48 protein-coding genes, 1 tRNA gene and 1 pseudogene (1 of these 50 running past the window's edge) are annotated in these 57,671 nt (G+C 39.0%); 16 read left to right on the forward strand and 34 right to left on the reverse strand.

Translation table 11 applies throughout. From position 1 onward, the window contains the following. Window positions 1-409: 409 nt before the first annotated feature. The 4 genes from BLS38_RS10880 to def form a co-directional block, all read right to left on the reverse strand. Entirely contained in the window at window positions 410-3,217 is a 2,808-nt protein-coding gene (locus BLS38_RS10880) for a M16 family metallopeptidase (protein WP_092749515.1), read from the reverse strand. A gap of 83 nt (window positions 3,218-3,300) precedes the next feature. Further along, window positions 3,301-5,817, reverse strand: a complete 2,517-nt coding sequence (locus BLS38_RS10885; RefSeq protein WP_213030516.1) for a TonB-dependent receptor plug domain-containing protein — start codon at window positions 5,815-5,817, stop codon at window positions 3,301-3,303. A 36-nt stretch (window positions 5,818-5,853) separates the two neighbouring features. Beyond that, window positions 5,854-6,549, reverse strand: a complete 696-nt coding sequence (locus BLS38_RS10890) for a TonB family protein (RefSeq protein ID WP_171258577.1) — start codon at window positions 6,547-6,549, stop codon at window positions 5,854-5,856. 288 nt (window positions 6,550-6,837) lie between these two features. Beyond that, window positions 6,838-7,365: a peptide deformylase gene (gene def / locus BLS38_RS10895; protein WP_092749521.1), complete on the reverse strand. Its 528-nt coding sequence runs from the start codon at window positions 7,363-7,365 to the stop codon at window positions 6,838-6,840. Between the two features lie 116 nt (window positions 7,366-7,481). Here def and BLS38_RS10900 point away from each other — a divergent pair, with 116 nt between their 5' ends. Genes BLS38_RS10900 through tsaC form a run of 3 tightly spaced genes read left to right on the forward strand, consistent with a single transcriptional unit; the run spans window position 7,482 to window position 10,356 of the window. Further along, window positions 7,482-8,627: a LysM peptidoglycan-binding domain-containing protein gene (locus BLS38_RS10900; protein WP_092749523.1), complete on the forward strand. Its 1,146-nt coding sequence runs from the start codon at window positions 7,482-7,484 to the stop codon at window positions 8,625-8,627. 13 nt (window positions 8,628-8,640) lie between these two features. Continuing rightward, entirely contained in the window at window positions 8,641-9,777 is a 1,137-nt protein-coding gene (dprA, locus tag BLS38_RS10905) for a DNA-processing protein DprA (RefSeq protein WP_092749525.1), read from the forward strand. A gap of 9 nt (window positions 9,778-9,786) precedes the next feature. Next, complete coding sequence (gene tsaC / locus BLS38_RS10910) at window positions 9,787-10,356, forward strand: L-threonylcarbamoyladenylate synthase type 1 TsaC (RefSeq protein ID WP_092749527.1); 570 nt, start codon at window positions 9,787-9,789, stop codon at window positions 10,354-10,356. Window positions 10,357-10,870: 514 nt separating this feature from the next. On the opposite strand, the gene BLS38_RS10915 is transcribed toward tsaC, so the two are convergent. Further along, window positions 10,871-11,776, reverse strand: coding sequence for an amino acid ABC transporter substrate-binding protein (locus BLS38_RS10915; RefSeq protein ID WP_244518288.1), 906 nt, complete (start codon window positions 11,774-11,776; stop codon window positions 10,871-10,873). 376 nt (window positions 11,777-12,152) lie between these two features. After that, window positions 12,153-13,568, reverse strand: a complete 1,416-nt coding sequence (gene phoA, locus BLS38_RS10920; protein WP_092749529.1) for an alkaline phosphatase — start codon at window positions 13,566-13,568, stop codon at window positions 12,153-12,155. 244 nt (window positions 13,569-13,812) lie between these two features. Here phoA and BLS38_RS10925 point away from each other — a divergent pair, with 244 nt between their 5' ends. Further along, complete coding sequence (locus tag BLS38_RS10925) at window positions 13,813-14,355, forward strand: glutathione peroxidase (RefSeq protein ID WP_092749531.1); 543 nt, start codon at window positions 13,813-13,815, stop codon at window positions 14,353-14,355. Window positions 14,356-14,364: 9 nt separating this feature from the next. On the opposite strand, the gene BLS38_RS10930 is transcribed toward BLS38_RS10925, so the two are convergent. The 11 genes from BLS38_RS10930 to BLS38_RS10980 form a co-directional block, all read right to left on the reverse strand. Continuing rightward, window positions 14,365-15,246: a D-hexose-6-phosphate mutarotase gene (locus BLS38_RS10930; protein WP_092749533.1), complete on the reverse strand. Its 882-nt coding sequence runs from the start codon at window positions 15,244-15,246 to the stop codon at window positions 14,365-14,367. 103 nt (window positions 15,247-15,349) lie between these two features. Next, window positions 15,350-15,769 (reverse strand): F0F1 ATP synthase subunit epsilon, encoded by a 420-nt coding sequence (locus BLS38_RS10935; protein WP_092749535.1) that lies wholly within the window; start codon window positions 15,767-15,769, stop codon window positions 15,350-15,352. A 17-nt stretch (window positions 15,770-15,786) separates the two neighbouring features. After that, complete coding sequence (gene atpD / locus BLS38_RS10940; protein ID WP_092749537.1) at window positions 15,787-17,181, reverse strand: F0F1 ATP synthase subunit beta; 1,395 nt, start codon at window positions 17,179-17,181, stop codon at window positions 15,787-15,789. Between the two features lie 31 nt (window positions 17,182-17,212). Beyond that, the gene (gene atpG / locus BLS38_RS10945; protein ID WP_092749539.1) at window positions 17,213-18,082 is read right to left on the reverse strand and encodes a F0F1 ATP synthase subunit gamma; all 870 of its coding nucleotides are present in this window, start codon (window positions 18,080-18,082) and stop codon (window positions 17,213-17,215) included. A 58-nt stretch (window positions 18,083-18,140) separates the two neighbouring features. Further along, the gene (gene atpA, locus BLS38_RS10950) at window positions 18,141-19,685 is read right to left on the reverse strand and encodes a F0F1 ATP synthase subunit alpha (RefSeq protein WP_092749541.1); all 1,545 of its coding nucleotides are present in this window, start codon (window positions 19,683-19,685) and stop codon (window positions 18,141-18,143) included. A gap of 40 nt (window positions 19,686-19,725) precedes the next feature. Further along, window positions 19,726-20,262, reverse strand: a complete 537-nt coding sequence (locus tag BLS38_RS10955; protein ID WP_092749543.1) for a F0F1 ATP synthase subunit delta — start codon at window positions 20,260-20,262, stop codon at window positions 19,726-19,728. A 12-nt stretch (window positions 20,263-20,274) separates the two neighbouring features. Then, window positions 20,275-20,745: a F0F1 ATP synthase subunit B gene (locus BLS38_RS10960; RefSeq protein WP_092749545.1), complete on the reverse strand. Its 471-nt coding sequence runs from the start codon at window positions 20,743-20,745 to the stop codon at window positions 20,275-20,277. 37 nt (window positions 20,746-20,782) lie between these two features. Further along, window positions 20,783-21,037 carry a F0F1 ATP synthase subunit C gene (gene atpE / locus BLS38_RS10965; protein WP_092749547.1) on the reverse strand — a complete coding sequence of 85 codons (255 nt, stop codon included), beginning with the start codon at window positions 21,035-21,037 and terminating at the stop codon, window positions 20,783-20,785. An 81-nt stretch (window positions 21,038-21,118) separates the two neighbouring features. Next, entirely contained in the window at window positions 21,119-21,994 is an 876-nt protein-coding gene (gene atpB / locus BLS38_RS10970) for a F0F1 ATP synthase subunit A (protein WP_092749549.1), read from the reverse strand. A gap of 109 nt (window positions 21,995-22,103) precedes the next feature. Next, on the reverse strand, window positions 22,104-22,496 hold the full coding sequence (locus BLS38_RS10975; RefSeq protein WP_092749551.1) for an ATP synthase subunit I: 393 nt from the start codon (window positions 22,494-22,496) through the stop codon (window positions 22,104-22,106). Window positions 22,497-22,664: 168 nt separating this feature from the next. Next, complete coding sequence (locus BLS38_RS10980; RefSeq protein WP_092749553.1) at window positions 22,665-23,507, reverse strand: metal ABC transporter solute-binding protein, Zn/Mn family; 843 nt, start codon at window positions 23,505-23,507, stop codon at window positions 22,665-22,667. 146 nt (window positions 23,508-23,653) lie between these two features. Here BLS38_RS10980 and BLS38_RS10985 point away from each other — a divergent pair, with 146 nt between their 5' ends. From BLS38_RS10985 to znuB, 3 genes are read left to right on the forward strand one after another with little or no spacing between them, the layout of a single operon-like run. After that, window positions 23,654-24,148, forward strand: coding sequence for a transcriptional repressor (locus BLS38_RS10985; RefSeq protein ID WP_092749555.1), 495 nt, complete (start codon window positions 23,654-23,656; stop codon window positions 24,146-24,148). Then, window positions 24,133-24,909: a zinc ABC transporter ATP-binding protein ZnuC gene (gene znuC, locus BLS38_RS10990; protein ID WP_092749557.1), complete on the forward strand. Its 777-nt coding sequence runs from the start codon at window positions 24,133-24,135 to the stop codon at window positions 24,907-24,909. The genes BLS38_RS10985 and znuC overlap by 16 nt, the downstream gene beginning before the upstream one ends. Before the next feature lie 3 nt (window positions 24,910-24,912). Then, complete coding sequence (gene znuB, locus BLS38_RS10995; protein WP_092749559.1) at window positions 24,913-25,710, forward strand: zinc ABC transporter permease subunit ZnuB; 798 nt, start codon at window positions 24,913-24,915, stop codon at window positions 25,708-25,710. Window positions 25,711-25,713: 3 nt separating this feature from the next. Here the strand turns inward: znuB and BLS38_RS11000 are convergent, their stop codons facing one another. Continuing rightward, window positions 25,714-25,956 carry a hypothetical protein gene (locus tag BLS38_RS11000; RefSeq protein ID WP_092749561.1) on the reverse strand — a complete coding sequence of 81 codons (243 nt, stop codon included), beginning with the start codon at window positions 25,954-25,956 and terminating at the stop codon, window positions 25,714-25,716. Between the two features lie 37 nt (window positions 25,957-25,993). Next, window positions 25,994-27,073: a DNA/RNA non-specific endonuclease gene (locus tag BLS38_RS11005; RefSeq protein WP_171258578.1), complete on the reverse strand. Its 1,080-nt coding sequence runs from the start codon at window positions 27,071-27,073 to the stop codon at window positions 25,994-25,996. 229 nt (window positions 27,074-27,302) lie between these two features. Between BLS38_RS11005 and BLS38_RS11010 the strand changes: the two are divergent. Next, window positions 27,303-27,521, forward strand: a pseudogene (locus BLS38_RS11010) (hypothetical protein); the annotation flags it as partial. A gap of 88 nt (window positions 27,522-27,609) precedes the next feature. Here BLS38_RS11010 and BLS38_RS11015 read toward each other — a convergent pair. After that, on the reverse strand, window positions 27,610-29,490 hold the full coding sequence (locus BLS38_RS11015; protein ID WP_092749565.1) for a potassium transporter Kup: 1,881 nt from the start codon (window positions 29,488-29,490) through the stop codon (window positions 27,610-27,612). A 121-nt stretch (window positions 29,491-29,611) separates the two neighbouring features. Here BLS38_RS11015 and BLS38_RS11020 point away from each other — a divergent pair. Both BLS38_RS11020 and BLS38_RS11025 read left to right on the forward strand, forming a co-directional pair. Further along, a tRNA-Ser gene (locus BLS38_RS11020) sits at window positions 29,612-29,701 on the forward strand. A gap of 456 nt (window positions 29,702-30,157) precedes the next feature. Further along, window positions 30,158-31,786, forward strand: coding sequence for an inorganic phosphate transporter (locus tag BLS38_RS11025; protein ID WP_092749567.1), 1,629 nt, complete (start codon window positions 30,158-30,160; stop codon window positions 31,784-31,786). A gap of 117 nt (window positions 31,787-31,903) precedes the next feature. Here the strand turns inward: BLS38_RS11025 and BLS38_RS11030 are convergent, their stop codons facing one another. Together BLS38_RS11030 and ybaK are read right to left on the reverse strand one after the other, a co-directional pair. Then, window positions 31,904-33,094 carry a multidrug effflux MFS transporter gene (locus BLS38_RS11030; RefSeq protein WP_092749569.1) on the reverse strand — a complete coding sequence of 397 codons (1,191 nt, stop codon included), beginning with the start codon at window positions 33,092-33,094 and terminating at the stop codon, window positions 31,904-31,906. Window positions 33,095-33,396: 302 nt separating this feature from the next. Next, window positions 33,397-33,876, reverse strand: a complete 480-nt coding sequence (ybaK, locus tag BLS38_RS11035) for a Cys-tRNA(Pro) deacylase (protein WP_092749571.1) — start codon at window positions 33,874-33,876, stop codon at window positions 33,397-33,399. A gap of 290 nt (window positions 33,877-34,166) precedes the next feature. On the opposite strand from ybaK, the gene ptsP reads away from it, so the two are divergent. The 5 genes from ptsP to BLS38_RS11060 all read left to right on the forward strand — a co-directional run bounded on the left by ptsP (window position 34,167) and on the right by BLS38_RS11060 (window position 42,050). Continuing rightward, window positions 34,167-37,013 carry a phosphoenolpyruvate--protein phosphotransferase gene (gene ptsP, locus BLS38_RS11040; protein ID WP_092749573.1) on the forward strand — a complete coding sequence of 949 codons (2,847 nt, stop codon included), beginning with the start codon at window positions 34,167-34,169 and terminating at the stop codon, window positions 37,011-37,013. A 2-nt stretch (window positions 37,014-37,015) separates the two neighbouring features. Next, on the forward strand, window positions 37,016-37,948 hold the full coding sequence (pfkB, locus tag BLS38_RS11045; protein ID WP_092749575.1) for a 1-phosphofructokinase: 933 nt from the start codon (window positions 37,016-37,018) through the stop codon (window positions 37,946-37,948). Window positions 37,949-37,957: 9 nt separating this feature from the next. Continuing rightward, on the forward strand, window positions 37,958-39,658 hold the full coding sequence (locus BLS38_RS11050) for a fructose-specific PTS transporter subunit EIIC (protein ID WP_092749577.1): 1,701 nt from the start codon (window positions 37,958-37,960) through the stop codon (window positions 39,656-39,658). A 185-nt stretch (window positions 39,659-39,843) separates the two neighbouring features. Further along, window positions 39,844-40,719 carry a homocysteine S-methyltransferase family protein gene (locus tag BLS38_RS11055; protein ID WP_092749579.1) on the forward strand — a complete coding sequence of 292 codons (876 nt, stop codon included), beginning with the start codon at window positions 39,844-39,846 and terminating at the stop codon, window positions 40,717-40,719. Window positions 40,720-40,724: 5 nt separating this feature from the next. Beyond that, window positions 40,725-42,050: a basic amino acid/polyamine antiporter gene (locus BLS38_RS11060; RefSeq protein ID WP_092749581.1), complete on the forward strand. Its 1,326-nt coding sequence runs from the start codon at window positions 40,725-40,727 to the stop codon at window positions 42,048-42,050. A 55-nt stretch (window positions 42,051-42,105) separates the two neighbouring features. Here BLS38_RS11060 and gltP read toward each other — a convergent pair whose 3' ends face one another. Next, the gene (gene gltP, locus BLS38_RS11065) at window positions 42,106-43,392 is read right to left on the reverse strand and encodes a glutamate/aspartate:proton symporter GltP (protein ID WP_092749583.1); all 1,287 of its coding nucleotides are present in this window, start codon (window positions 43,390-43,392) and stop codon (window positions 42,106-42,108) included. A 741-nt stretch (window positions 43,393-44,133) separates the two neighbouring features. Here gltP and BLS38_RS11070 point away from each other — a divergent pair. Beyond that, window positions 44,134-45,504, forward strand: coding sequence for a phosphohexomutase domain-containing protein (locus BLS38_RS11070; protein ID WP_092749585.1), 1,371 nt, complete (start codon window positions 44,134-44,136; stop codon window positions 45,502-45,504). A 53-nt stretch (window positions 45,505-45,557) separates the two neighbouring features. Here the strand turns inward: BLS38_RS11070 and galE are convergent, their stop codons facing one another. The 11 genes from galE to BLS38_RS11125 form a co-directional block, all read right to left on the reverse strand. Next, window positions 45,558-46,577: a UDP-glucose 4-epimerase GalE gene (galE, locus tag BLS38_RS11075; RefSeq protein WP_092749587.1), complete on the reverse strand. Its 1,020-nt coding sequence runs from the start codon at window positions 46,575-46,577 to the stop codon at window positions 45,558-45,560. Continuing rightward, window positions 46,570-48,243, reverse strand: coding sequence for a glucose-6-phosphate isomerase (gene pgi / locus BLS38_RS11080; protein ID WP_092749589.1), 1,674 nt, complete (start codon window positions 48,241-48,243; stop codon window positions 46,570-46,572). The genes galE and pgi overlap by 8 nt, the downstream gene beginning before the upstream one ends. After that, window positions 48,240-49,499 (reverse strand): nucleotide sugar dehydrogenase, encoded by a 1,260-nt coding sequence (locus tag BLS38_RS11085; protein WP_092749591.1) that lies wholly within the window; start codon window positions 49,497-49,499, stop codon window positions 48,240-48,242. The genes pgi and BLS38_RS11085 overlap by 4 nt, the downstream gene beginning before the upstream one ends. 13 nt (window positions 49,500-49,512) lie before the next feature. Continuing rightward, window positions 49,513-50,388: a UTP--glucose-1-phosphate uridylyltransferase GalU gene (gene galU, locus BLS38_RS11090; RefSeq protein WP_092749663.1), complete on the reverse strand. Its 876-nt coding sequence runs from the start codon at window positions 50,386-50,388 to the stop codon at window positions 49,513-49,515. Between the two features lie 44 nt (window positions 50,389-50,432). Continuing rightward, entirely contained in the window at window positions 50,433-51,050 is a 618-nt protein-coding gene (locus BLS38_RS11095) for a sugar transferase (RefSeq protein ID WP_092749665.1), read from the reverse strand. A gap of 126 nt (window positions 51,051-51,176) precedes the next feature. Then, complete coding sequence (locus BLS38_RS11100; protein WP_244518290.1) at window positions 51,177-52,319, reverse strand: glycosyltransferase family 4 protein; 1,143 nt, start codon at window positions 52,317-52,319, stop codon at window positions 51,177-51,179. Next, window positions 52,316-53,356, reverse strand: coding sequence for an NAD-dependent epimerase/dehydratase family protein (locus BLS38_RS11105; RefSeq protein ID WP_092749593.1), 1,041 nt, complete (start codon window positions 53,354-53,356; stop codon window positions 52,316-52,318). The genes BLS38_RS11100 and BLS38_RS11105 overlap by 4 nt, the downstream gene beginning before the upstream one ends. Window positions 53,357-53,359: 3 nt before the next feature. Beyond that, on the reverse strand, window positions 53,360-54,448 hold the full coding sequence (locus BLS38_RS11110) for a glycosyltransferase (RefSeq protein WP_092749595.1): 1,089 nt from the start codon (window positions 54,446-54,448) through the stop codon (window positions 53,360-53,362). A 1-nt stretch (window position 54,449) separates the two neighbouring features. Next, window positions 54,450-55,538 carry a glycosyltransferase family 4 protein gene (locus BLS38_RS11115; protein ID WP_092749597.1) on the reverse strand — a complete coding sequence of 363 codons (1,089 nt, stop codon included), beginning with the start codon at window positions 55,536-55,538 and terminating at the stop codon, window positions 54,450-54,452. After that, window positions 55,538-56,500 carry a glycosyltransferase gene (locus BLS38_RS11120; protein WP_092749599.1) on the reverse strand — a complete coding sequence of 321 codons (963 nt, stop codon included), beginning with the start codon at window positions 56,498-56,500 and terminating at the stop codon, window positions 55,538-55,540. The genes BLS38_RS11115 and BLS38_RS11120 overlap by 1 nt, the downstream gene beginning before the upstream one ends. 8 nt (window positions 56,501-56,508) lie before the next feature. Continuing rightward, window positions 56,509-57,671, reverse strand: the 3' portion of a protein-coding gene (locus tag BLS38_RS11125) for a lipopolysaccharide biosynthesis protein (protein WP_143230135.1). 100 nt of this gene lie beyond the right edge of the window; the window shows 1,163 of its 1,263 coding nt (coding positions 101-1,263); the start codon falls outside the window, past its right edge; its stop codon occupies window positions 56,509-56,511.

A 57,671-nucleotide genomic window follows, 5' to 3' on the forward strand; every position in this document is an offset into this window, starting at 1 on the left:
TTTATTTCATATCAGTGATAAAACTTAGTAAAAATCCACACAAGTTGTTCTTCAATTCTATTAATGATCGTCTAACTGATTCGTCATCAGTAAGCTAGGTCGGCCATTCTACTCCGTTTCCAAAGTTTGTCAAATGCTTTTTGAAAGTTTTTTTCACTACCCAACTAAACCCCCTTAACCAATCAATTCAAGACCTAAACCCCAAACCAATCAACTAAGCCATTGTTTATCAAGAAGTTTCTCTCAACAGCACCGCCGATGGATACGCATTATAGATCAATAATCTCCTAACGCAATACCTTTCTTTAATTATCTCATTCAGGTGCTCGGTTTTTACTCGATTTAACCTCGCATGAATAATTATTAGGCATTTTTACATATAAATTGAAATAAATATGATGTTAATTATTTATTCATGCGTATATGCAAGCCCTTTTTGGCTTTTTGAATCTTCTATCTGAGGGGTTGTGATATATAAAGCATAGTTTTGTTGATTAAATATTTGTTCGGCCAAGTGTCGAATAGTATTTTCATCAATATATTGGGTCAGCTGACTCGCTTGTTCAACATAATGACCATTTTCAAAATGCTCATGACTTAAAATCAATCTCTTTTGTAAGGTATTGATATCAACTGCTTTCATTTTTTCACTGTCTTGAAAGGTTTTGATTTGTTCTTGAATATCTTGTTGACTAATCAAATGAGGCAGTTGCTTTAGCGTCATTAAAGTTTGTTGCCAAAGCTCATCTGCTCGCTCCGGTGCTGTGGTAAAACTGATGTCGGTTTTTATCAGGTTATTTTTATCGTCAAGCTCACTGTTGACTCTCATACGATAAATGCCCTGCATTTGGTCTCTGAGTGCTTGTTTAAGATATTTATCTGCCAAATTTCGCACAATACTGATTTGCATTGCTATTTCTGGCTTCCATATCTGTTGGCTTTGACTCCACGCTTTAATCTCAGCGCGAGGTTCAATATTAATTGCAGCCACTTTTTTTAGTACGCCATGCTTTTGTATTGGATACGGCGTTTGTACAGCATTTTTTTGGCGTTCAATTCCCGCAAGGTATCTTTCTATGTCTGCCTGATAATTTTGTGGGTCTTGGGCTGTTAAAATATAAAATGTTACAGGTGCTATACGCATTTTATTCCACTGCTGCGTTAAAGCACTGGGTTTCAACTGCTTTAGTTCATCTAAACTCGGCTCAACCATATGTTGCTCAAATCTGAGCTGCTGAATATCTTGATTTTTTTTTGCTGAAACAGACGTATGCGCTAACGCTTTTTTACGCATAAGTGTACTTGCACTTGAAGTGAGTGCTTGTTCATTAAATAAGAGATTTTGCTGTGTTGCAGTATATATTTGTAGTAATGGTTTAATGTGATTTGCGGCAGCTTGCCCTGAAAATATGAGTTGTTGGGGTTGCTGTTCGATTGAAAATTGTGTGTTGTACTGTTTTTTCCATGCTTGGAATTGCTCAGGCTGCCATTGTTCTGGCCCTGTTTGTGATAAAAGTTGTGTCGTAATTTGTGCTTGCCATGGATTTAAGTCTTGACGTAAAAAACCAGCATTTGATTGTGCTGTGAAATAGACTTTGTCTTTTGCTAGATCTGTCTTGAGCCAAACAATACGGTCACCATTACTTAACGTCCATACTTGGCTAGATGGTAACTGTTCATCTTTACTTTGTGTTTGGATGTTCCCATGGTAGGTTTTGATGGTGAGTTGTGGGGTAACACTTGTGTTAGGGCTTGTAAATACTAACGGTTGTTGCTGGTAATGTTGTTGTAATTGTAAAACGTCATCCACTTGTGGCAATGTCAAATGGGTCATACCCGGTGCGCTGTATTGTAAAAGTTGGTCTGGTGATTGAAGCCATATCTGTATTTTCTGGTTTACTTCTTGAGAAGTAATGCTTGGTAGAAGTTGCAAAGCCTGTTGACCAATATAAACACTACCTAAATAGTCTTGGTTTTGTTGCCATAAAGGTACAATTTTTCGAACCCAGTCAGAAAACTCTCGCTGTTCAGGCTGTTTTAGCATATTTTCTGCAGTATTTCGTATGTCTTGTTTAATATTAGCGATAAGTGAATCTGGAAATTGATTTTGCTGTAAGCGCGCAATTTCCTCGAGTAAGATTGGCAACGCCTGTTGATGCTCTTGAGGCACAACATCTGCAAAAATACCCACGGCAAAACTGTTCGGTCCAATATCTGATTTTCTAACCACTAAATTACTGATCGGACCAGATAGTGCTTTGGCTTGTTGTCTGACTTGTTGTGTTAGAACATCTAACGCAATTTGTTGTAATAGTCGTTGACGTAAACCTCGTAAATTATTTTCTTTGGCTAAATGATCTGTAAAACGATAAATATATGAAATTTGACTACTTCCACTTTCACTGTCTTGTAGTTGCACAATTCTGAGTTGTTTTTTCAGTGCAACATCATAACTTGGTTTTTCAGCAGGTTTTTTTGTAGATCCCACCGCAAAGTACTGTTTAATTTTCACTCGAACCTGCTCGAAATTGACATCTCCCATGACTAAAATTTGCATGTTTTGAGGGATATACCATGTGTGATAGAACTGCTGTAACTGTACAAGTGGCATGTTTTTAATGGATTGCTCTGTACCAATCACTGAGCGCTCTGTATAGAGCGAATCTTTACGAATGGCTTGCATACGTTGTTCATTCATACGATCAGCAACACCGAGTTTACCTCGCCATTCTTCAAGAATAATCGCACGTTCTTGGTCAAGCTCTTGTTGATTAAATTGACTGGCATAGGCCATTTCGCTCAGTGCTTTCAAACTTAAATCAAGTGATGCTTTTCCATTCGGTGGGCTCATCATAAACATGGTGCGTTCATGGTTGGTCACAGCGTTATAATGCTTCCCTCTTTGCCAACCCTGTTGTTGTAAGTATTTAGCAACGCCCATATTTAATAAGGTACTATGGTGAAATACCATGTGTTCAACCATATGTGCCACACCATTTTGTTCTGGGGTTTGCTCTAATGCACCTGCATTGACTTGTAAGCGTATATCTATACGATTTCCCTGATTCGTCAGTGGCACAATAGTATAGCGAAGCCCATTTTCAAGCGTACCTGTACTCATTTTTGGCAGTGGACTTTGTGGAGTTAGACTCGCATGGTTCACTGTGCTTAAAACCAGTACAACAACTGCTGTAATATATGGCAAAGGTTTCAACATATTTTTTAATCTCTTTATATTTCTGTGAATATAAAAGCCGATGAAATTACGATTTTCATCGGCTTTTTTGACAATTTAAAGGGTTACCAATTCCAAGCCGCACCTAGCCAAATTTGACGACCTGTTTTATAGGTGATTGCGCTATTTAAAGTCGTTGATTTATAACTTTCTATTGCGGTATTAAAGACATTCATCACATCTAACGTCAGCTCAAGACTTTGGTTTTTAAACATCGGTTTGGTATAACTAAAACGCCAGTCATAAGAGACATAGTTTTTATATTTTACAGGCGTATAGAGCGTTGCATTTCCAACATAGCTTCCACACACACCTCCTGTGCCGTCACAGCTGAGGGTTGATGTTGAATATGATTTATAACCAGATGTATAACCAAGACGTTGTGTCCAGTTAAAATTCCAACGAGGTACCGTCATATCAATGTTAAAAAATGCGTTCCACGGCGTATTGTAATTTAATGCATCCATATCACCGCGTTGCATAAGTTTATTGTCAAATACCACCATATTTTCATCAGTATTGCTCACATCGTAGTAAGTCTGTGAACTTGATTTATTGTTGCTGTAGTTTGCAGCAAAGTTCCATGTTAAATCGACATATTTAAATTGATATGGACTGATTGGTTCAATGGTGAGAGATACTGTATTGCCTTTAGTTTTACCATCATTAGTCAAGTAATAATATTTTTGCCCATCGCTAGCTGTTGTACTGCCACGCCCAAATTGATCACGGCCTTGTCGATTGACATATTTTAATGTCCAAATTGTATCTGCAATACGCTGTGCAATACCTAAATTTAATTCATCGCTATACGGTGTTTTCAGATTTGAAATATCATAATCATATGATGCTTTAGTGAGTGAACCTGTGGTCCATGCACTACTGGCGCTCGTACGTGTTTGAACATAATATTCGCTAATGCCTTGACGTAATTTATATGCCAAGAGGCTTTGTGCATGATAACGGTTTGCGCCTGCAAATAAACGTGTTGTGTGATCACCAAATACATCTAAAGAACCAGATAATCGTGGTGAGATATTTAGATTACTCAAATAGTCATCGTAAGATAAACGCACACCTGCTGTGACTTCTAAATTTTTCCACAACATGCTGTCTTGTAAATATCCTGCATAGTTGGTGTAATTTCCTTTCACTACACGTGCAGGGTATAACGTTCGGCTTTTAAAATATTGCTCACCATCAATACACAATACATCACCAGATTGGCATACTGTTGCTGTGCTCCACGTTGGTGTCCCACGGCTGACCACAACATCATTAAAACGCTGATAGCGAGCGCTATAGTTGTTTACATCCAACCCCAAGTCAATTTGATGCTGAATTTGTCCCCACTGCATTGGATTGAGTTGATAGTCCTGTTTCGCTGTTAAGCTACCTTTTTTAGTGGCAAAATGCCCATACCCCCCATATTCACCAAAAGCTGTACCTACTTTAGACACTTCTGTTGAATTCCAGTTTATGGCTTTAGATGCTGTATTAAGATAACGACTATACCAACGAGCATAATAGTCTGCAGCATGTTGAATATCATTTTCTTCAAATTGATAGCCAATTAAGCTATTCACTTTACCCCAGTGTGCTAAATGCTCCCATTCGAAGTTAAAGCGATATCCCCCACCCGTATTTGTAAATGCTCCATCCTGTATGTCTTTTTTAATGTAAGTAGATTCATGTGGTGAATACATTGCAGTTGCACGCAACGTGTCACCATTGGTGAGTAAATAACTGCCTTTCAGTAAATAGGTTTCAGAGCTTCTATTTTGATCTTCCCACTTTCCCAACCCACTGTGATAAAAAGGAATATCAGATTCTTGACGGTTATATGAAAAAATAAGACCAGCTTGATCAGAGAGTGGCTGATTAATAGTGGCAGTGTAGAATTTTTTATTAAACTTAGGCTGATAATATAAGTTTGATGCTTGCTCAAATGCTTCACTAATACGATCATCGACATGATATTCAGTTAAATGATCGTTGGTGGTACGAAAAGAAATACGGCCAGAAGGTTTATTTAAATCAGGATCTTTCAGTTTGGCATCAACCACCCCCCCTGTAAAACCGCCATATTTGGCAGAAATATTTGAATCAAACACTTCTGCTGAAGCAATTAATTCAGAATTAATCCAAAAGCTTTGCGTACCTCCCGCAGGCAAATCAGTTGGTGAATAACCATCGGGTGTTGTTGTTAATTCACCATTATTTGCCCCGGGGTTAATGGTATTATTGTTTGATAGGCCATCAATTAAATAGCTATTTTGATAGAACTTTTCACCATGGAATGACACATTTTCGGGCTGTAATTCACCCGGTGTATTGCCATTGTCAGCTTGATTTGAAAACTGCACATTGGGATTATTTTTGAGTAACTCAGTCACAGAACCATTACGTGTGGGCATTTTTGCAATTTGTGCCGCTGTAATAATTTGTGTACCCATACTTTGGCTGGTGGGTGTCGATCGAACAACAATCGTATCTTCTTCTGCTGTATTCAATTTCTCTTCGGCATATGCGGCATTGACCAATGCGCAAAAAACGAAAAAGGTATATATGCGTCTATTCATGTGTATGCTCATTCCCCTACTGACAAAAATAACCATTTATTGATTTTCAACCACCACTCGCCCGTCTAAACGAAAGACAATATGAACGACTTGGTTTTTTACTACATATACAACGCGATAACGCCAGCGTGCCATGTCTTGCATCAAACCATTGACAAAAACACCTTTAGGCGTTTCTTCAATAATCTGAATATTTCTTACTGCACCATTTTCAGAGATATCAAATTGCACTTTGACACGCCCCTCTACCCCCAAGGCACGTGCACGACTTGGGTAATTCACTCTGCGACTAATCGCTTGTATGTCACTTTCTGATGTTGAAACGGATTGCACTATTTTTTCTGTTATTGGTGCTTGTACTGCTGTACTTTGCGTTGAGACAGTTTCATGTTCATGCAGCTGCTGTGTTTGTGAGGTAGCTATTGCGCTTTCAGCAAGCACTGTTGAATGGGTCTTCGCTGAATGAGTACTGTTTGCAGGGATTGACTGCGGGTTAGTCCGTTGCTTTTCTACAACAGGAACAACAGCTGTGATATTTTTTTCAGGTGTAGGTATCCGTTTTTGTTGCTTAACAGCGTGCTGTATTTTTGACGATGAATTCACTTGTATTGGGTTTACAGATACAGCAGGTGCTTGAGCAGATACACGATCGGGCTCAGATTGCCACTTCACTTGGATACGATGCGATGATGCATACGCACTAGATGTAGATACAGGTTTTATTTTTGCCAAAAAAATACTTTCAATAAATATTAAGTATATGAAAAATATGTGCGTAATGAGGCAAACTAAAAATATTGCAACTGGCTGTATGCTATAAAACTGCTTTCGAATACCCAAAGTGCAACATTACTGTAATAAAAAAGATAATGTTAATGATTATTATTTAATAAAGCAATATCTATTATTAAGGTTTTATTTTGACGTTTCATTGTTCTGACAAGGTTGTTACTGTCTAAGTTTTAAATGGCCTCTAATACAAGATTAGATTTTAGAGACCATACGGCTATTGCTAAGTACTTAGGCTTTACTAGAGCCCTTTTTTTCGCACTGACGCACATATTTTTCCACTTTTTCACGTGCACGTTGACGTTTTAATGGAGACAAATAATCGACAAATAATTTACCATTTAAATGATCCATTTCATGTTGAATACAAACAGCAAGTAAACCTTCTGCTTCAACATCTATATGTTGACCGTCTAGGTCAGTGTATTCTATGCGCACACGTGCTGGACGCTCCACTTTGTCATACACTTGCGGAATAGATAAACAACCTTCTTCATATTGTTGCATTTCATCAGTCAACGGCGTAACTTTTGGATTAATAAATACCATCGGTTGGTCTTTATTTTCAGATAAATCCATGACAATCAGCTGAATGTGCTGGTCTATTTGCGTTGCAGCAAGGCCAATACCCGGTGCATCATACATAGTATCAAACATGTCTTGCGCCAACGTTCGAATATCTGCCGTTACTTGCTCTACTGGCTTGGCAATAATGCGTAAACGTGGGTCTGGAAAGCTAAGAATTGGTAGTAAGGCCATATGCCCTCCTTAAATTTGTATAAATCATCACAATAAATCGTTTATTGCTAGAATATTAACCATAATTTTAGCTATTATAACTGAATCTCACCACTATCGTTTTGAGCATTACACAGATGAAAAAAAAATTTGATCATATTGGGGCAGTTTTTCAATATAAAAAGAAGCAACTGATTCAAAACATGACTGCAAAAACATTGGTTTCATCTTTAGTTTTAAGCAGCCTAGTTCTGACATCAAATGCGAGCATTGCAGCACCTGTTCAGTTGAATACAGCAGCGCCAAATGTATATGTGGTTAAAAAGGGGGATACTTTATGGCATATTGCAGGTTTGTTTTTACAAAAACCTTGGCTATGGCCACAAATTTGGGTAAAGAATAGTTATATCAAAAACCCCAATTTAATTTATCCGAATGATCGTATTTTAATCTGTAAAGACCAAAAGAATACACTCATTGGTAAAGATGAAGGCGATGGCTGTACAGGTGTTATTTCTCGTGCATCTGGTCTACAAACTGCTGAAATACTCCCTAGAATACGCGTGCAGTCACTGCCTGATTCTATTCCACTCATTCCTTTGAAAAACATTCAAGTTTGGTTGAATCACGCGACAATTATTCCTGCAACCTCGATTAAAAGCACTCCTTATGTTATTGGGGCTGAAAATGGCCGCTTAGCATCTGCTATTGGACAAAAAGTCTATGTGTCTGGACAAGGGTTAGATGTTGGTCAGCGTTACGCAGTGTATAAAACCATGCAACCTTACATTTTGCGCCGCCAAGATAAAACAACAGTAAATGCAGGAACTGAATTAGTTCAAACAGCTTCGGGAATTGTGACAGACGTTCAAAAAGGTATTGCAACCCTTGAGCTGACTAAAAGCTATAATGAAGAAGTAAAGCAAAAAGACTTAGTACTGCCAGAGCAGACGAATAGTCTACCAGGGCTTTTCACACCAACACCCGCATCAATTAGTAGTGGCAATATTATTCGTATTGCTGGTGCAGTATCCAATGCAGCTAAACATAGCGTTGTAACGATTGATCAAGGAAGCGCTCAAGGGGTTGAAGTTGGTCAGGTTTTCGATATTACACAAAATGCTGTGACTTATAGCGATTTAGACAAACGTGTTGTGCAGTTACCAACTGAAAAAGTGGGTCAACTTATGATCTTTAGAACATTTAACCAAGTCAGCTATGGGTATATTTTAGAAAGTCGTATCCCAATTCAACTCGGTGCTAAAATACAAGCGCCTGAGTAATTAAGATCGATTTATGTCTACCCAACTCTCTACACACCAATGTCAAGTGATTACCTTATGGTATCTCGTCCAGCATTCTTTGGCGAGTTACCATAAACTTCTAGATCATTTCGGTGACCTAGAATCTGTACTTCATCAGAAGTCTCTTTCTACGTGGTCAACACTAAAAATACATAAAACTCATATTGAACGTGCTAAAAACTTCAAACAACCTGAGCAACAACGACATTTTCAAAGTTTGATAGATTTGATTTGTCGCGAATGTGATTTTGTTTGCACACCATTAGATCCACAGTATCCCAAGCAACTTCTACATTACTCAGATCATCCACCCATCCTATTTGGGCAAGGTAATATTGAACTATTAAACGCACCGCAAATTTCAATTGTAGGCAGTCGTAAAGCATCTAAAGCAGGGCTTCAAATCAGTTATGATTTTGCATATTTTTTAGCAGAAGCAGGCTTTACAATTACCAGTGGGCTTGCAAATGGTATAGATCAAGCAGCACATGATGCAGCATTAAAACATTGTAGAACCATTGCTGTCATGGGAACAGGCATAGATAACACCTACCCTAAAACCAACCATTTACTCAGATCGAATATTATTAAACATGGTGGCACAGTTATTACCGAGTTTTTGCCATTCACACCACCATTGCAATATCATTTTCCTCGCCGTAATCGAATTGTAAGTGGTCTCAGCCTAGCTGTATTGGTGACACAAGCGTCTTTAGGTAGTGGCTCTTTAATTACTGCAAAAGCTGCTGCTGAACAAGGTAAACTTATTTTTGCAACACCTGGGCATATTTATGACAGCACATATCAAGGTTGTCATCAGCTCATTCGTGAAGGTGCAACTTTAGTTGATCACCCCGAACAAATTTTAGAAGATATTGCTTTACCAACACATTGGCACATTAAACAATCTGAAATACAGCAAGAGTCTCCCAACAGTGTCAATATTGCAGAGCACTTAGTTACTACTTACAACATACTCTCATGGCAAGGCCAAGATATTGATGAGCTTTCCAACAAAATACAAATACCAACCAGTATGCTTATTGCACATCTCATGGAACTTGAATTAGAAGGTCTTTGTATACAGCAGTTTGGTTTGTATTCTAGACATACGACTTCATCTCTCTAAGGAACGCCCATGACCCTCGTCTCTATTATTCAAGCTACAGAGGACTTGCATGCGGGAAAAGTGATTGCCTACCCAACAGAAGCAGTTTGGGGGCTTGGCTGTGATCCATTTAATGAAAGTGCTTTTCAACAATTACTCGCCTTAAAAAAACGCCCGATTGAAAAGGGGGTCATTTTACTGGCCAGTGAAATTGCTCAGGTCGAACATTTATTTAAAAGCTTAAATAGCAACATTCAACAAAAGATTATTTCAAGCTGGTATAAACAAAATCCTCACGCGAAAGCAACCACATGGTTATTACCATCTGATAGTACTGTTCCAAAATGGATTACGGGCAAGCACCATAGTGTCGCTGTACGTGTTACGAACCATTTATTATGCCAATCTTTGTGCGAGTCTTTTGGTGGCTTTATTGTTTCAACCAGTGCTAATCCAGCAGGGGCTTTACCTGCAAAATGTTTAAAAAGTGCCAAACAGTATTTTAATGATCAAATCACTTATTTAGATGGATCATTAGGATTATCTCCTGAACCAAGTCGTATTATTGATGCAAGCACAGGGTTGATTATTCGTGAATAAAAAAAAGCCCAGCTGAAAATGAGTTAGCTGGGCTTGAAAATGATGTGTGTTAATACACATCAGAGGGTTAACTGGTAAGTGATATCCGACTTAATCACTATGGATTCCATTATCTGCAAAAAGCTCACATTTTAAAAATAGTTTTAAACTATAACTAATTTAATTCAATCTGTGCTTTAACAATCCAATATATTCGCTATATATGGATTTTTTATACAAAAAACATCGATCAGTCTACATTTTACTCACCATTAGTCTAAGTACCATTGTATAAAAAAAAATACAAACAACTATAGCTAAATACTATTAGGCTATATTTTTAATCTATATCGTACTCATTTTAGTGTAAAAACCAATGACTATCATAGTTAAAAACTATAAATAAATATTGTATATGATTCAAAATATCACACAAATAAAAACCCCTGATACGCGCTAAGTGATTGCATATATTCAGAGGTTTTTATGTAAAATTGAATAAAGATTAAGTGACTAAAAGTAAAATTTTAGGCACCTATAACATAATACCACTGCTATTTGGATGTGTTTTTAAGTATTTAAAAATCTGACTTTGTGGCATATTTAAATTAATATTATGTGGTGGAATTGGTGACTGCAGCCATTTTTTATACAAATGATCCATTTTTCCAGAATCCCACATATTTAAAATGACCTTATCAGCAACTGTTTTTATTTTTGTATCATCTTTAGCAAACATAATGGCATATGGTTCTACTGCAAAAGGTTGCCCAGTAGTCACCACCTTATAATCTTTAGGGTGAGCAGACTTAGCAATTAAATTATTCAACACTGCTTCATTTTGTACAAAAGCGACAACTCGGCCAGACTCAAGCATTGCAAATGCTTCCGCATGATTTTTTCCATAAACAGTTGTAATTTCAATATTTTTTAGTTTTTTAGCTTGTAAAATATGTTTTTCAGACGTTGTACCTTTTGTTGTAGACACAGATTTACCATTTAAATCTTGAATGTCTTTAATAGCAGCATCTTTCTTCACTGCAAAACGCACTTCAGCAGCAAAATAGTTAATAGAAAAACCTACTTCTTTTTGACGATCTTTGGTGTTTGTGGTGGTGTCACAGACTAAATCAATATTTCCTGATTGTACTTCTGGAATACGCTGTTCTGCACTCACCTTTTTATATTCTACTTTTAAGTTAGGTAACTGTAATTCTTTTTTAATTTCAGTCGCAATATCATCACATGTATCAATTGCATATCCTAAAGGCTTACCATTGATTGCATATGACACAGGTTCTGAAGATTCAGAATAGCCAATAGTCATTTTACCGCTTGTTTTTATTTTTTGTAGAGTATCTGCTGCATGTACTACACCGACTAAACCAAATGTGCAACACATAAATATTGAGCATCGCAACGTGTTTTTTAAAAATGTCATTTATAAAACTCCTTATACTTAGAGGCATCTGACATAAACCTCCAGAAGATATAAAATTATTAAAAGCATGCTTCGCTATACATCACGAAAAATAACGCTTTTTATTTAATCATTTGAAAATATTTTATACATACATGTCACATATGAACATTAAATATAGCCCCAATGATCTACCCAATGGTTGGCATATTATAACAATTTAAAACATTTTATAACATTTTATAACAATTTATATGATTACATCTCATTTATTAGATAATTTTCTCTTGAGATCACTAAATATTTTAAATTATGAATTAATTTTCATTTTAAATCTAAATAACAAAGGACTTGTCAAACAGGGTAGATGTTTGACAAGTCCTTAAATATATAACGACTATTTAATTTTAAGCGCGTCTTTCATAATAAAGAATAAATCTGTTTGGTCAGTTAGACCAACAATATTTGCAGCTCTCGGGCCATACGCAGCAACACGGACTTGTGAACCCGTATGCTCTTGGCTACCTTTATCAGATGTTGCATAGTTTAGAACCATTGGCGCATTATCTTGAGTCAACAACTTCACTGTTTTACCAGGGCTTGGTGAATCTAGCGGTACAATTTGGCTCGTATGCGCATGATCTCCCGTTAAAATAATAAGCGTATCTGGGTTTGTTTTAGCAAAAGCCAATGCCGATTGAACCGCTTCGTCTAAAGCCAACGTTTCACCAATTTGACCACATGCATCTGCTTCATGGTTACGTTTATCAATAGATGCACTTTCAACTTGTAGGAAAAAACCCTTTGGATTCATTTTTAGTAGATTAATCGCTTTATCCGTCATTTCTTTTAAGCTAGGCGTAGACGCTTTATACTCTGGATTCGGTTGGCAACGCTCTGCTACTTTTTCATTACCCCCATGTACTGCTTCGGGACCCAACCATCTCACTGCTAAATTACCTGATGCAAATAAACCAAGTACGGGCTGTTTTTGATTTGCTATAGTGATTTTATCTAGCTCTGATTTATCTGTAACCACCTGATAGTTTTCAGTTTGAGCCTGCTCTAATAAAGTTTTACCCTGAAACTTCCCTGCAGTTGCTTTCTCTTGGAAGGATTTCATACCCCCACCAAAAGTAACATCAGCACGCGCATCTAATAACTGTTCAGAAATTGAACCCAAACCACCATTTTCTAAAGCCTCTTTTGGACATAGCTTAGTTGTAGATGATGGTGAATAACATTTGCGTTTTGGTACATGTGACACAAGTGCAGCAGGTGTTGCATCTTGTAGTTCAGAGGTTGTGACATTACCAGTTGCATAGCCTGCTTTTTTTGCCAAAGCTAAAATAGATGTTTGTGGTTTATCATAAATATCTACACCTAGGGCACCATTATATGTTTTAACACCTGTTGCCCACGCAGAAGCAGAAGCGGCGGAATCTGTCACATATTCAATACTTTTATCTTTATTTAAAGCGTATGTTGTATAACTACCTGTGAACGGTAAGGCATCTATACCAGGGAAATAACCACTTGCACCTTTAATATAGTTACGTGCACTGGTAATTTCAGAATCGCTTGTGCCATCACCAATAATTAAAATGATATTTTTAACATGACGGTTATTAATTGCAGCTTTTAATGCTTGGCTACGCTCTTCTTTTAAACGCGTTGCACCTGAAAATTGAGTAACATCACCTTTTACTTGAGGTGCAATTAAATCACGATTATCTGCATATGTTGTAATTGATAATACTGAACAGCTCACCAGTGCCATGAGTGTGGAAAGTACTTTTTTCTTATGTATCATGAGATACTTACCCCTATATTGATATTTATAAAAATTAAAATGGTATTAAAACTTAATTTTATGACACATTCATGTCATTATTTTTGTAATTTCAGAGATATAGCCATAAAAGTAGTTTCATTTTTTAATTTAAATATCGAACATCACACAATTTACATAGCCTCTACATTAAAGCGCATGTGTAATCACCATAATAATAAAGTAAGATATTTGATTCATGTGATCTCAATGAAAGGGTAATACAATGGCGAAGATTTATGATATTCCTGTTCAAAATATTAAAGGACAAGATAGCGACTTAAAAAGTTATCAAGGTCAAGTACTTGTAGTCGTAAATACAGCATCTAAATGTGGTCTCACACCACAATATGAGGGTCTGCAAAAGTTATATCATGATAACAAGTCACACGGACTCAGTGTATTAGGTTTTCCAGCGAATAACTTTTTACAACAAGAACCTGCATCTAACGATGAGATTGAACAATTTTGTTCTTTAAATTATCAGGTAGATTTTCCTTTATTTGCAAAGGTTTCTGTATTAGGTGAAGACAAACATCCGTTATATCAATACCTAACTAGCGCTCAACCACAACGTATAGGTGGAAAAGAGTTTACAGAGAAGCTTAAAAGTGCATCTATTCCTGTGGCAGATGAACCAGAAGTCTTATGGAACTTTGAAAAATTTGTGATTGGCAAAAATGGCGATGTTGTTGCTCGCTTTTCGCCAGACACACTTGCAACTGACCCAGAATTTTTAGAATGTATTCATGCTGAATTAGCAAAATAATAGGTTATTTTAATGAGAAATCATTAACTTATATATTTTAGACTGATGAGGTGCTAGTTTCACACTAGCACCTTTTAATTGACCACACTCTAAACATAAAAATTTTTGCCAAGCATGATCATCTACATCAGCTAAACGCTGGGTTTTATCTATCCAAGGGTTCCATACTACAGCGCCACTGGCATCGCTCTCTACATAGATGAGTGGCTTTTGTAACGAAGAGATTTCAAATATTCCTTGTGTCTTTAAATAAATTCTATCTATTTCTTGTTTAATTTCAATATATTCTTCTGCTTGTGTAAAACACTGCATATCTTGTAACTGGTCAATATATTCCGTATGACGAAGCCCTTTTATCTTTGCTGAAGCAATATCTGTAGGGAAATAGCTGTGCCAAGCAAATTCATATTCAAAACTTGCATCACCTGTATTTACTACTTCAAAATGTAATGTCAAATTCTTCTGACAACGTATCTTTATTTGTATTTGAAATGAATGATTCCATAAACTGCGTGTATGGGCTGTATCTTTTAATTGGAATACTAACTCGTGGCCTGTACTTTCTGAATAAATCGCATCAATTAACTGCCATGGAAGGTAACGAGCAAAACCATGTGCAGGGTATGTTGAATCTATTTTATGTCCACCAAACCAAGGAAAACATAGTGGAATACCGCCACGAATTGCTTTACCTGGTTTGTACTGATTCAGCTCGGACAACCAAAGTAAATCCTCTTTAGTTTGGTTTGTTTTAGACTGAAATTTTAAAATTTGAGCACCTTGTAACGAAATGACAGCACTACAAAATTGATTTTGAATCTCAATAATTTCAAGTTGGCTTTCAGATAAAACTGTATATTTCATACCGTAGATCGATTTTAAATCTGGCATATTATTCTCTTATTTTTTTCTAAATACATATCATGGGCATTATCATAAAATAAAGAGAAATAAAAAAGCCACCCTTAAGGGTGGCTTTTTCTACATCAACAATTTATTTTGCACGATGCTTCATTTTACGAATGGTTTCGAGCTGTCCTGCAACCTCTGAAAGAGATGCAAGCGCCGCTGCAGTGTCCAAATCACTTTTTTGATTCGCTAATAATTGTTCAGCATGTTTACGTGCTTCTACAATTGCGACTTCATCTAAGTTTTCTGCACGTACAGCAGTATCAGCAAGTACAGTAACTACATGAGGCTGCACTTCAAGTACACCACCTGACACATATATTACTTCTTCTGTACCATTTTCAAGCACAACACGTATTGGACCAGGTTTTAGCAAAGTTACCAGTGGAGCGTGACTTGGCATAATACCTAACTCACCACCCACACCTTTAGCAATCAACATAGTCACTGTGCCAGAGAATAACGACTCACCAACACTTACGACATCACATTGCATCGTTGCCATGAGATGATCTCCTTAAATTAGAGTTTCTCAGCCTTAGCAATCACTTCGTCAATGCCACCAACCATATAGAACGCTTGTTCTGGAATATGATCGTATTCACCAGCGAGAAGACCTTTAAAGCCACGAATCGTTTCTTTAAGCGATACTAGTTTACCAGGAGCACCCGTAAACACTTCTGCAACGTGGAATGGTTGAGAGAAGAAACGTTGGATTTTACGTGCACGGTAAACAACCAATTTATCTTCTTCAGCCAATTCATCCATACCCAAAATTGCGATAATGTCTTTTAGCTCTTTGTAACGTTGCAAGATGTTTTGTACTTCACGTGCAATGCTATAGTGCTCTTGACCAACAACCAATGGATCTAATTGACGAGATGTCGAGTCCAGTGGATCAATCGCAGGATAAATACCCTGAGACGCAATATCACGACTCAATACAACTGTTGCATCTAAGTGAGCAAATGTTGTTGCAGGCGATGGATCTGTTAAGTCATCGGCAGGTACATATACTGCTTGAATCGATGTAATCGAACCAGACTTAGTCGATGTAATACGCTCTTGTAGTACACCCATTTCTTCTGCAAGTGTTGGTTGATAACCTACTGCAGATGGCATACGACCAAGTAATGCAGATACTTCAGTACCCGCAAGCGTGTAACGGTAAATGTTATCTACAAATAACAATACGTCACGACCTTTACCGTTTTCATCTTTTTGATCACGGAAATATTCAGCCATGGTCAAACCAGTCAAAGCAACACGTAAACGGTTACCTGGTGGCTCATTCATTTGGCCATAAACCATCGCTACTTTGTCAAGGACGTTAGAATCTTTCATCTCGTGATAAAAGTCATTACCTTCACGTGTACGCTCACCAACACCAGCAAAAACAGACAAGCCTGCATGTGCTTTAGCGATGTTGTTGATTAACTCCATCATGTTTACAGTTTTACCAACACCGGCACCACCAAACAGACCAACTTTACCACCTTTTGCAAATGGGCAAAGTAAGTCAATGATTTTAATACCAGTTTCTAGTAAATCAGTTGATGCAGCTTGTTCTGCATATGATGGTGCAGGACGGTGAATTGGTAGATGAGACGATGCCTCAACTGGGCCCGCTTCATCGATAGGACGGCCTAGAACGTCCATAATACGACCTAAAGTTCCGTCACCTACTGGTACAGAAATTGGGCCCTTAGTATTGGTTACAGGTAGACCACGTTTAAGGCCTTCTGTTGATCCCATTGCAATTGTACGTACGATGCCATCACCAAGTTGCTGCTGAACTTCTAAAGTAGTTTCAGTACCATCAACATGAAGCGCATCATAGATTTTAGGAACACTGTTTCGTTCAAACTCGACGTCGATAACCGCGCCGATGATCTGAATGATATGACCGCTACTCATTGCTGTCTCCTCAATTCAAATTTCAATATTATTAAACGGCAGCGGCACCACCAACGATTTCAGAAATTTCCTGAGTAATCGCGGCTTGACGCAGCTTGTTATAAACGAGTTGTAAGTCTTTGATTAGCTGACCTGCATTATCTGTTGCTGCTTTCATCGCAACCATACGTGCAGACTGCTCACATGCGATATTTTCAATCACACCTTGGTAAACCATTGACTCAATATAGCGAACCAATAAACCATTCAGCAGTTCTTCTGCATTTGGTTCATAGATATAGTCCCAACCATAGTTACGGTCTAGGTCTTCGCCTTCATCTGCTTGTGCTAAAGGAACAAGCTGCTCAACTTTTGGCTTTTGTGTCATCGCATTGACAAAACCATTCGACACAAGATAGATACGATCTAACTCGCCTTTGTCGAAAGCATCAAGCATGATTTGTACTGAACCAGAAAGCTGATTGAGCGTTGGTGCATCACCAATTTGAGTATTTGCACCAAGCACTTTGCCGCCGTAGCTTTTAAAAAACGACACCGCTTTTTGACCAATTAAAGCAAATTGAACTTCAATTGACTGCTCTTTTTGTTGCTTAACGTGCTGAACAACTTTTTTAAACAAGTTAATGTTTAAACCACCTGCTAGACCACGATCTGAAGACACGATGATATAACCAACGCGCTTTACAGGACGATCTACCATGTAACGGTGTTTGTATTCAGGATTCGCTTGAACTAAATGAGCAATAACACGGTGCATATTTTCGGCATAAGGGCGCCCTACCGCCATACGCTCTTGCGCACGACGCATTTTTGAAGCAGCGACCATTTGCATTGCACGCGTAATTTTCTGCGTGTTTTTAATGCTGGCTACTTTGGCGCGAATTTCTTTTAAATTTGCCATATGCTTAACCTACTGTTCGAAAGTTTTTTACCACTTTCGAACATTGATCCGTGAAAACTTAGTAAGTTTGAGTCGCTTTGAAGTTCTCAATACCTGCTTTAATTTGAGCTTCGATGTCTTTGTCATATTTACCAGTAGCATCGATGTCTTTCATTAAATCAGCACGTTCTGAGCGGAAATATGCAATCAATGCTGTATCAAAATCTACAATCTTTTTCACTTCAACATCAGACATATAGCCTTCGTTTGAAGCATAGATTGAGACTGCTTGGTCAGCAATTGAATATGGTGCATACTGCTTTTGCTTCATTAATTCAGTTACACGTTGACCGTGCTCTAACTGCTTACGTGTTGCTTCATCAAGATCAGAAGCAAACTGAGCAAATGCTGCAAGTTCACGGTACTGCGCTAATGCTGTACGAATACCACCAGAAAGTTTCTTAATGATTTTCGTTTGTGCGGCACCACCAACACGTGATACAGAAATACCCGCATTTACTGCAGGACGAATACCCGCATTAAATAATGATGTTTCTAGGAAGATCTGACCATCGGTAATTGAAATCACGTTTGTTGGTACAAATGCAGATACGTCACCTGCTTGTGTTTCAATAATTGGTAGTGCAGTCAATGAACCTGTTTGACCTTTCACTTCACCTTTAGTGAATTGCTCGACATAGTCTGCAGATACACGAGATGCACGCTCTAACAGACGCGAGTGAAGATAGAAAACATCACCAGGATACGCTTCACGACCTGGTGGACGACGTAATAGTAATGAGATTTGACGGTAAGCAACGGCTTGCTTAGACAAATCATCATAAATAATTAACGCATCTTCACCGCGGTCACGGAAGTATTCACCCATTGTACAGCCAGCATACGGAGCAAGATACTGCATAGCAGCAGGATCAGCAGCGGCAGCAGCAACAACAGTTGTATATGCCATTGCACCCGTTTCTTCTAACTTACGTACAACGTTTGCGATTGTTGACTGTTTTTGACCAACAGCAACATATACGCATTTAATACCAGATTCTTTTTGAGCAATAATGGCATCGATTGCCATTGCTGTCTTACCTGTTTGACGGTCACCAATAATCAACTCACGTTGACCACGACCTACAGGAATCATTGTATCTACTGATTTATAGCCAGTTTGTACTGGCTCGTCTACGCTTTGACGCCAAATTACACCAGGTGCTACTTTTTCAACAGCATCTGTTAATTTTGCATCAATTGGGCCTTTCCCATCAATTGGGTTACCCAAAGCATCGACAACGCGGCCTAGAAGTTCAGGACCTACCGGAACTTCTAATACACGACCTGTACAACGTGCCTTTTGACCTTCTTGAAGGCTAAGGTAGTTGCCTAAGACAACGGCACCCACTGAATCCTGTTCTAGGTTCAGTGCCATACCAAATAAGCCGCCGTCAAATTCGATCATCTCACCGTACATTGCATCAGCAAGGCCGTGAATACGCACGATACCATCAGATACCATAACAATGGTACCTTCAGTTTTCGCAGTTGCGCTAGTGTCCAGATCGCTGATACGCTGTTTAATGAGCGCACTGATCTCGGATGGATTCAGTTGTTGCATTGCGCTATTCCTCAATCTTTTATTAGTTCAGTCTTTTGCTTTAGGCAAGAAGACGAGTCCGCATTTTCTCAAGCTTACTCAACGCAGAGTCATCTATCACTTGATCGCCTGCACGAATCACAACACCTGCAATAAGTGCAGGATTAACGCTTACAGAGACTTTAACACCACTGTTAAAGCGTGTTTCTAACGCTTTAGTCAGTAACTGTTCTTGTACTGCTGTTAACGGAAATGCTGATTCAATGGTGATATCAACAATTTTGTTAAGTCGTGATTTGAGCTCTTCATATTCACTTAATACTTGTGGAAGTAATGACAAACGGTCATTTTCAGCCAAAAGTAAAATGAATTTTGATAGTGACTCTGATTGTGCTTCACCTAAAACGTGCGTAAAAAGCTTTAATTGCCCTTCCGGAGTAATCTCAGGACGGTTCAAATAAGCGGAAAATGCTTCGTCTTGCACCGCAGCACTGAGCATTTGTAATGCATTTGACCAATTGTCAGTTACACCTTGCTCAGCAGCATAAGAAAAAGCTGCTTTAGCGTACGGGCGTGCCAACGTCAAGAGTTCAGCCATATCTCGCCTCTCTTAGAGTTTCGCAGCCAGCTGAGTCAGCATGGCATTGTGAGCTTCTGCATCAACATTTTGGTTAAGAATTTTTTCTGCACCATCTACTGCCAAAGCAGCAACTTGTTGACGTAATTCTTCGCGAGCAGCATTGATTTCTTGATCAGCAGTATCTTGAGCCTGTTGACGAATACGTTCACCTTCAGCTGTTGCCTGTGTACGTGCTTCTTCAACGAGTTGACTGGCACGACGATTTGCCTGTTCAATCAATTGTGCTGCTTGAACTTTTGCCGCATCAAGTTCATTTTTCACTTGAGCTTGAGCATCAGCAAGATCTGCTTTTGCTTTTTCTGCAGCATTTAAGCCATCAGCGATTCGACGTTGACGTTCACTAATCGCATTGATTAGCGGTGGCCAAACAAACTTCATGCAAAATATGACGAAAACTAAAAATGCAATTGCTTGACCAAATAATGTGTAGTTGATATTCATTGCAATTCCTCAATCACATAATTTTGGAATATACGAATTAACCTACTAAGCCAACAAACGGATTAGCAAAAAGAATGAATAGACCAATACCAACGCTGATCATTGGGATCGCATCAAGAAGACCTGCAACAATAAACATACGTGTTTGAAGTTGTGGTGCAAGTTCAGGTTGACGTGAAACAGCTTCTAAAAAACGACCGCCTAACAATGCAAAGCCAATACCAGTACCTAGTGCTGCAAGTGCAATTAAAAGAGCGACTGCAATCGCAGATAATCCAACTACTAATTCCATGAAAAAACCCTCAGAGGTTAGGTTATACCAAATTAAAATATAAATTACGCCTAACTCTATTAATACAGTTAGGCAATACCATTAATGTTTTTCGCTTGCCATACTCAAGTAAACGATTGTAAGCATCATAAATACAAAAGCTTGCAGCGTAATTACAAGAATGTGGAAGATTGCCCAAGGCACAGACAGCGCCCATTGTGCCCACCATGGTAGTAATGCGATCAGAATGAAGATTAACTCACCTGCATACATGTTACCAAATAGTCGTAGCGCCAATGAAACTGGTCGTGCTAGGAAAGTTGCCAATTCTAAAACTAAGTTTACCGGAATAAGCAATACTTTAAAAAACAAATTACTTGGGTTAAATGGGTTGAGTGCAAACTCGCCAACAAAACCACCCACGCCTTTTTCACGTAAACCATAAAAAATTGTCAGTGCAAATACAGACAACGACATACCTAAAGTTACGTTGATATCTGTCGTTGGAACAACTTTAAAGTAAACATGGTGCGGGTCCATATCAAATACATTTGCACCGATGGCCTGCGCTAGATATGGAATAAAGTCAACAGGGATCAAATCCATTAAGTTCATGAGGAAAATCCACACGAAAATGGTCAGTGCAAGTGGGGCGATCAGGCGAGATTTACCATGAAAGGTATCTCGAACGTTAGAATCAACGAACTCAACGATCATTTCTACTGCAGCTTGCAATTTTGTAGGTACGCCAGCATTTGCAGCTCTTGCAACCAACCAAAAAATAAAGCAGAAAATAACGCCAAGGCCAATTGACCAACCCATTGAGTCCAAGTGAATAGCAGAAAACCCCATCTCTTGAGCTTCTTGTGCATTCTCAGCCAATTTCCATGTCCCATCTGGCGTTTTGCCATAGGTCATATTGGTTAAGTGATGCTTAATATACTCGGTCGAAGTCAGGGCATGTTCTTCAGCAGCCATAAATCACACCTGGTCAATGTCAATTACGAAAAAGAGAAACGAATACTGCGTACTGCAAATGTATCTCGTGTCTCTCCAATAATATTCAATTTTATGTGCTTATACTTGTTTATCGTGTTCGTCTAGACACCAAAAAAGGTGCAACCCATGACATCATCTGAACAAGTATAAAACCACAAAACAATGCAACTGGTGACAACGGTTTAACATTGTTTAAAATTAAAGCAAATCCAATCATAACAATCGCAAACTTACCCATCATTCCTTTATACATATTTAAAAGCACTTGCCTTGAGGCACGTGCTCCTGCAGTACGAAAAGACTGCCATGAAAAATAGCTACATGCGAGCCAACAAACCAATGCACCAAGTGCAATACTTTTTGCCGCTGTCCCATCTTTCAAAAGCCATGCAATAAAGGCTGAAACTGGAATCATTAATGCTTGTAAACAGACCTGAGCTTTGGCAAAGCGTAGATCAATCATGCGCTTTACTTGAGCCATTTTGGCTGACACCTAACATGAATGTTCAAAAGTTTAACTCATGATCGTTTTTAGTCGCAGGCATTATAGAGGCCCCCCCCTCAACATGCAATCTTTTCCGACAGTTAGCGTCACCTTTTTGGTAAAAACAGTTTTTTTTTTAATTTAAGCTTAAGTTAAGCCTGTTTTTTAAGATTTGATGGATGTTTGTACGCATTGATGAATTTTTTGCGCAAGATCTGTCCATGCTTTAATAAAATCATTTTCCCCTTTTAAACTTTCATCAACAGGTTGAAATTGGATGGGTTGCAACTTCTGATATTGACTGCGGTTCGCCTGCCCTTCTGCAAGTAAACACATGCTTGGATAGGGTCTAGTGTCATTTAGGTATTTAATTTGCGAAACTGTCGGTGGTACATGCGGGTCACTGGTGAGTGTACCTGCAATTTTAATATTTAATGGCCGCTCAATATATTGGTACGCATCATGATAAGACCAATATTTAAGTGGTGCTTTATGTTGGCCAAATTGACGTGTAGCCAATAGGAATTTTTGCGAAAATGCACGAGCATTCGCCCAATATTGTGCTTTATATTCAGGGTGTTGCTTTGAGCGCGTTGCTGCAATAAAAAATGCTATTCTGACTGCATTATTTGGCTCAAGCCATACGTGAGTATCAACTGACTGTGCAATATCATTCCCTTGAACATCTCTTAAAGGCAATGTATTTAGCACACCAGATGACAGTAAAGAAAATGCTTTAGAGTTATCGGCCAACAGTTTATTCAAAGGTGCTTCATGTGCTTTACCCAACCAAATAATAAGTTCTGCATCTTGTATACTTTTACGGTTCTCTGGTGTTAGTTGTATGTCATGCCCAGATTGGTTGCCTAATAATAATTCTGGTTGCTCAATACCTTTCGTGACCTCTTGGGCAATCAAATACAGTGGGTGGATGGAAACGACTAGCCCTTTCGCCCATAGACTGTGACTGTAAAAAACCAACATCAATACTGCAACTAAACGTGCCATGTGCTATCTCATTTCTGCCAAACATGCTCTCTTGATCGTTATAATATAACATTTTACGTTATACTGTAACATATATCAGAAATATGCTAATATAGGCTTGAAAATACACACTCAAAATATCTTATTTTTTAAGTCAGGTAAATTATATGGCATCATGTACTCATTCACATGATAATACAGTGCATGGCGTACATGATCATGCAGATCTCAATACACGACTACTTGAAGCTGAAAGCCTATGTAGCAGTCATCATGCTCGCCTTACGCCTCTTAGAAAAGAAGTATTGTCTTTAATTTTACAGGCCCAAGGCCCAATTGGCGCCTACGATATTCTCGCACAAATTAAAAACACCTCCGATAAACCAGCAGCCCCACCCACTGTTTATCGTAGTCTAGACTTTTTGCTCGATATGGGTCTCATTCATAGACTCAGTTCAATTAATGCGTTTATTCCATGTTGCCATCCTAGAGAAGGTCATCAAGCTGCGTTTTTAATTTGCTCAAACTGTAAAGCAGTCAAAGAAGCTTCCGCTGACTCTGCACTGAACCAACTCTATACGTTAGCAGATTCAGATCAATTTAAGATTCACCATACCACGATTGAAATTTCAGGAACATGTAACCAGTGCAACCAAGCTTAACCCCTGAACTGATTTCACTCGATAATATTCATGTTCAACTTGATGAACGTCGTATTTTGACAGGTATAGACTTCACACTACATAAAAATGAAATTGTGACTCTCATTGGCCCAAATGGTGCGGGGAAATCCACTTTAATTAAAGTATTACTTGGGATTGTAAAACCCAGCCAAGGTCGTATTCAAAAATCGAGTGGCTTAAAGCTGTCTTATGTGCCACAAAAATTTCACCCCTCGTTAAGTTTACCTCTACGCGTCAAAGATTTACTCGACTTAGAACAATGTAGTAAAAAAATCAAACAGCAAATTATTGAAGAAACAGGTATTTACAAACTACTTGACGCTAAAGTGCAACTGTTATCTGGTGGTGAACGCCAACGTGTACTCTTGGCAAGGGCATTGCTTAGACAACCTCAAGTGTTAGTTCTTGATGAACCCATGCAAGGGCTTGATATTCAGTCTGAAGCAGAGCTGTATGCATATGTTCGTACACTACCTGAACGCTACGGTTGTGCTGTGATTATGGTTTCACATGACTTACAGTGGGTTATGCAAGGTACGCACAGAGTGATTTGTTTAAATAAACATATTTGCTGTAGTGGCTCACCTGAAAATGTACAACAACATCCTGAATATTTGGCTATTTTTGGTACACAACGCACGTTTTATCAGCATCATCATGACCACTGTGCTCACGGCGATACGCCAACTACATGTCAGCATGAGTCTACTCCTCATATTCACCCTGAAGCGGACGTATAAATCGTGATGGAATGGTTACAATTACTACTCCCTGCATGGGTGATGGGCAGCTTACTTATCTTCTTAACAGCCCCATTGGGGTGTTTAATGCTGTGGCGTCGTATGTCTTTTTTTGCAGACACGATGGCACATGGTACTCTACTTGGAGTTGCAATTGCAGGACTACTCGCACTGCCTTTATGGCTAGGTGTGTCTTTTTTAGCATTATTACTGGTCGCCATTTTATGGTTTTTACACGACCGCCGTTTGCCTAATGACGCCCTCTTGGCTTTATGCTCTGCAACACTGCTATGTAGTGGGCTTCTTTTAATTCAACAGCTCCCCCTATTAAGACCAGAACTACAAAGCTATTTATTTGGTGATTTACTCACCATTAACTGGTCTGATTTGCCATTATTTTCTGCTGTGATTGTCGTTGCTATCAGCATTTTATATATTTTTTGGAGACCTCAAGTTCAAATTGCCATAGATACAGATATTGCAATCAGTGAAGGTGTAAACGCAAAGTTACAACGTCTGGTCTTTATGTTGTTGTTAGCAATGTTTACTGTCTTAGCTCTACGTGCAGTAGGTTCATTGCTCATGGGTGCGCTGCTCGTTATTCCTGCATTAACTGCACGACTTTTGGCGCACTCACCTAAGCAAATGGTATTGTTTGCATTTATATTGGGTCAAGTCGCTTTATCTATTGGGCTATGGTCAAGTGCACTGCTCAATATTGCCACGGGCTTAAGTATTGTACTGACCATGGCAATATTGTTTTTTAGTATTTTCACACTGCAAAAGATCATTAAACACTAAAGACTACAAGAATGGATTTTCAACCTCTTGCTTATCTTGAATCTTAACTTTTTCGGGTAAGTCTTTTGTTTCTTCTAAAGCAGTGACCAAACTATTCACAAAGGATTGAAGTGCTTTTGCTGTTTTTAATCCATCTTGATCTTTACTGACTTGCAAGTTGCCATAAATATTGACCCGATCTTCGCCATTTTCCAAGGTTAAGTCATATATTGCAGATGACTCATCTGTTTCAAAGGGTTTAAACATGTTGTTATCCTCTATGTTATTGTGTGCGATGTATTGATTATGATTTAGCCATCATCTTCACAAAAAACTCAAGTAAATCCATCAATATTCTTTTTAAGAATAGAACTAAGCTACTGTGTGTGGCGTCTTTTGATACAACGTCACCCTCTCCTGATGGACGATTAGGTGCAGTAAATTGTTTCTTCAATGCGGTTAATTCTTCAGGAGTTACTTCTTGTGCACAATTACTTTTTGTATCTGTAGATAAATATGCAGGTGTTCGATTGGCTTTTACATCTGCAGTTGATTCTGGTAAATCGTAAACTTTTCTTTTCGTGGCTTCACTTAATGTTGGAAAAATATTTATACCTGTAAGTGCTTCAATTTGGCAAACACTCACCACATTCACCTGCAAAGAATTATTATTTGGTGCGTAATATGCACCAATCACCCCTGTTTTTGGATAATAGACTGCTTTAAACACGACAGATGGTACAAAAACACCATTACCGATGGTTTGAATTTTTTGTCCAGCAAAAATAGGCCCTGTTACCACATATACATCTTGCTTTTGTTTTGTGACCATTCCTCTGGTCGCTTCTTCAAGCATACGCCATATTTCTTGATTATTTTTAGGAGCTTGTGGCACCATATTGGCCAATGAAAAACTATCATATTGAGACAGTTCATCTGGCATATCACCATTAGGTGACATATGCCCTCGATCGTAACCCGAACCTTTATAATCTCTTAAAGTCGATCTATATATTGAACTGACCCGATCTTCTTCATGAAAGCTATCTTGGCGCTTAATCTTTTGACTCAAACGTTCAGGGGTTAAATATTCTGCACTCCAAAAAGGCGTTTTAGACACCCCAGAATACATCACATTAAAACCATGAAAACAAATCGGTGTTGTATTTTTCTTTAAGCTGTCTTTGACTAAATAAGGTGGTGCGTGGTTATAAAACTGGCTGGTACACGATGTTTTCGACCAAAGACTATCTGTTGTACCTGCAATTGCAGTATGTGGCAGTAATACACCAAGTACTATACTCAAGTAAATACCACTAGAAATTGTTGCTTTTTTACTCATAACATAGGTTTTAAAGCAATTTAAAGCAGTCTCAGACTTCATATTTTTTTCAAACAAAATAATTTAAGACGAGATTAACAATCTCACTTTATAAAGTATATTAGTGATGCGTTAATTGTTTATAGATTGGACAGTTTACGAGCATCACCTTTTATTTGCTTACAATAGTCTGTAAAGATACACGTACTTTTGTATAAAGCATCTTTTGAAGGGTGTAAAATAGAAGTCTAACTGTTGCTATATCATGATTTCAAAGCTCTGGAGTCGAACAATGCGTCATATTTTTTTCGCCACTGGCCTATTGGTCGGTTTCTCATCGCTTCATTCTGCATTTGCAGAACCTGCTGTACAGCCTGGACAAACACTAGAAAGTCTGTCAAAGGTTACAGTATCTACGACGGTTAATGATCAGCCAGGTTCTTTGGCTAAGTTGTTACAAAGTGGGGAGTATCAACTGATTTCGCCTGATCCAATTAATACCAATGCACCATCTGCTAATACAGATAATGCAGCTGTACGCTCACAATAAAATGTGTAAGCGGTAAAAAAACCGAGCGCTGTGCGCTCGGTTTTTTTATTTAAATTTCGATTTGGCTACCCATTTCCACCACACGATTGGTCGGTATTTGGTAGAAGTCACTCACAGGGCTTGTATTACGATACATAGAAATAAATAATTTTTCTCGCCACGGCGCCATGCCTTGACCGACTGTATGTATCAGTCTGTCTCGTGAAATAAAGAAACTAACATGCATCATGTCAAATTCAAAACCAAGCTCATGATATGCTTTTTCTAGTGCTTCTGGCACATTAGGCTGGTCTTTAAAACCATAATATAAAAAGATACGATAAAAACGTTCATCTAATTTTTCAATATACATACGGTCTTGATCGGACACAAAAGGTACATCTTGCGTGACCACAGTAATCATAATATTGCGTTCGTGAAGTACTTTATTATGCTTAATATTGTGGAGCATGGCATGCGGTACAATATTTGGCGTACCGGTTAGAAAAACTGCCTCACCGGGCACATACTTGGTGTCATCACTCATGCTTACGCTTTTAATAAATAGCTCAAGCGGTAGTGCATCTTTTTCTAAGCGTTGAATAACAATTTCACGACCATTTTTCCATGTAATCAGCACTGTAAATACCACAATACCAATCGCTAAAGGCACCCAACCACCCGCTAGAATTTTTAATGATGTTGATGAGACAAAAACGATATCCATCAATAAAAATGGTACAGTAAATAATGCCAATTTCCATATAGGCCATTTCCAACCAGTCCGAGCATACGCTGTGACTAAAATGGTACTACACAGCATAGTCATTGTTACAGCCACACCGTAGGCACTGGCCAAATTCGCACTGTTATGAAAGAGTAAAATTAAAATAACGACTGAAATATACAAAACCCAGTTAATAAACGGTAGGTAAATTTGACCTTGTTCTATATCTGAGGTGTGGTGCACAGTCAAGCGTGGCAAGTAACGTAATTGTATGGCTTGATTTGCCATGGAAAACACACCCGTAATCACAGCCTGTGATGCAATAACAGCAGCGGCTGTTGCCAATGCAATCATGGGGTATAAACCCCAATCTGGTACAAGCATATAAAACGGGTTTGAAATAGCAGTTGGATCACGCAGTAATAAAGCACCCTGCCCTGCATAGTTAATCATTAAGCAAGGACAAACCACCACAAACCACGCCAAACGAATGGGACTACGACCAAAATGCCCCATATCTGCATAGAGTGCTTCACCACCTGTAAGGGTAAGCACTACAGCACCCATGGCTAAAAAAGCCACACCTGGTTCTTGTAAAATAAAGTGAATTGCCCAGTATGGATTGATGAGCTCTAAAACAAACGGCGTTTTGATAATACTCACAACGCCTAACACACCAATAGAAATAAACCATGTAAGGGTAATCGGGCCAAAGAACTTACCCATGGTTGCCGTACCATGTCGCTGTACCAAAAATAATGCTGTTAAAATACCCAGTGCAATTGGCATAAGCCATTTATTAAATGCAGGGGTTGCAATACTTAAGCCTTCAACAGCAGACAGTACTGAAATCGCTGGCGTGATAATACCATCACCAAAAAATAAAGATGCACCAATAAAACCGATCACAATAAGTAGTATTTTCTTATGTCGATTCATTTGGTTAGGGCGTAAATTTAGCGCCAATAGCGACATAATACCGCCTTCGCCATTGTTGTCTGCCCGCATAATAAAAGTGACATATTTTATACTAATTGTGAGCATCATTGACCAAAACACCAATGACAAAATACCCATAATGGTCGCTTCACTTAAAGCGATATGAGCCTCGATAAAGCATTGTTTTATTGCATATAATGGACTTGTTCCAATATCACCGAACACTACGCCTAAGGCAGCCAGTGTGATCGCATATTTAGATGGTTTATAATTTGAATTTTGCATAAAAAAACTACGTTTACTCTGCACTTAAACGAGATTTTATCACTATATAATGCTTTTTACTGTAACTGCATGCGTTTTATCTTGGCAGCCTACATTTTTTTGGGTATGATCGCCCCTCATTGGTGAGGTGTCCGAGTGGCTTAAGGAGCACGCCTGGAAAGTGTGTATACGTTTGCGCGTATCGAGGGTTCGAATCCCTCTCTCACCGCCATATTTTATTCTTATAAAAACCATGCCGTATTAAAAAGCTTAAATCTAAAGGGTTTAGGCTTTTTTTATGTGCATGTAACACACATAAAAAAATGCATTTCGTTTATCTCGAAAGGACACATTACATCACCCCAATACCCTCAACTATGCTTTAAAGTACAATATCTGTACCGGTGCTCACCCCTGTAATACGTATAATTTAGGCAAAACATCTCTCATTTCTAGATCACTGTACCGATCACAATCACTAAGTCATATCTCGTCAACAAAGGATCTGTCTTTGACTCTTTAGCATTTAAATCAAAGCAATATTATTTTAAGCTTAATAATCACAATTTTAACAATGGTTAAAATCTATACCTAATCAGATTGCGATTAAATATAAAAATCACCCTGCAATCAAACTGTCACAATCTAATTTCACACTAATGATGCCCCATAAAAATGAGTATGTTTAATGCAAGACTCTGCCTCTGTACCGCATCGTGTAGTACCCAACACACCATCAAATAGCAATGTACATCAAACATCACCCAAATGGTTTAAATATGCATTTACTACAGTGATTGTTATCGCTTGCGCATATATTGCCTTACATTTAATGGGAGATTTATCAAGTGTACCTGCTTTAAGCTCATTTTCATTTTTTATGCTTGGATTAGCACTCATTACCGCTTTGGGTTTTGAGTTTGTCAATGGTTTTCATGATACAGCCAACGCCGTTGCAACGGTCATCTATACCAATGCTATGCCCGCACCTGTGGCTGTGATTTGGTCTGGTTTTTTTAATTTTCTAGGTGTACTCAGTGCCAGTGGTGCTGTTGCTTACGGAATTATTGCCCTATTACCCGTTGAACTTATTTTACATGTGAGTAGCAGTGCCGGTTTTGCCATGGTTTTTGCACTACTTATTGCCGCAATCATTTGGAATTTAAGTACATGGCTACTGGGTTTGCCAGCATCGAGTTCTCATACCATGATTGGTTCAATTTTAGGGGTTGGCCTCATGAATCAAATACTTCACTCAGGCTTTAGTAGTGGTTTGAGTGGTATAGATGTTACTCAAGTCATGAAAGTGGTTAAAGCATTACTATTTTCCCCTTTGATTGGCTTTGGTCTTGCAGCAATTGCTTTCTTACTCTTAAAAATCACTTTAAAAAATAAAAAAACAGAACTTTTTAATGCACCCGAAAGTAATAAGCCGCCATCATTTCTTACACGCTTATTACTCATTTGTACCTGTACTGGCGTAAGTTTTGCACATGGCTCAAATGATGGGCAAAAAGGTATGGGCCTGATTATGCTTATTTTAATTGGTATTGTACCGCTGGCCTATTCTCTTAACAAAACCATGGACAGCAATGAAGTCCAAGCCTTTGCTGCACTGTCTGAAAAATCAGCTCACATTTTAGCAGCCAACCCATCACACATGGATACAGTCACCGCACGCCAAAATCTAACGCAATATATTCAAGACAAGCAAATCACCCCAGAAACAATCGTTGCTGTTGCTACACTTTCAAATAATTTAGGAAAATTGGTTGCTGACTATAAAACCATGGCCAATATTCCAGAAAGTGCCACAATCAACTTACGTAATGATATGTACTTAAGCAGTACAGCATTAAAAACATTAGAGAAAACCAATCAAATGCCACCTCAACTTACGAGTGTAGATAAGGCAACTATTGGCGAATATCAAAAAGATTTAGATCAAGCGACGCAATACATTCCCACTTGGGTCAAAGTAGCTGTTGCGCTCGCATTAGGGCTAGGCACGATGGTCGGTTGGAAACGAATTGTTGTCACTGTCGGTGAGCGTATTGGTAAAACACATCTTACTTACAGCCAAGGAATGTCGGCTGAATTTGTGGCCATGGGAACAATTCTTGCTGCTGACAAATTTGGTCTACCTGTGAGTACGACACATGTCTTAAACAGTGCTGTAGCAGGTACCATGACGGCAAATAAATCAGGGCTACAATGGAACACCATTAAAAGTATTATTTTAGCTTGGGTACTGACCTTGCCTTGTGCAATGCTACTATCTGCAACCTTATATTGGTTATTTTCTAAATTAATTTAACTTTTGTAGCATAAAACCATGTCATTCATACAACCAGTTGCATCTCTTTAATTTAGACATGCAATTGGTTTTAAAACGTTACATCAATTATATATTTACAACTACCCCATTCAATACTTATTTGGGTTCACGGTGTGGCACCCATGAAACGATTGCACTCAAGGCTGCAAAGATTGCCATAATCATAATCATTGCTTCTGGAGAGTTGGTCTTTCCAAAGGTCAGTAACAATGAAGAAATAATGCCACTACCATACTGCATTGAACCAATCAGTGCTGAAGCTGATCCTGCCATTTGGGGAACAATGTCTAATGCAGCCGCAACAGATGTTGCCGCAACAATGCCATTCATTGAAAAAAATATGAGTAAGAAAATCACTAAATGTACTAGATTCAAATGCTGCGTATAAAACAAATAGACCAAAGTCAGCATGGCACACATAGACACCGTAGTTGCCCATTTAAGTAACTTATACAGTGCTATACGGCGTACCAGTTTTTTGTTGATTAAACTGATCATCATGACACCCATAATATTTAACCCAAACAGCCAGCCATAATGTTGTGAGTCAATATGATAATAAGAAATATAAACTAAGGGTGAACCCACAATAAACGTATATGCTGCAACATAAAAGGCAGTTAATGCTAAAACGTAACGCATAAATTGCCAGTTTTTTAATAGCGCCCCATAATTTAGAAAAGCATGTTTAATCGGTTGATCTTGTTGTTGTATTTTTGGGTTATGTGTTTCAGGCAACCTAAAGATACACACAAACATAATCATACCAATGACGGCCAACAACCAAAAGATCACATGCCAAGAACTCAGTTTCAGAATTTGCCCACCAATCAGTGGCCCTAAGATAGGAGCAACAGCCATAATTAACATGAGTGTTGAAAGCATCTGTGCAGCTTCTATTCGCTGATACAAATCTCTGACCATCGCTCTTGCAAGCATGGGTGCAGTACATGCCCCTAATGCCTGAAAAACACGCCAAAATATAATTTGATCAATCGTTTGTGAAAGTGCACAGCCGACTGAACCAATAACAAACAAAACCATACCAATAAAGAGTGGTTTTTTTCGGCCAATACGGTCACTTATAGGGCCCCAAATTAATTGTGCAATTGAAAATCCAATCAAAAAACTGGTGATTGTAAGTTCAACATGGCCTTGTAAGTCGCTCTGCATGGCGGGCATAGCAGGTAAATAGATGTCTATAGATAGCGATGTAAATGCCATTAATGCACTTAAAATTGCTAACAATGTGAGTTTTGAGGGCGTTTTTTCATGGGCCTGATTCATATGTAAGACCTTTCGTTCTATTTTTGCTTTATATTTTATTACTGGCCATTTTAATAAACTTCATATCTCTGAATATCGAAAAAACATGATCAAATCATAAGACATCTAATTAAATACAGTGACATTGTTCAATCCATGCTTGCTCACATCAAAATTCAAACGAACGTAACAATCTTTGTGACGTTTTTTATCTAAGCTAAATCAAATGAATTATTCAAGTGACTTTACTCAAATGTATGAAGTATTGGCCTATTTCTCTCTTTAAATTCAACATTAGCAGTCACAACTTAAATAACAAATATTTAAACCTTTTTTTCATCAATAATATCTATAAAACGTGCAGCAAGTAATACAGATAAATCATTTGGACTTAAGCCAATATCTAACCCTCTACGACCACCACTGACATATACTTTTTCAAGAGACTGTGCAGTCAAATCTATAATTGTTTTTAAATGCTTTTTTTGTCCAAGTGGGCTGATTCCACCCACCACAAAACCCGTTAAACGTTCAGCGTCTTTAGCCTCAGCAAGGACAAGTTTTTTACAACCCAATGCTGCCGCAATTTTTTTTAAATTCAGTTGATGACTTACGGGTAAAATAGCCACATAATAGTTTTTACCATCACTCACCAATAGGGTTTTAAACACCTCGTGTGCTGGCAATGCAAGTTTTTCCACGGCTTCTAAACCATAGCTATTGGTCGAATTTGCATCATGGATATACTCATGTAACGTATAGGCAATATTTTTTTGTTTTAACAGCTTACATGCAGGTGTCATGATTTCACTTTCTTTTTTTAGCACAATAAAAGGACTTATTGTATGATGAATCTAATAACCGATAAAGTATTAAAAACACATACTTATGATTTATATAGGGTTTTTAAAAATGAAAAAATTCTCAACCTATTGAAAGTAAATTCAAGTAAACTTTCAAAGATAAATTTGTCGCCATGTCTTGTGATCAAAAGAACTGCTTTTACAGACAAAGCGTAGTAGAATTTGCCTTTTAATTTTTCCCGGAAAGGCAGCGCCTTAACTCGATTTATGATGTTTTTCAAGGATTTTTTATGTTAGCGCTAGATATACAACATGTTAGAATGAATCAGCATGCTGTTGATAAAGCTCAGGCGTTACAGTGTCTAGTCAACATTTTAGTTGAAGACCAACTCGTTACCCCTGAATACTTAGATGGTTTAAAAGCACGGGAACAACAAAGTGCAACCTACCTAGGTCAAGGCATCGCAATTCCACATGGCACGCCACAGTCCAGACAATATATTTTACAAACAGGTGTCCGCCTCGCTCACTTCCCTGAAGGGGTCGTTTGGGATGGAGAAAATAAAATATACCTTGCGGTTGTTATCGCTGCAAAATCTGACGAACACTTACAAGTACTACAAATACTTACAAAAGCACTCATTAATGATGTATCTGATCGTGTAAAAAATGCGACTTCAGCAGAACAAATTATTGAACTCCTACAAGCACAACCACTGTCTTTAGCGCTCCACGAAAACTTGATTGAAACTCAAGTCCCTGCTATAGATATAGATGACTTATTTTGGCATGCGGCACAACGCCTAAAACAACAAAAAGCGGTTGAAGCAGGCTTTATTACTGCACTTGATACCAAGCAAATGATTCACTTAGGTGAAGGCACTTGGTCCATTACAGCCAACCAGCATGTACTTAACCCTGCTGTAAGTATTGTGAAACCTGAAACTGCACTTGAATACCACGGTGAAGTCCTCAATACCTTGCTTTGTGTTGCAAGCAATGACCAACTAGACATGCCTCAGTTTAACCGTTTGATGGACATTTTATTTGATCCTGAACAACTCGAAAAACTGACTCATGAAAATGACAGTCATGAAATTGCACAAATTATTGGTGCAGACATTATTCCAGATTGGCCATCACTACATGTGACGTTAGCTAACTCACACGGTTTACATGCCCGACCTGCCACCCAATTGGTCAATGTGACTAAACAGTTTACTGGCGACATACAAGTATCTGTAGATGACGGTCAGTTTATTTCGGCAAAAAGCTTAACCAAACTGTTATCGCTCGGCTGTAAACGTGGTCAAGTACTGACATTTATTGCAGAACCTGACACAGATGCAGTGAATGGTCTAAACGATGTCATTCAAGCCGTTAAAAATGGCTTAGGTGAAGACGTTGAACCCATTGAAGAAAATAGTGTTCAAGCCGTAGAAAAAGTTGAAGTTCTACGTTTTGATGAAAGTACCGAAGATCAAACCTCGGGTATACCCGCATCGAGTGGTCTGGCTTTTGGCCCTGCACACGTGATTAAACCACGCCAGTTTAACTACGAGCGTCAAAGCAAAAATATCAAAGCAGAAACTGAAAAACTTGAACAGGCCATTCAACAAGTACAAAGCAATATTAAAGACTTTATTGCAGAGTCAAAAATTGAAGCCATCAAGCAAATTTTTACAGCACATTTGGCCATGCTTGATGACCCAGACCTCATTCAAGGCGTACATCAAAAGCTAAAACAAAATCTCTCTGCACCTGCTGCATGGCATGAGCATATTGAAGCAGCTGCGACTGCTCAAGCATCGCTCAAAGACCACTTACTTGCAGAACGTGCAGCCGACTTACGTGACATTGGTGAACGTGTACTGGCTGTACTGTGTAATGCACCTGATATCATTGAACCCAAAGAACCGTATATTTTAATTATGCATGACGTTGGGCCAAGCGATGTCGCACGTTTAGATAAAGAACGTGTTGCAGGCATTCTAACCGCAGTAGGCGGTGCAAGTGCGCACAGTGCTATTGTTGCTCGTGCGCTTGGTATTCCTGCCATTGTCGGCGCAGGTGCTGGCGTACTCAACATCGAAAGTAATGCAACTGTACTGATTAATGGTGACAACGGCGACTTTGTAATTAGCCCTGAAGCATCACTGATTGAACACGCTATTGCTGAACGTGAACGTCAACGCCAAATTCGCATTGAAGCAGAAAAACACTGTCAAGAACCTGCCATGACCTTAGATGGTCATCAAGTTGAAATTGCAGCCAATATTGGTAAAGTCAATGCAGGTCAAAAAGCTGTAAAAGATGGTGCTGAAGCCATTGGTCTACTGCGTACCGAATTGGTATTCATGGCACACAACAGTGCGCCTGACGAAGCAACACAAGAAGCTGAATATCGCGTTATTTTAGATGATTTAGCAGGTCGTCCATTGGTTGTACGTACACTAGATGTTGGTGGTGATAAACCACTCCCATACGTACCTATTCCTGAAGAAGAAAACCCATTTTTAGGTATACGTGGTATCCGTTTAACGTTGCGTAAGCCTGACTTACTACGTAAACAGTTAATTGCTTTACTAAAAGCTTCAGATAATCGTCCACTGCGTATTATGTTCCCAATGATTGGGCGTGTAGAAGAGTGGCGAGATGCAAAAGTTATTTTAGATGAACTACGTGCCGAATACCCATGTGACAACCTTGAAGTGGGAATTATGATTGAAGTACCGTCAGCTGCATTATTGTCGCCAATTTTGGCGCAAGAAGTAGATTTCTTTAGTATTGGTACCAATGACTTAACACAGTACACCATGGCCATTGACCGTGGACACCCTGTGTTATCTGCAGAAGCAGATGGCTTACACCCAAGCGTACTACTACTGATTGATCAAACGGTACGTGCTGCACACAAACATGGTAAATGGGTCGGTATCTGTGGCGAATTGGCTGCAGATCCAAAAGCAGTGCCTGTACTTATGGGTCTTGGTGTAGATGAATTAAGTATGTCAAGTACTAGTATTCCACTGGTGAAAGCACAAATTCGTCAGTTAAATTTTGCTGAATGCCAACAGATTGCACAAAAAGCGTTGCTCTGTGACAGTGCAACAGCCGTACGAGAATTAGGTGAATAGCTATGGCCAAAGTATTAACCGTAACACTCAACCCTGCAATTGATGTCACGATTCAAATTGACACTTTAAATGTTGGGCATGTCAATCGCCAGCAATCTGCTCAAAGTCTTGCTGCAGGTAAAGGCTTAAACGTTGCCCAAGTGCTGAAAGACTTAGGCCATAGAGCCATTGTGACCGGCTTTTTGGGTAAAGAAAACCGTCAAATTTTTGATAAGCATTTCGCACATGAAGGCTTTGATAACCACTTTATTTATATTGATGGTGAAACACGCCAAAATATTAAAGTGGGTGAACAATCTGGCCGCATGACCGACATTAACGGTAAAGGCTTTGCAATCACTGAAGAAGACAAAAAAGCCCTACATGCCACCATTGAGCGTTTACTTGAGCCTGTAGAAATTGTGGTCGTTTCAGGCAGTTTACCACAAGGTTTTAGTACCACTGAATTGGTTGAACTGATTGAGTGGCTAAAAACCAAAGGGAAAAAGGTCGTAGTGGATACCAGTGGCCCTGCACTCAGTGCAGCCATTAAAGCCAATCCTTGGCTCATTAAACCCAATACAGACGAGTTAACTGAAGCGTTTCATCAGCCAGCGGAAACCTTTGCGCAACAAAAACAATTGATTCAAGATAACAACATTGATATTGAAAATGTTGTGATTTCTATGGGTGAACACGGCGTAAATTGGGTACACCCTGTACATCCATTACACGCAAAGGCACCAAGAGTACAAGTAAAAAGTACAGTTGGTGCAGGTGACTCTTTAGTCGCGGGTATGATTCATGGTTTTTTAAGCCAATACTCACCTGAAGAAACACTCAAAACAGCCACTGCAATTGGTAGCAATGCAGTGACTCAAATTGGATTTGCAATAGAAGACTTATCAGCGATTGACAATCTAAAACAACAAATCACTGTTGATTCTTTGAGCTAGGTGAATAACATGGAAGATACTAAACACATTCTACTTGTGCCAAATAGTGTAGAAAAACCCGTTAATGCATCAATTTTAGCGCGTAAGCTGGCACAAGCTGCAATACAACAAGGTTATACGGCTACAATTGCTCAGTCTCTTGAAGATGATGCGATTCACACAGTACAACAAGTGATTATTGTTGGTGACAAACCTAACAACACGCAAGTGCTTGCGGACAAAATAGTATCTATTGTGAGCCTTGATGTTGCACAAAGTCATGCCAAAGATATTTTGGCACATGCACTAAGTACAGCAACAACAGCCGATCAATTGGCTAGCACAACAACAGCTGCAACCCGCTTTGTAGCCATTACTGCATGTCCAACAGGTGTTGCACATACATTTATGGCTGCTGAAGCCTTGCAACAAGGTGCAAAAAAACACGGCTATGATATTCAAATTGAAACCCAAGGTTCTGTGGGTGCAAAAAATATTTTAACGGCCGAAAGTATTGCTCAAGCAGATATTGTCATTTTAGCCACAGACATTGAAGTCAATACCGATCGTTTTGTCGGTAAGCGTGTATACCGCTGTGCAACAGGTTTTGCGCTCAAACAAACCGATAAAGCCTTTGAAAATGCAGTCAAAGAAGCCACTATTTTAGATTCTGCTAAACAATCTACAACAGCACAAGCAGATAAAAAAGAGAAAGTCGGCTTATATAAGCACTTACTCACAGGTATCTCTTTCATGTTGCCTATGGTGGTTGCAGGTGGTCTTATTTTAGCCATCTCTTTGGTCTTCGGACTCACCCCTGCCGATCATACTTTAGGTGCAAACCTTGCCATGATTGGTAAAACAGCCATGATGCTCATGGTGCCTATGCTTTCAGGTTATATTGCTTACTCGATTGCTGACCGCCCAGGTTTAACACCAGGTTTGATTGGTGGCCTACTTGCATCTGGTCCTTTAGGTGCAGGCTTCTTAGGAGGTATTGCATCAGGTTTTATTGCAGGATACCTTGCACTATTTTTAGCCAAAAAACTCAAACTACCGCAAAGTGTTGAATCATTAAAGCCGATTTTAATTATTCCATTATTGGCAAGTTTAGTAACAGGCTTACTGATGGTCTATGTGGTGGGAACACCTGTCGCCTATTTATTTGAGATGATGAAAAACTTCTTAAATGGTATGGGCACGACCAATGCTGTACTCATGGGTATGGTACTTGCAGGTATGATGTGTATCGATTTAGGTGGCCCAATTAACAAAGCTGCTTATGCATTTACAGTCGGATTACTCACCACCAATACTTTTATGCCAATGGCTGCAGCAATGGCAGGTGGTATGGTGCCACCTCTAGGTATGGCAATTGCAACCTTTTTAGCGAAAGCGAAATTTGAGCAAGCTGAACGTGATGCAGGTAAAGCCTCTTTTGTACTCGGCCTATGCTTTATTTCAGAAGGTGCAATTTCATTTGCAGCCAAAGATGCTGCACGTGTTGTACCAAGCTGTATTTTAGGCGGTGCGCTTACAGGTGCATTGGTCGCATACTTCCACTGCGAACTTAGAGCACCACATGGCGGTCTCTTTGTACTCCTCATCCCAAATGCAATCAACCATGCAGGACTATATTTACTGGCCATTTGTGCAGGTAGTTTGCTTACAGGCGTTACATATGCCCTACTCAAACAAAAGCAACCTGAAGTGATTGCTGAAAAAGCATAGCTGATAGACGCTCATTAAAAGCCAAGTCATTGTACTTGGCTTTTTTATGCTTCATATAAAATTCACTCGACTAAATAATAACTAGAATTTATTTCATATTTTTTGAATAAGTTTATTTAAAACTTGATTAACGAAAAACTAAGGTTTTCAGTATACTGCTGACTAAAAATAAATGAGGTGGATAAATGAAAATTTTAGATGGCGGTGTAGGTAGAGAACTTGAACGCCGTGGCGCACCTTTTCGCCAACCTGAATGGTCTGCTCTTGCATTATGGGAAGCACCAGAGATTGTAAAACAAGTACATATCGATTTTATTCAAGCAGGTGCAGAAGTTATTACGACCAATAACTACGCTGTTGTACCGTTTCATATTGGCCAAGAACGATTTGAGCAAGATGCTAGACAACTGATCTCTACTGCAGTACAGCAAGCAAAACTTGCCGTCCAAGATACTCAAAAAAATACGCTCATTGCAGGCTGTATTCCGCCTTTATTTGGCTCTTACCGTGCAGATTTATTTGACCAAAACCATGTATCAGAGATTGCCTTACCAATCATTGAAACTTTAAGTCCTGACGTTGATCTGTGGCTTGCAGAAACTCAATCATGCTTACAAGAAGTTGAAATGGTACATGCTCTCGTTCCGAAAGATCACCGACTATATTGGGTGTCTTTTACGCTACAAGACAATATAAATTTAGCGCAAAGTCACTTACGTTCAGGTGAAACTTTAGCTGAAGCAGCTGTACTTCTAAAAAAACTGAATATTGATGCCGTTTTATTTAATTGTTGCCAACCCGAAGTTATTTTACAAGCCATTCACGAAATAAAACAGCTTGTGCCACACATTCAAATTGGGGCATATGCCAATGCTTTTGCACCCCAAGATGAAACTGCAACGGCAAATGATGGCCTAGATGACGTACGAGCAGATCTCGATCCAAACATGTATTTAAATTTTGCCAAACAGTGGCAACATGCAGGAGCGAGCCTCATTGGTGGGTGTTGTGGCATTAGTCCAGCACATATAAAACAACTTTCTAGCCATCTTAAAGAATAATACTTATGTCTTCTCGTAAAATTGGTTTAGTCGCGCTAACCGCACTTGTATTTAGCTCAATGGTTGGCTCTGGGGTATTTAGCCTACCGCAAAATATGGCTCAAGTCGCCAATGGCTCTGCACTCGTCATTGCATGGGCAATCACGGGGGTAGGAATTTTATTTTTAGCTTTTTCACTGCTGTATTTATCTCGTCAATTTCCAACACTTGAAGGTGGTATTTATAACTATGCACGTGAGGGCTTTGGTGAGCTGATTGGGTTTTGTTCAGCTTGGGGGTATTGGCTGTGTACCACCATTGGAATTGTGGGCTATGTCGTGATTGCATTTTCTGCACTGGGTATGTTTGTAGACAGTAAAGAACATATTATTTTCGGTGAAGGAAATACTTTATATGCCATGATTGGTTCGTCAATTTTTGTTTGGCTCATTCACTTATTGGTCAGCAAAGGCATTAAAGAAGCCGCTATTGTGAATTTAATTGCAACCATTGCTAAAATTGTACCCATGGTGGTCTTTATTATTTTTAGCTTTATCGCATTTAAATTAGACTTATTTAAATTCAACTTTTCTGATCTTTCACTACAAGTGCCTGTATGGCAACAAGTGAAAGATTTAATGCTCATTACTTTATGGGTATTTACGGGGATTGAAGGTGCTGTCGTACTGTCTTCTCGTGCAAAAAACCGTAATGATATTGGTAAAGCCACTGTACTTGGGGTCGTTGTGGCATTGGTATTTTATATTATGGTCACTGTACTGTCTTACGGCGTACTCAGTAGGACTGAAATTGCAGGCTTACATAACCCTTCTATGGCAACCATTTTAACGCATTTGATTGGTTTACCGGGCACCATTATTATTACTGTTGGTCTCATGATTTCTGTTGCATCATCTTATTTAAGTTGGACATTATTTGCGACAGAAATTCCATTTCTTGCTGCAAAAAATGGGGCTTTCCCTGCCATATTTTTAAAGACCAATACAAACAATGTACCTATTGCTTCGCTGTGGTTGACCTCTATTGTTGTTCAAATATCGTTAATTGCTGTGTGCTTTTTTGATAAAAACTATAATAATCTACTGCTCATTTCATCTGTCATGATTTTATTACCTTACTTTTTAGTCTCTGCGTTTTATCTCAAAACATCACTTAAATCAGGACATACCAAACATATCTTTATTGCATCTATAGCCACACTGTATGCATCTTGGCTCATTTACGCTGCAGGTCTGTCGCTACTCATGCTGTCAGGTCTTTTATATGCATTCGGTTTAATTATTTTCTTTTATAGTTATATTAAACATAAACGCAAACTCAGTGAAATATAAAGCATAAAAAAACGGTTCATAATGAACCGTTTTTTTACACCGTTAAGCGCTATTATTATTTCATTGAAAGCTCATATGCTTTTGCTTTTTCAGCATCGAACTGTTTTTCCCACTTACTAATTACTAGCACAGCAAGTGCATTACCAATCACATTTAATGCAGTACGTGCCATATCTAAAATACGGTCAACACCCGCAATAAATGCAAGACCTTCAAGAGGGATACCGACTGAACCAAGGGTCGCAAGTAATACAACAAAAGATACACCAGGTACACCTGCAATGCCTTTAGAAGTCACCATGAGAGTCAGTACTAAAACAATTTCTTGTGTCAGAGATAAATCAATACCGTATAGCTGTGCAATAAAGATTGCAGCAATACTTTGGTACAGCGTAGAACCATCTAAATTAAATGAATAACCTGTCGGTACAACAAAGCTAGAAATTGCTTTTGGTGCACCGTATGCTTCCATTTTTTGCATAATACGCGGCAGTACTGTTTCTGAACTGGCAGTTGAAAATGCCAAAATCAGCTCGTCTTTTAAAATTTTAATAATTGTGAAGATATTTAGGCCACAGAATTTTGCGACAAGGCCAAGAATACCTAAACCAAAAATTAAAATTGCGGCATAGACCAAAATCACTAATTTTGCCAATGGTACCAATGATGAAAAGCCGAAGCTTGCTACAGTCACACCAATCAATGCAAACACACCGATCGGGGCATACATCATTACAATGTGTGTCACACGAAACATTGCTTCAGAAACCGACTTCATAACATCAAGTAAAGGTTGCTTTGTTTCATTTGGTAGCGCAGATAAACCCACACCAAAAATTACCGAAAAGAAAATAATCGGTAACATTTGTGCATTTGCCATCGCACTAAAAATATTTGAAGGAATTAAAGATAAAATCGTTTGCACAAAACTATGCGTACCAGACTGAACTTGCTCTGTGGTATGTTCATATTGTGAAATATCGACTTTATGAAGTAGCGACATATCCACACCGTGACCAGGCTGGAACGTGTTTGCAAGAAAAATACCTAAAATAATTGCAACAGTCGTAATCACTTCAAAGTAAAGAATAGTTTTTAAGCCTAATGTTCCTAATTTCTTTGAATCGCCTACCCCAGCAATTCCTAAAATGAGTGTAGAAATTACAATAGGTACTACAATCATTTTAATCAGGCTAATAAAAATTTGGCCTGCAGGCTTGAGAAAGTTAGTTATAATGTAGTCTTTTATGTCGGGTTGATCATGCAAAATTGCACCAACAATCACGCCCAACACCAGAGCAATTAAGATCTGCCATGCCAGACTAATCTTTATTTTTTTCATAGACTCAAAACCTTACTTACTTTGTCTAAGCAATATTGCACGAATTCGCACACTATTCCTTAGAAATGGAAAGATCAAGCACATCAGTTATTATGACAATTTTTTGATATGCCCATTTAAAACGTGGGTTAATGTACTCATGGGCTGTGAATAGGTCAACAAAAAATTACACAATTAGTTAATAGAATCACAAAGATTAATTTAATTACTTTTTTATCAATTAGTTAGATTAATTTATATATTATGGATAATTTGACTAAAATTTAGATTTTCAATAAAAATAAATTATACCTAAATTTTACAAGGAATCTAAATGATGCATTATGTCACTCATTAAAAAAGTAATAATTCCTGTTGAGTCACCTAAGTTTTATTTAAAACTGGAGTGTCTTTAAAGCAATTTCTAAAGGTGAATTTGCTTGAGATTTTATGCATGATGATAGCAACTACAGGTTAATTTTTTGGCACCCAAGATCAGAGCAACCAACATCTGAGTCACTTATGCTTTTCTAAGTACTTTTAATTTTTATAAAACCGAGGTGTTAACACATCATTTTAACCTACCTAATATGACTCACACCCTTTTCAAGCCGAAAATATTTACTGATAATTCATAGTATTGTCTAATACTGCAATATTATGTTGAACTTTTATAAAGTGTAGATTTTTTATACTTACAAGTGACTCAATGCTCGTTATAATCAAGGCTCTATGTACAGATCATAACCAACAGAAAAAGCCATGACAAAACTGACCTGTTTTAAAGCCTATGATATTCGAGGCAAACTAGAAACTGAACTTAATGAAGATGTTGCGTACAAAGTCGGCCGTGCATACGGTCAAATTTATAAGCCAAAACAAATTGTTGTCGGTTGCGATGTCCGTCTAAGCAGTGAAAGCCTAAAGCAAGCCACTATTCAAGGGCTCAATGATGCAGGGGTAAATGTACTAGACCTAGGCATGACAGGGACTGAAGAAGTCTACTTCGGTGCATTTCACCTAGATGTACAAGGTGGTATTGAAGTGACTGCCAGCCACAACCCAATGGACTATAACGGTATGAAATTGGTTCGAGAAAACTCTCGCCCAATTAGTGCAGATACAGGCTTAAAAGAGATTCAAGCCTTAGCAGAGTCAAATACCTTTGAAGAGGTGGCTCACAAAGGCATCACGACAACATATAACATTTTGCCTGAATTTGTTGAACACTTACTGACCTATATTGAGCCTGAAAAAATTCGACCACTTAAATTGGTGGTCAATGCAGGTAACGGTGCTGCAGGCCATGTGATTGATGCTTTAGAAACACAATTTCAAACAAAAAATATTCCGATTGAATTTATAAAAATTCATCACGAAGCAGATGGTACATTCCCAAATGGAATTCCTAACCCTATATTGGTTGAAAATCGTGCGAGCACGTCTGAAGCCGTGCTCAAGCATAAAGCAGATATGGGGATCGCATGGGACGGCGACTTTGACCGCTGTTTCTTATTTGATGAAAAAGGTCAGTTTATTGAAGGCTACTATATTGTCGGTCTATTAGCACAAGCCTTTTTACTACAAAAAAGTGGTGAAAAAATTGTACATGACCCACGTTTAGTCTGGAATACACTCGATATTGTTGAAAAATATGAAGGCGTAGCTGTACAGTCTAAATCAGGCCATGCATTTATTAAGCAAGTCATGCGTGAGCAAAATGCAGTGTATGGCGGTGAAATGAGTGCTCACCACTACTTCCGTGACTTTGCTTACTGCGACAGCGGTATGATTCCTTGGTTACTCGTATCTGCGCTGTTATCTGAAACACAGCAATCATTGTCTTCGTTAGTTGAAAACATGATTGCGAAATTTCCATGCAGTGGTGAAATTAACTTTAAAGTGTCAGATACCCAAACTGTCATTCAGCGTATTTTCGATCATTATGCAGTAGCACAGCCAAGTATTGATAAAACAGATGGTGTAAGTTTAGATTTTGGCACATGGCGTTTAAATATTCGTGCATCAAATACGGAACCACTTCTGCGCCTCAATATTGAAGTTCGTGCAGAAGCAGCGGGTCGCTCTGTAGAGTCTTATGTAGACGAAGTAACCGCATTAATTACTGCTTAAAATGAAGCAGCAATAAAAAACGCAGCTTTGGCTGCGTTTTTTTATGGTTCAAATTACGAGTTATATCCTTTAGGATTTTGCTTTTGCCAATGCCAACTGTCTTTAAGCATATCTTGTAAGTTATGTTTTGGAATCCAGCCTAACTCATCTAATGCACGTTGATTATCTGCAAAACACACGGCAACATCACCGGCTCTACGCGGTGAAAATGTAAAAGGAATATCAATACCATTGACTTGCTCAAAAGTATTTTTAATCTCTAATACAGAGACTCCCTCCCCCGTACCAATGTTCCATGCTCTACAGCCTGTCGTTTTTAAGCGATAATCTAAAGCACATAAATGAGCACTCGCTAAGTCCACCACATGAATATAATCACGTACACCTGTACCATCAGGTGTGTTGTAATCATTTCCAAAAATAGCTAACTTATCTCGCTTACCTACAGCAACTTGAGTCACATACGGCATGAGGTTATTCGGTATACCTTGTGGATCTTCACCAATTTGACCACTGGCATGTGCTCCAACTGGATTAAAATAACGCAGTAAAGCAACCGACCAACGTGAATCTGCAATCGCAAGTTTTTCTAGTAACTGCTCAACCACTAATTTGGTATAGCCATAGTTATTATTTGGCATGGCTGTTGGCATAGACTCATTGAGTGGTGATGGGTGTTGGTCACCATACACTGTTGCCGATGAGCTAAAGACAATACGAAAAACACCTGCTTTTTCCATAGCCTTAAATAAGCAAATACTGCCTGCGATATTGTGCTCGAAATAAGACAATGGAAATTGTTGGCTTTCCCCAACAGCTTTTAACCCAGCAAAATGAATGACGGCATCAATTTTGTGCTGTGTAAAAATCTGATCTAACACCACCTCATCACGAATATCGCCTTCGACAAAAATCAGCGAACGTGTTGCCAACTGTTCTACCCGCTGTAATGCATTCACAGAACTGTTGCTTAAGTTATCAATAACAACTACGTCATGCCCCGCTTCGAGCAATGCTAAACAGGTATGCGAACCAATAAAACCTGCACCACCTGTCACTAAAATATTAGCCATGACTTTTTCCTAGTAATATTTCCAACAAGCCACGGGTAGAAGCATCAAATTGTGATAAATCAGTTGAGTCGCCATTGAGCACTGGCAAGAGCTGATTGGCAATTTCTTTGCCTTTTTCAACCCCCCATTGGTCAAAAGCATTAATGTTCCAAATCACAGATTGCACAAACACTTTGTGCTCATACAGCGCAATCATCATACCCAAACTATATGGGTTTAACTCATTCATGAGCATGGTGCTACTTGGTCGATTACCTTCATATTGCTGATAGTCAGGTAAATGATCCATTTCATCCTTGGCCAAAACATCATTGCCAAAAGCCAATAGTCGAGCTTGTGCCAAACAATTTGAAAGTGCTAAATGATGCTGTGTAACTAAGGCTTCAGCATTGTCTGCATAGGTAAATTGTTTTGCATTATAGCGTTGTACAGGGGCAATAAAATCACAACTGACAGAGTGTGTGCCCTGATGTAGCAATTGATAAAATGCATGTTGTGCATTTGGTCCCACTTCACCCCATATAATTGGACAGGTATTTTGTTTTATTTTTTTGCCATCTCTTTGGATAGTTTTACCATTTGATTCCATTTCCAGCTGTTGCAAGTACGATGTAAAGTACTTTAAACGTCCATCGTAGGGCAAAACTGCATGCGTTGGAATACTTAAGAAATTCGTATTCCAAACACCTAATAGTGCCAAAATCACAGGCATATTTTGCTCAAAAGGCGCATTTTGAAAATGCTGATCTACTGCATAAGCCCCAGATAGAAAGCTTTTAAAGCCCTCTACTCCAATAGTCAGAGCAATTGGTAAACCAATACAAGACCACAATGAGTAACGACCACCGACCCAGTCCCATAGTTTAAATTGACAATGCGGCGCAATGCCCCATGCAGTCATTTTTTCAGGTTTAGTAGATACACCAACAAAGTGACTCTTCACCACTTTATCATCATCGCCTAACGCTTTTTGTAGCCACAAACGTGCAGTTTGTGCATTGGACAGTGTATCAATAGTACCAAATGACTTCGATGACACAATAAACAGTGTGGTTTCAGGGCGTATTTGATGCAAAATATCAGAAAGTTGTGTGCCATCCATCGTTGAAACAAAATGCATTTTTAACGCATTTTTTGTATTCACTTTAAAATCAGATAAAGCATGACTGACCATGAGCGGGCCAAGATCTGAACCTCCCACACCAATATTGACCACATCTTGAATCACTTCACCCGTCACACCACGGTATTGGCCTGCATGAATTTTATCAACAAGCTTATACATCCGCTCTAGCTGTTCGTGTACTTGTGTCGCAACAGCAGTATGCGCTACCGTATTTTTAGGCAACCGCAGTGCCCAATGCATGACTGCACGCTGTTCGGTATAATTAATTTTTTCATCAGAAAATAATTTTTTAATCCAAACATCTAACTTTTGTTGTCTAGCAAATGCCATCAATTGATCCATAACCGACTGATCAACACGTTGCTTACTATAATCTAATGTTAAACCTTCAAGTGCTAGAGAAAAATGGTCAAATCGTTGGTGATCTTGTTGAAATAAATCTGTTAAATGTATAGAGGCAAGTTCATCTGCACGTTTTTTTAAATGATTATAGGGTGTGTTAATGGCTTCTTTTGGAAAGCGGGTAATTTGATCGCTCATATTCTTCCAACTCCTTCATATGCAAAGCCTTGCGATTTCACATAAGCTGCATCATAAACATTACGGCCATCAAGAATCAGTGGATGCTTCATGAGCTGATGTAGACGCGCGTAGTCTAGGCTTAAATATTGTTTCCATGCCGTCAGTAAACATAAGGCATCGGCATTTTCTACAGCTTCATAGCGAGATTCACATAATATTAAATCGCTACGTGGCCCATATTTTTTTGCAATCAGTGGTAATGCTTCAGGGTCATGTAATTGTACCGTCACCCCCTGCGCCCATAATGCCTCTAGCATGGTATGAATCGGTGAAAAATTAATACGTGGTGTATTTTCTTTAAATGATGCGCCCCAAATTGCAACCGTTTTTCCTTTTAAATCGCATTGGTAGTATCGCCACAATTTTCGAAATAACAGTTCTTTTTGTTGTTCATTAATGGCCCACACTTGCTCTAGCAAATCGCTTTTAATGCCTGTTTCTTCAATGGTTTGCGTAAGTGTAAGTATATCTTGAGAAAAATTTTCTCCACCAAAACCCACACCAGGGGCAATATATGATGAGCCAATTCGAGAGTCAGCACCAAGCCCCAAACGAACATTGGCAATATCAACATTAAGCTTTTCAGCCACTTGTGCCAAATCATTCATGTAACTAATACGTGTTGCTAGCATGCCTGACACGCTGAGTTTCGTAAATTCAGCATCTAAAATAGGCATAAATAAGTAATGATGATTGGCATTATAAAAGGGGCGTAACACTTCTTTTATTTTTTGTTTTGCGATATCACCATCGATACCAATCACAATATGCTCAACTTTAGTCACGCTGTCTAAAGTATTACCTTCTTGTACCATATCTGGTAAATAGCACCAATCGTCTTTCGTCGCAATCGCTTGTAGTTTTTTAGTGCCTTCTAAACCAAAACTGGATCCATTCACCATGAGTTTAGGATGAATCACCGGTTTATTTTGAATATCTTTTAGTACTTGTTGAGCCAATGTGTATTCATTCGAATTAAATGCAAAAAAGTACACATCTACTGACATGGGAATATCGCAAGCCACACAAATCTGTAGACTTTTTCGAATGATTTGTTTATTAATTAGCTCATTGACGGCTTTATCTTGATAAACTACCGAACAGAAGTCTTTATCTGTGGGGTACTGACACCAAAAAACTTGGTGCCCATACTCTGCAAATAAGCTCGCCATGACGCCTGCATGTAATGTTGTGCCATAAACAGCAATTTTCATGACTCACCTTTTATTATAATTGAAGTTCTTTAATCATGTGTTGAAAGTCTGCACCCAATTTTGGGTGAGATACACCATAGTGTAAAACCGCTTTTAAGTACCCCAGTTTACTACCACAGTCAAAGGTTTGACCTTGCATACGAAATGCTTCTACGGTTTCTTCAGTTTGTAGCTGAGCAATCGCATCTGTCAACTGAATTTCATTACCTGCACCTTTTGGTGTCGTTTCTAAAATTTTCATGACTTTAGCTGGTAGTACGTAACGGCCAATGACTGACAAATTACTGGGTGCTTGATCAATGGCTGGCTTTTCAACAATACCTTTCATTTTTACACTTTGGCCCACTGCAGGTGACTGAGCGACATCAACAATACCATATTGATTAACCAAATGATCAGGTACAGCTTCAACCATAATTTGTGCAGCATGAGTTTGCTTAAAGCGTTCAACCATTTGTGCAAGGTCACTGTGCTCGGTTTTATCTTTCACCAATACATCTGGTAGAAGTACTGCAAAATCCTCCCCACCCACAATATCTTTAGCACACAGCACCGCATGGCCTAAACCCAGTGGCTGTGGTTGTCTCACGCTCACAATAGACACATCACTGGGCACAATATTTTTAATTTCAGCCAATAGGTCATATTTTTTCTTATTTTCAAGTGAAGTTTCTAGCTCAAAATTACGATCGAAATAATTTTCGATAGATGCTTTTGATGAATGTGTCACTAAAATAATTTGCTTGATTCCTGCGGCAACTGCTTCTTTAACTACATATTCAATAGCAGGGCGATCAACCACCGTAACCATTTCTTTTGGAATTGATTTACTGGCAGGTAAAAAACGTGTTCCTAAACCGGCAACAGGAAGAATGGCTTTTGTAATCATAACAACTCTACTTTGCTTCATTAATAATATTTAAGGTGACTGTATTAACGCTCTTTTTTTGACTCATCTGAGGCATTTCCTTTAAACAACGAAGGCCCTACATGACCTGGTGCGTTCACACCTTCTTTTTTTAGCATCACCCATACTGTTTTAAACATAATTTTGAAATCAATCAATATATTTTTGTGATCAACATACCACACATCGAGTTTAAAACGTGCGTCATAATCTAATTCATTACGCCCACTAATTTGAGCCAACCCTGTCATCCCTGGACGTACCAATAAACGGCGGGCTTGTTCAGGTGAATATAGCGTTATAAACTCTTTCAGCATGGGGCGTGGCCCCACAACACTCATATCCCCTTTAATTACATTTAACAGTTGTGGCATTTCATCTAGACTTGTTGAACGTAATTTTTGCCCAAAAGGCGTGATCCGTTCACCATCGGGGAGTGCTTGACCATTGCGATCATATGCATCTTTCATCGAGCGAAATTTCATCATTTTAAAGAGCTTGCCATTTTTTCCCGGACGCTCTTGATAAAAAAACACGGGGGAGCCCATATTTTTTTTTACTTTCCACATCACATATAAAAATAAAGGGGACAACAACACCAATGCAATAGATGCAATGACAATATCAATAAAGCGTTTACACATGGTGATGACCCCAACCATTCATTAAACACATTAAAGTGAATAAATGATGTCTTACTACAATAAAATGACGGATTTTGATGGATATTTTACCCGATATTGAGATAAAGATTAATCATGTTACACAAATTAAAATGTCCCTTGCATGAATGTGATCATTTGCTGATTTACCAAATGGACATCGTAACGTGCTTTGACGATATCAAATGAAGCCTGTCCCATACGGGTCATATCTTGAGGCTGAGCAATCAGTTTAAACATGGCATTTGCTAACTCATCAGCCGAAGCAACATAAACTTGATAGCCATTTACACCATCCACAATGGTTTCTTTGCAACCCGGTGCATTGGTGGTAATGACCACTCTACCCATCGCCATGGCCTCTAAGACGGAGCGTGGCGTGCCTTCTCTATACGATGGCAAAACCATAATATTGCTTTGTGCCAATGCAGGCCTTACATCGTCAAGTTTTCCCCAATATTTAACCAGACCCTCATTGATCCAATCATCGAGTAAAGCCTGTGGAATGGCTTCTGGATTTTGATCAATCCAACCGACCAAATGAAACTCAGCCTCGGGGTGATTTTTTTTAACCTGCCGAATGGCATCAATATATTCGTAAATGCCTTTATCTCGCAGTAAGCGTGCAATCATGACAAAAATGGGACGGTTGTTTTTGTTTTGATCTTGAACCAAGGGGCAACGTTGAAAATGTTGCATATTTACCCCTGAACCACTCACTACCCCTGTAGCAACACCCTTGAGATACCCCAATTGTGCAATCAATTTTAAGTCATCTGGGTTTTGAAAAATGACTCGTGTGGCTTTAGATATTGCAAAAGAAAAAATAGTATCAAAGATTTTTTTAATATATTTAAAGTAGCCTGTGTGGGTCTCTTGAAAGGCAAAACCTAAACCGCTAAGTAGTACATAACGCTCACCAATACCCGCCATATAAGCAGCCAATGTGCCATACATGGCCGGTTTAATGGTGTAACTTAAAATTTTATTGGGCTGAATTTGCTTAAGCTGTTGATATAGACTAAATATGGCTTTACTGTCGTGCACAGGGTTCGTGCCTGTCTTTTTTAAAAAGTACCCATGCACATGAAAGCCAAGCCCTTGAAAATAGCCTTGCTCATTCGGGCACTCAGCCACATTGGGCGCTAAAATGTGAATCTCATTGCCTTGCTCGGCCAAAGCCAAAAGCAAATCTGCCCTTAAGTTTCGCACTGTGTATAAGTCATTAGAAATAATACAAAACTTTTTCACGTCGATGAACCTTGCAAATGTGAAATATACCAAGGCATGGCACGCTCAATGCCTTGTGCCAAATCAAACTCAGCGACATAGCCCAAGCGTTGCTGTATTTTACTAATATCTGCCTGTGAGTGTTTGACATCACCCGCACGAAAATCTCGATACACTACAGCATGTGCATGGTTTACACCGTGCTTCGCCAAAGTTTGTTTCAGTAGTTCAACCAATTCATTTAAAGTGGTACGCCCACCTACCGCCACATTATAAATCTGATTCAGGGCATTGGGGTCTGTGCTACAGGCAGCCAAAATATTGGCCTGCACGGCGTTATCTACAAAATTAAAGTCTCGGCTGGTTTCACCATCACCATTAATAAATAACGTGTGCTGTGCAATCATAGCAGCAGTCCATTTTGGAATGACTGCTGCATATGCTCCTTCGGGGGTTTGTCTTGGACCGAATACATTAAAGTAGCGTAACCCCACCGAGTTAAAATCATAACTGCGTTTAAACACACTGGCATACAGCTCATTCACATACTTGGTCACGGCATAAGGCGACAACGGATTACCAATCACATCTTCTTGCTTAGGTAATGCGGCATGGTCGCCATAGGTTGAGCTACTGGCCGCATAGACAAAGTTTTTCACCTGCGCATTTTTAGCCGCCACCAACATATTTAAAAAACCATCTATATTGGTCGCATTGGTCGCGATCGGATTTTCAATTGAGCGAGGTACTGAACCCAAGGCGGCTTGGTGCAATACATAATCTACCCCTGTACAAGCTTCTTCACAGTCAGCCAAACAGCAAATATCACCCTGAATGAATGAAAATCGTTGCCACTGCGTTGGTGTAACCGCCTGCCGTACTTGGTCTAAGTTATGCTGAAAGCCTGTAGCAAAGTTATCTAAGCCCACCACAATTTGGTCAAGTTTAAGTAGTTTTTCTAATAGATTTGAGCCAATAAACCCTGCTACACCTGTAATCAGCCATGTTTTCGCCTGTTGCTGTAGTTGCTCGCACTGTGCTTGATACGCGGTTGTCATTGTTTATCCTTCATTCTTTTGATAAATAGCCAGCCAATCATCACACATACGTGCAAGGCTGTAATTCGTTTCAATCTGCTGACGGTGCTGTTGCCCAAGCCTCTGCTTTTCATGCCCACTTAACGCACTGGCTTCAAGCAACTTGTCGGCTAAGGCTTGGCTATTTTTTGGTGGCACTAACCAATGTGGCGATGCTAAAACTTCTTTGACCCCACCGCAATCTGTTGCCACCACCACGCGTTCACAACTCATGGCTTCAGCCACCACTAAACCAAAGCCTTCCCATGCTGAAGACAATACGAAAACATCAGCCATAGGCAACCAGTGTTCCACGTGGAACTGCCTACCCAGTAAGATCACCTGTTCACTCAGTTGTTGTTGCATGATTAAGTCGCTGATCTGCTCACGCAATTCACCATCACCAATAATAAAGAGCTTTTTATGTTTTAGCGCTGTACATTTGGCAAAAGCATGAATCAGGTTGGCGTAGTCTTTCGCCACATTAAAACGCCCAATTGCCATAAAAACGACATCTTGTTCAGATACGCCATACTGCTGTCTATACTGTGTGCGGTATGCATGATTATACCGAAACTTACCCGTGTCTATACCATTGGTTACTGTCTCACTACGCTGTGCAGAAAAAGCACTTTGCGCAATAAAATGTTGCGTCGCCTCATGGCTGACATTGCTATTTAAATCGGCCAACGTATTGGTATAACGGTACAACATACACCGTGCTGTTCCACCAATGGCTTTACTATGGGCGGTACAAATCAAGCGAGGTATTGCACTCACTTTTCTCATCATACGGGAAAAAATAATGGCATGAAATAAATGTGCATGTACCACATCTGGTTGAAAATCTTTAAGAATGTGTTTAAAACGGCGTACCACTTTTGGCAATGCCAACATAGAATCTAAACCCAATGCACACAATTCTATATGTTTAGGAACCTGTGCCGTGACTTGACCTTTTAAGTAGGCAATTTTCACATCATGTCCACGCTGAATCAGTTGCGTGGCTAAGCTCAGCACCACATGTTCCGCACCACCTAAGCCAAGCCCTGTAATCAGCAGTAGTATTTTCATGCTAATTTTTCCGAGCAAATAAACGTTGCCACTGTGTAACGATCTGACCAATTTCATACACAGATACGTCTTTTAAGTTCGCATCTGCACACGTTTGATAATGTTTGCTGTTTTGCATCAATTGCATGAGACCCTCCGCCAAAGCAATATGATTTTCAGGCTCTACTACACTATTGTGCGTCGTTTTTAAAATTTCTTTCGGCCCTACAGGACAATCAAAGGCCACAATGGGGATACCAAAAGCCATGGCTTCAAGCAAAACCATACCAAACCCCTCTGAGCGAGAGCTTAATGCATAGATAGAGGTCTGTTGGTAATACGGCGTCAGGTCTGCTGTGGCAGGATGCAACTCAACTGAACCAGATAAATCCAACTGTTCTCGCTGTACAGATAGGTTCGCTTCTTCTACGCCAGAACCCACAATCTGTAACCGCCAATCTGGATATTTTTTTTGTACTAGACGCCAAGCTTCAAGCAATAAATCAAAGCCTTTTTCATGCCGTAAACGCCCTACACTCAGTACTGTTTTATGTTGCTGAGTTGCAGTGATGGTCTGTACTGCAAATGGCAGTGGATTATAAATACAACACAGATATGCCTTATACTTTGGCAAGTGCTGTTGCCACTGGGCTAAGTCATGTTGGGTAAGTGTGACCACGGCATCACAGTAACGTGAGGCCAATACACGCCCCCAACGGCGAAACTTTTGATTGAGATCAATATGAAAACTAAAATGCTCCCAGCAAATATGTTTGACCTTTAAACCGAATAACGCAGGCACCGTAAAGACACAAGAAATACTATCGACGACCACCAAAGTATCAATCTGATGTGTTTTTACATAATGGCGAATATTCCACATGCTCGCGATTGCATGCTTTTTCATCGACACTTTTTGGGTAAATAAGGCATGGTTTTTTACCCGTGCAGACAAGTCGAAAAATGGTTGATCACCTGCATAAATATTTAAAATATGTACCTCTGTATTGGCCTGCTGTGCCAGTGCATTGGCCAATAGCGTGGTCACACGCTCTGTACCCCCTGACAGATTCAAATTACCAATCAAAAAACAGATCTTTTGTCTGGTCATTATTTTAAACCCAAAGCACGCAAAGTACGATCAAACATTAAAAAACCCACCCCAAAACGCAAAAACAAACGATTACCACGGTTCAGTATGAAAGTATGCTCTAGCTTGGCTTGAGAAATTTGTGGTTTCAGTGTTGACCAACGAGCATACGCACGGCGGTAGCCTTCGGCTGAAATACTGTCATTAATGTACGACTGACTAATGGAAACCAATGTGGGTGCAAGCACAGGGTATTGTTTTAGATGTGCCAAATAATGCATTGCCCCCTGCCCTAAATCGTTAATATTTTTTTCAGACTTGGTGGCAGTAATGCCATGTAAGTTGATACGGTATTGCAACAAGATCTCAGAGCTAAAATACACCTGCTGTGCTTTAAAAAATAAAAATGGTGTGGTGTAAGCATCTTCATAGTTCCGCCCCACGGGAAATGAAATTCCATCAAACAAATCACGCTTATACACACGAAGCCAAGAAAACCATGCCGAGCGGTTAAATATACTCAAATATACATCATCAGTTAACGTATGTTGTCCTGTATAAGGCATTGCGGTTAAAAAAGGAGAAACTACCCCATTATCATTAATACGCTCCGCTTGAAACTGCACAATATCAAGGTTTGAATGATGGCTTAAAATTGCTAAGATCTCGTCAAAATAGTTGGCTTTGAGTAAATCATCTGAGTCTAGAAAAGCCACATACTGCCCCGTAGCGTGTGCAAGCCCTGTATTACGCGCCCCACTCAGCCCCATATTGTGCTGATCTATACACTGAAAGCGTTGCTGTACTGCATGCTGTTGCTGTGCCAAATACGCACGTGCCAACTGCATCGACTGATCGGGTGTGCCATCATTCACAAGTAGCACTTCAACGCCGTGTAATGGTAACTGCATACACACGCTATGTAGGCATGCCTCAATGTAGGCTTCAACCTTATAAATAGGAATAATTAAGCTCAGTTGCATGAAAGTGCCTACGAATGCAGATAAGTCGAGGGTTTAAACATACGCACATGCGTATTGAAAATCATGCCACCTCGATAAAAATAATTAAAGACAGTGAGAGACATTAATTCAGTAATAAGAATGGCAAAAATAGCCCCATTTAAACCATACAAATGAATAAAACTATAGGTCACGCACACATTAAACAACACCAATAGCATGGTTTTTTTATGCAAATAATCATAGGCATTAAACTTCATCAAATACTTTTCAGCAACGGTAGAGAGCCCAGAAAATAAGGTCACCACCACAGCAGGCAATAAAATATGGTTCACTTCGGCATAGGCTGGGCCGTATAGCCAATTAATAATGAAGTGTCCAAATAATGTAAAAAATAACAGTGCAGATAACGCCACACCTGCCACCAGACTATTTAAACGTGCTACTTTATTTTGGCTACGTTCAAATGATTTTTCCGCATAAATTTGCGTTAAGAATGATGAAATCAGAGCATTTAACACAAAGTAAAAACTTGCCCCCAACGTCATGGCTACGGTGTAAATACCTAAATCATGTTGTGATGACAATCCTAAAAATAACTGCGATGTTTTAGTAAAAATCGCAATCGATAAACTATACAATACCAACTTTTTACCTACACCCAGCATATAGTGGCGGTATTGCTTCGCATGCTGTTGCAATAAACCAGATTGCATCACTTTGTACTTTTCAAACAACACACGGCGCATCATAAATGGAATAAACGCCACCAATACAATGGGAATACTCAAATATGCTACAGGCAACTGCCATTCGGCAATCGCATAACGTACCGCAAGACTCACAATAATGGCTGTGACATTGCACAAGGTGTTTAAATGCGATTGCAAAGTAGCATTAAAGTAAATGCTATATACATCGTGTAAGGCAAAATATACCGCTACACAAGAGGCCAATGAAAAGATAAACGTTAGCTGATCTACAGAAAAATATAGGTAAGCTAAAACAACACTGGCAAATAGGGTATACAGCACATTACGGGTTTGTTTGGTGGCATAAATAATACGCTCACCTGTTTGCTGTCGCTTACTGGTCTTTTGAAAAATAATATTGTCCGAGCCAAACATAGCCAATGTTTGCACAATAGCAAAAATAGACGTAGCAAAAGTCAACTTACCAAAATTTTCAGGGC

The sequence above is a fragment of the Acinetobacter boissieri genome (assembly GCF_900096955.1).
In the GTDB taxonomy this organism is placed as follows: domain Bacteria; phylum Pseudomonadota; class Gammaproteobacteria; order Pseudomonadales; family Moraxellaceae; genus Acinetobacter; species Acinetobacter boissieri.

What these genes read in the sequence shown, in the direction of transcription:
- BLS38_RS10880 (WP_092749515.1), bottom strand. Translation starts at nt 3,217, where the DNA reads ATGTTGAAACCTTTGCCATATATTACAGCAGTTGTTGTACTGGTTTTA.
- BLS38_RS10885 (WP_213030516.1), bottom strand. Translation starts at nt 5,817, where the DNA reads ATGAATAGACGCATATATACCTTTTTCGTTTTTTGCGCATTGGTCAAT.
- def (WP_092749521.1), bottom strand. Translation starts at nt 7,365, where the DNA reads ATGGCCTTACTACCAATTCTTAGCTTTCCAGACCCACGTTTACGCATT.
- BLS38_RS10900 (WP_092749523.1), top strand. Translation starts at nt 7,482, where the DNA reads ATGAAAAAAAAATTTGATCATATTGGGGCAGTTTTTCAATATAAAAAG.
- dprA (WP_092749525.1), top strand. Translation starts at nt 8,641, where the DNA reads ATGTCTACCCAACTCTCTACACACCAATGTCAAGTGATTACCTTATGG.
- tsaC (WP_092749527.1), top strand. Translation starts at nt 9,787, where the DNA reads ATGACCCTCGTCTCTATTATTCAAGCTACAGAGGACTTGCATGCGGGA.
- BLS38_RS10915 (WP_244518288.1), bottom strand. Translation starts at nt 11,776, where the DNA reads ATGACATTTTTAAAAAACACGTTGCGATGCTCAATATTTATGTGTTGC.
- phoA (WP_092749529.1), bottom strand. Translation starts at nt 13,568, where the DNA reads ATGATACATAAGAAAAAAGTACTTTCCACACTCATGGCACTGGTGAGC.
- BLS38_RS10925 (WP_092749531.1), top strand. Translation starts at nt 13,813, where the DNA reads ATGGCGAAGATTTATGATATTCCTGTTCAAAATATTAAAGGACAAGAT.
- BLS38_RS10930 (WP_092749533.1), bottom strand. Translation starts at nt 15,246, where the DNA reads ATGCCAGATTTAAAATCGATCTACGGTATGAAATATACAGTTTTATCT.
- BLS38_RS10935 (WP_092749535.1), bottom strand. Translation starts at nt 15,769, where the DNA reads ATGGCAACGATGCAATGTGATGTCGTAAGTGTTGGTGAGTCGTTATTC.
- atpD (WP_092749537.1), bottom strand. Translation starts at nt 17,181, where the DNA reads ATGAGTAGCGGTCATATCATTCAGATCATCGGCGCGGTTATCGACGTC.
- atpG (WP_092749539.1), bottom strand. Translation starts at nt 18,082, where the DNA reads ATGGCAAATTTAAAAGAAATTCGCGCCAAAGTAGCCAGCATTAAAAAC.
- atpA (WP_092749541.1), bottom strand. Translation starts at nt 19,685, where the DNA reads ATGCAACAACTGAATCCATCCGAGATCAGTGCGCTCATTAAACAGCGT.
- BLS38_RS10955 (WP_092749543.1), bottom strand. Translation starts at nt 20,262, where the DNA reads ATGGCTGAACTCTTGACGTTGGCACGCCCGTACGCTAAAGCAGCTTTT.
- BLS38_RS10960 (WP_092749545.1), bottom strand. Translation starts at nt 20,745, where the DNA reads ATGAATATCAACTACACATTATTTGGTCAAGCAATTGCATTTTTAGTT.
- atpE (WP_092749547.1), bottom strand. Translation starts at nt 21,037, where the DNA reads ATGGAATTAGTAGTTGGATTATCTGCGATTGCAGTCGCTCTTTTAATT.
- atpB (WP_092749549.1), bottom strand. Translation starts at nt 21,994, where the DNA reads ATGGCTGCTGAAGAACATGCCCTGACTTCGACCGAGTATATTAAGCAT.
- BLS38_RS10975 (WP_092749551.1), bottom strand. Translation starts at nt 22,496, where the DNA reads ATGGCTCAAGTAAAGCGCATGATTGATCTACGCTTTGCCAAAGCTCAG.
- BLS38_RS10980 (WP_092749553.1), bottom strand. Translation starts at nt 23,507, where the DNA reads ATGGCACGTTTAGTTGCAGTATTGATGTTGGTTTTTTACAGTCACAGT.
- BLS38_RS10985 (WP_092749555.1), top strand. Translation starts at nt 23,654, where the DNA reads ATGGCATCATGTACTCATTCACATGATAATACAGTGCATGGCGTACAT.
- BLS38_RS11000 (WP_092749561.1), bottom strand. Translation starts at nt 25,956, where the DNA reads ATGTTTAAACCCTTTGAAACAGATGAGTCATCTGCAATATATGACTTA.
- BLS38_RS11005 (WP_171258578.1), bottom strand. Translation starts at nt 27,073, where the DNA reads ATGAAGTCTGAGACTGCTTTAAATTGCTTTAAAACCTATGTTATGAGT.
- BLS38_RS11015 (WP_092749565.1), bottom strand. Translation starts at nt 29,490, where the DNA reads ATGCAAAATTCAAATTATAAACCATCTAAATATGCGATCACACTGGCT.
- BLS38_RS11025 (WP_092749567.1), top strand. Translation starts at nt 30,158, where the DNA reads ATGCAAGACTCTGCCTCTGTACCGCATCGTGTAGTACCCAACACACCA.
- BLS38_RS11030 (WP_092749569.1), bottom strand. Translation starts at nt 33,094, where the DNA reads ATGAATCAGGCCCATGAAAAAACGCCCTCAAAACTCACATTGTTAGCA.
- ybaK (WP_092749571.1), bottom strand. Translation starts at nt 33,876, where the DNA reads ATGACACCTGCATGTAAGCTGTTAAAACAAAAAAATATTGCCTATACG.
- ptsP (WP_092749573.1), top strand. Translation starts at nt 34,167, where the DNA reads ATGTTAGCGCTAGATATACAACATGTTAGAATGAATCAGCATGCTGTT.
- pfkB (WP_092749575.1), top strand. Translation starts at nt 37,016, where the DNA reads ATGGCCAAAGTATTAACCGTAACACTCAACCCTGCAATTGATGTCACG.
- BLS38_RS11050 (WP_092749577.1), top strand. Translation starts at nt 37,958, where the DNA reads ATGGAAGATACTAAACACATTCTACTTGTGCCAAATAGTGTAGAAAAA.
- BLS38_RS11055 (WP_092749579.1), top strand. Translation starts at nt 39,844, where the DNA reads ATGAAAATTTTAGATGGCGGTGTAGGTAGAGAACTTGAACGCCGTGGC.
- BLS38_RS11060 (WP_092749581.1), top strand. Translation starts at nt 40,725, where the DNA reads ATGTCTTCTCGTAAAATTGGTTTAGTCGCGCTAACCGCACTTGTATTT.
- gltP (WP_092749583.1), bottom strand. Translation starts at nt 43,392, where the DNA reads ATGAAAAAAATAAAGATTAGTCTGGCATGGCAGATCTTAATTGCTCTG.
- BLS38_RS11070 (WP_092749585.1), top strand. Translation starts at nt 44,134, where the DNA reads ATGACAAAACTGACCTGTTTTAAAGCCTATGATATTCGAGGCAAACTA.
- galE (WP_092749587.1), bottom strand. Translation starts at nt 46,577, where the DNA reads ATGGCTAATATTTTAGTGACAGGTGGTGCAGGTTTTATTGGTTCGCAT.
- pgi (WP_092749589.1), bottom strand. Translation starts at nt 48,243, where the DNA reads ATGAGCGATCAAATTACCCGCTTTCCAAAAGAAGCCATTAACACACCC.
- BLS38_RS11085 (WP_092749591.1), bottom strand. Translation starts at nt 49,499, where the DNA reads ATGAAAATTGCTGTTTATGGCACAACATTACATGCAGGCGTCATGGCG.
- galU (WP_092749663.1), bottom strand. Translation starts at nt 50,388, where the DNA reads ATGATTACAAAAGCCATTCTTCCTGTTGCCGGTTTAGGAACACGTTTT.
- BLS38_RS11095 (WP_092749665.1), bottom strand. Translation starts at nt 51,050, where the DNA reads ATGTGTAAACGCTTTATTGATATTGTCATTGCATCTATTGCATTGGTG.
- BLS38_RS11105 (WP_092749593.1), bottom strand. Translation starts at nt 53,356, where the DNA reads ATGACAACCGCGTATCAAGCACAGTGCGAGCAACTACAGCAACAGGCG.
- BLS38_RS11110 (WP_092749595.1), bottom strand. Translation starts at nt 54,448, where the DNA reads ATGAAAATACTACTGCTGATTACAGGGCTTGGCTTAGGTGGTGCGGAA.
- BLS38_RS11115 (WP_092749597.1), bottom strand. Translation starts at nt 55,538, where the DNA reads ATGACCAGACAAAAGATCTGTTTTTTGATTGGTAATTTGAATCTGTCA.
- BLS38_RS11120 (WP_092749599.1), bottom strand. Translation starts at nt 56,500, where the DNA reads ATGCAACTGAGCTTAATTATTCCTATTTATAAGGTTGAAGCCTACATT.